Origin of the sequence: Nonomuraea sp. AD125B (assembly GCF_041402765.1) — a bacterium.
GTDB lineage: Bacteria > Actinomycetota > Actinomycetes > Streptosporangiales > Streptosporangiaceae > Nonomuraea > Nonomuraea bangladeshensis.
The window spans coordinates 1-45691 of record NZ_JBGLOU010000033.1 but is presented as its reverse complement, the minus strand read 5'-3'; the positions used below and the strand labels follow the sequence as shown (position 1 = coordinate 45691).

42 protein-coding genes and 1 tRNA gene are annotated in these 45691 nt (G+C 72.9%); 19 read left to right on the top strand and 24 right to left on the bottom strand.

Going from position 1 to position 45691, the window contains the following annotated elements; translation table 11 throughout:
* The coding region (locus tag ACBR40_RS46285) for a WD40 repeat domain-containing protein (RefSeq protein ID WP_371252872.1) at positions 1–1343 on the top strand (1343 nt) is incomplete at its 5' end.
* 13 nt (positions 1344–1356) lie between these two features.
* Here the strand turns inward: ACBR40_RS46285 and ACBR40_RS46280 are convergent.
* Positions 1357–2994: a serine/threonine-protein kinase gene (locus ACBR40_RS46280; RefSeq protein WP_371252871.1), complete on the bottom strand. Its 1638-nt coding sequence runs from the start codon at positions 2992–2994 to the stop codon at positions 1357–1359.
* Between the two features lie 153 nt (positions 2995–3147).
* Between ACBR40_RS46280 and ACBR40_RS46275 the strand changes: the two genes are divergently transcribed.
* Entirely contained in the window at positions 3148–4248 is a 1101-nt protein-coding gene (locus tag ACBR40_RS46275) for a winged helix DNA-binding domain-containing protein (protein ID WP_371252870.1), read from the top strand.
* Here ACBR40_RS46275 and ACBR40_RS46270 read toward each other — a convergent pair whose 3' ends face one another.
* The 8 genes from ACBR40_RS46270 to ACBR40_RS46235 form a co-directional block, all read right to left on the bottom strand.
* Positions 4249–4770: a phospholipase gene (locus ACBR40_RS46270; protein ID WP_364453848.1), complete on the bottom strand. Its 522-nt coding sequence runs from the start codon at positions 4768–4770 to the stop codon at positions 4249–4251. It abuts the gene before it with no gap.
* A gap of 173 nt (positions 4771–4943) precedes the next feature.
* On the bottom strand, positions 4944–5813 hold the full coding sequence (locus ACBR40_RS46265; protein ID WP_364453851.1) for a DUF4429 domain-containing protein: 870 nt from the start codon (positions 5811–5813) through the stop codon (positions 4944–4946).
* Positions 5814–5973: 160 nt separating this feature from the next.
* Positions 5974–7029, bottom strand: a complete 1056-nt coding sequence (locus ACBR40_RS46260; protein ID WP_371252869.1) for a hypothetical protein — start codon at positions 7027–7029, stop codon at positions 5974–5976.
* 104 nt (positions 7030–7133) lie between these two features.
* Positions 7134–7583: a hypothetical protein gene (locus ACBR40_RS46255; protein WP_371252868.1), complete on the bottom strand. Its 450-nt coding sequence runs from the start codon at positions 7581–7583 to the stop codon at positions 7134–7136.
* Positions 7564–8217, bottom strand: a complete 654-nt coding sequence (locus ACBR40_RS46250; RefSeq protein ID WP_371252867.1) for a DUF433 domain-containing protein — start codon at positions 8215–8217, stop codon at positions 7564–7566. Before ACBR40_RS46250 ends, ACBR40_RS46255 begins: the two co-directional genes overlap by 20 nt.
* 145 nt (positions 8218–8362) lie before the next feature.
* A tRNA-Lys gene (locus ACBR40_RS46245) sits at positions 8363–8439 on the bottom strand.
* Positions 8440–8480: 41 nt separating this feature from the next.
* On the bottom strand, positions 8481–9404 hold the full coding sequence (locus ACBR40_RS46240; protein ID WP_371252866.1) for a nucleoside hydrolase: 924 nt from the start codon (positions 9402–9404) through the stop codon (positions 8481–8483).
* A gap of 304 nt (positions 9405–9708) precedes the next feature.
* On the bottom strand, positions 9709–10101 hold the full coding sequence (locus tag ACBR40_RS46235; RefSeq protein WP_344206547.1) for an OsmC family protein: 393 nt from the start codon (positions 10099–10101) through the stop codon (positions 9709–9711).
* Between the two features lie 51 nt (positions 10102–10152).
* Between ACBR40_RS46235 and ACBR40_RS46230 the strand changes: the two genes are divergently transcribed.
* A complete protein-coding gene (locus tag ACBR40_RS46230; RefSeq protein WP_371252865.1) occupies positions 10153–10938 on the top strand; it encodes a hypothetical protein in 786 nt (261 codons plus the stop codon).
* Between the two features lie 20 nt (positions 10939–10958).
* Here ACBR40_RS46230 and ACBR40_RS46225 read toward each other — a convergent pair whose 3' ends face one another.
* Positions 10959–11228 (bottom strand): hypothetical protein, encoded by a 270-nt coding sequence (locus tag ACBR40_RS46225; RefSeq protein ID WP_091078274.1) that lies wholly within the window; start codon positions 11226–11228, stop codon positions 10959–10961.
* Positions 11229–11360: 132 nt separating this feature from the next.
* Here ACBR40_RS46225 and ACBR40_RS46220 point away from each other — a divergent pair, with 132 nt between their 5' ends.
* Positions 11361–11741 carry a phage holin family protein gene (locus tag ACBR40_RS46220; RefSeq protein WP_344206545.1) on the top strand — a complete coding sequence of 127 codons (381 nt, stop codon included), beginning with the start codon at positions 11361–11363 and terminating at the stop codon, positions 11739–11741.
* A gap of 7 nt (positions 11742–11748) precedes the next feature.
* Positions 11749–13092, top strand: a complete 1344-nt coding sequence (locus tag ACBR40_RS46215) for an aromatic amino acid lyase (RefSeq protein ID WP_371252864.1) — start codon at positions 11749–11751, stop codon at positions 13090–13092.
* A 9-nt stretch (positions 13093–13101) separates the two neighbouring features.
* Here the strand turns inward: ACBR40_RS46215 and ACBR40_RS46210 are convergent, their stop codons facing one another.
* Positions 13102–14091, bottom strand: coding sequence for a LacI family DNA-binding transcriptional regulator (locus ACBR40_RS46210; RefSeq protein WP_371252863.1), 990 nt, complete (start codon positions 14089–14091; stop codon positions 13102–13104).
* Positions 14092–14279: 188 nt separating this feature from the next.
* On the opposite strand from ACBR40_RS46210, the gene ACBR40_RS46205 reads away from it, so the two are divergent.
* Both ACBR40_RS46205 and ACBR40_RS46200 read left to right on the top strand, forming a co-directional pair.
* Positions 14280–15176, top strand: coding sequence for an amidohydrolase family protein (locus tag ACBR40_RS46205; RefSeq protein ID WP_371252862.1), 897 nt, complete (start codon positions 14280–14282; stop codon positions 15174–15176).
* Complete coding sequence (locus tag ACBR40_RS46200) at positions 15173–15733, top strand: cysteine dioxygenase family protein (protein WP_371252861.1); 561 nt, start codon at positions 15173–15175, stop codon at positions 15731–15733. Before ACBR40_RS46205 ends, ACBR40_RS46200 begins: the two co-directional genes overlap by 4 nt.
* 2 nt (positions 15734–15735) lie before the next feature.
* Here the strand turns inward: ACBR40_RS46200 and ACBR40_RS46195 are convergent, their stop codons facing one another.
* Together ACBR40_RS46195 and ACBR40_RS46190 are read right to left on the bottom strand one after the other, a co-directional pair.
* Positions 15736–16386, bottom strand: a complete 651-nt coding sequence (locus ACBR40_RS46195) for a hypothetical protein (protein ID WP_371252860.1) — start codon at positions 16384–16386, stop codon at positions 15736–15738.
* Positions 16387–16409: 23 nt separating this feature from the next.
* Complete coding sequence (locus ACBR40_RS46190; RefSeq protein ID WP_371252859.1) at positions 16410–17582, bottom strand: CynX/NimT family MFS transporter; 1173 nt, start codon at positions 17580–17582, stop codon at positions 16410–16412.
* A gap of 67 nt (positions 17583–17649) precedes the next feature.
* Here ACBR40_RS46190 and ACBR40_RS46185 point away from each other — a divergent pair, with 67 nt between their 5' ends.
* Positions 17650–18630 carry a LacI family DNA-binding transcriptional regulator gene (locus tag ACBR40_RS46185; RefSeq protein WP_371252858.1) on the top strand — a complete coding sequence of 327 codons (981 nt, stop codon included), beginning with the start codon at positions 17650–17652 and terminating at the stop codon, positions 18628–18630.
* A gap of 82 nt (positions 18631–18712) precedes the next feature.
* Here ACBR40_RS46185 and ACBR40_RS46180 read toward each other — a convergent pair whose 3' ends face one another.
* Positions 18713–19945, bottom strand: a complete 1233-nt coding sequence (locus tag ACBR40_RS46180) for an MFS transporter (protein WP_364453879.1) — start codon at positions 19943–19945, stop codon at positions 18713–18715.
* A 65-nt stretch (positions 19946–20010) separates the two neighbouring features.
* On the opposite strand from ACBR40_RS46180, the gene ACBR40_RS46175 reads away from it, so the two are divergent.
* The 6 genes from ACBR40_RS46175 (at position 20011) to ACBR40_RS46150 (ending at position 26598) form a co-directional block, all read left to right on the top strand.
* Complete coding sequence (locus tag ACBR40_RS46175; RefSeq protein ID WP_344206537.1) at positions 20011–20985, top strand: DUF5937 family protein; 975 nt, start codon at positions 20011–20013, stop codon at positions 20983–20985.
* A gap of 62 nt (positions 20986–21047) precedes the next feature.
* Positions 21048–22016: a sugar-binding domain-containing protein gene (locus tag ACBR40_RS46170; RefSeq protein ID WP_344206536.1), complete on the top strand. Its 969-nt coding sequence runs from the start codon at positions 21048–21050 to the stop codon at positions 22014–22016.
* A 76-nt stretch (positions 22017–22092) separates the two neighbouring features.
* On the top strand, positions 22093–23571 hold the full coding sequence (locus ACBR40_RS46165) for an FGGY family carbohydrate kinase (protein ID WP_371252857.1): 1479 nt from the start codon (positions 22093–22095) through the stop codon (positions 23569–23571).
* Complete coding sequence (locus tag ACBR40_RS46160) at positions 23568–24983, top strand: FGGY-family carbohydrate kinase (RefSeq protein ID WP_371252856.1); 1416 nt, start codon at positions 23568–23570, stop codon at positions 24981–24983. Before ACBR40_RS46165 ends, ACBR40_RS46160 begins: the two co-directional genes overlap by 4 nt.
* Positions 24980–25597 (top strand): histidine phosphatase family protein, encoded by a 618-nt coding sequence (locus ACBR40_RS46155; RefSeq protein ID WP_344206533.1) that lies wholly within the window; start codon positions 24980–24982, stop codon positions 25595–25597. Before ACBR40_RS46160 ends, ACBR40_RS46155 begins: the two co-directional genes overlap by 4 nt.
* A complete protein-coding gene (locus ACBR40_RS46150) occupies positions 25594–26598 on the top strand; it encodes a 2-hydroxyacid dehydrogenase (protein WP_371252855.1) in 1005 nt (334 codons plus the stop codon). Before ACBR40_RS46155 ends, ACBR40_RS46150 begins: the two co-directional genes overlap by 4 nt.
* 1 nt (position 26599) lies before the next feature.
* Here the strand turns inward: ACBR40_RS46150 and ACBR40_RS46145 are convergent, their stop codons facing one another.
* The 3 genes from ACBR40_RS46145 to ACBR40_RS46135 form a co-directional block, all read right to left on the bottom strand.
* Entirely contained in the window at positions 26600–27460 is an 861-nt protein-coding gene (locus ACBR40_RS46145; RefSeq protein ID WP_344206531.1) for a carbohydrate ABC transporter permease, read from the bottom strand.
* Entirely contained in the window at positions 27457–28338 is an 882-nt protein-coding gene (locus tag ACBR40_RS46140; RefSeq protein WP_344206530.1) for a sugar ABC transporter permease, read from the bottom strand. Before ACBR40_RS46140 ends, ACBR40_RS46145 begins: the two co-directional genes overlap by 4 nt.
* Before the next feature lie 67 nt (positions 28339–28405).
* Complete coding sequence (locus ACBR40_RS46135; protein WP_371252854.1) at positions 28406–29701, bottom strand: ABC transporter substrate-binding protein; 1296 nt, start codon at positions 29699–29701, stop codon at positions 28406–28408.
* Between the two features lie 193 nt (positions 29702–29894).
* Here ACBR40_RS46135 and ACBR40_RS46130 point away from each other — a divergent pair, with 193 nt between their 5' ends.
* Positions 29895–31757, top strand: a complete 1863-nt coding sequence (locus tag ACBR40_RS46130; protein ID WP_371252853.1) for an ABC transporter ATP-binding protein — start codon at positions 29895–29897, stop codon at positions 31755–31757.
* On the opposite strand, the gene ACBR40_RS46125 is transcribed toward ACBR40_RS46130, so the two are convergent.
* Entirely contained in the window at positions 31758–33203 is a 1446-nt protein-coding gene (locus tag ACBR40_RS46125; RefSeq protein WP_371252852.1) for a penicillin-binding transpeptidase domain-containing protein, read from the bottom strand.
* A gap of 35 nt (positions 33204–33238) precedes the next feature.
* On the bottom strand, positions 33239–33598 hold the full coding sequence (locus tag ACBR40_RS46120; protein ID WP_344206526.1) for a MerR family transcriptional regulator: 360 nt from the start codon (positions 33596–33598) through the stop codon (positions 33239–33241).
* Between the two features lie 79 nt (positions 33599–33677).
* Between ACBR40_RS46120 and ACBR40_RS46115 the strand changes: the two genes are divergently transcribed.
* On the top strand, positions 33678–34601 hold the full coding sequence (locus ACBR40_RS46115) for an aldo/keto reductase (protein WP_344206525.1): 924 nt from the start codon (positions 33678–33680) through the stop codon (positions 34599–34601).
* 4 nt (positions 34602–34605) lie between these two features.
* Here ACBR40_RS46115 and ACBR40_RS46110 read toward each other — a convergent pair whose 3' ends face one another.
* The gene (locus tag ACBR40_RS46110; RefSeq protein ID WP_371252851.1) at positions 34606–35244 is read right to left on the bottom strand and encodes a TetR family transcriptional regulator; all 639 of its coding nucleotides are present in this window, start codon (positions 35242–35244) and stop codon (positions 34606–34608) included.
* A 90-nt stretch (positions 35245–35334) separates the two neighbouring features.
* Here ACBR40_RS46110 and ACBR40_RS46105 point away from each other — a divergent pair, with 90 nt between their 5' ends.
* Complete coding sequence (locus ACBR40_RS46105) at positions 35335–36651, top strand: GH1 family beta-glucosidase (RefSeq protein WP_371252850.1); 1317 nt, start codon at positions 35335–35337, stop codon at positions 36649–36651.
* On the opposite strand, the gene ACBR40_RS46100 is transcribed toward ACBR40_RS46105, so the two are convergent.
* The gene (locus ACBR40_RS46100) at positions 36633–37529 is read right to left on the bottom strand and encodes a coiled-coil domain-containing protein (protein ID WP_371252849.1); all 897 of its coding nucleotides are present in this window, start codon (positions 37527–37529) and stop codon (positions 36633–36635) included. The two genes, ACBR40_RS46105 and ACBR40_RS46100, sit on opposite strands and share 19 nt — an antisense overlap.
* Positions 37530–37732: 203 nt before the next feature.
* On the opposite strand from ACBR40_RS46100, the gene ACBR40_RS46095 reads away from it, so the two are divergent.
* Together ACBR40_RS46095 and ACBR40_RS46090 are read left to right on the top strand one after the other, a co-directional pair.
* A complete protein-coding gene (locus ACBR40_RS46095) occupies positions 37733–40753 on the top strand; it encodes a M14 family zinc carboxypeptidase (RefSeq protein WP_371252848.1) in 3021 nt (1006 codons plus the stop codon).
* 116 nt (positions 40754–40869) lie between these two features.
* Positions 40870–42303 (top strand): aldehyde dehydrogenase, encoded by a 1434-nt coding sequence (locus ACBR40_RS46090; protein WP_344206520.1) that lies wholly within the window; start codon positions 40870–40872, stop codon positions 42301–42303.
* A gap of 200 nt (positions 42304–42503) precedes the next feature.
* Here the strand turns inward: ACBR40_RS46090 and ACBR40_RS46085 are convergent, their stop codons facing one another.
* From ACBR40_RS46085 to ACBR40_RS46075, 3 genes are all read right to left on the bottom strand, one after another.
* Entirely contained in the window at positions 42504–43274 is a 771-nt protein-coding gene (locus ACBR40_RS46085; RefSeq protein ID WP_371252847.1) for an alpha/beta hydrolase, read from the bottom strand.
* 10 nt (positions 43275–43284) lie between these two features.
* Positions 43285–43704 carry an AMP-binding protein gene (locus tag ACBR40_RS46080; protein ID WP_371252846.1) on the bottom strand — a complete coding sequence of 140 codons (420 nt, stop codon included), beginning with the start codon at positions 43702–43704 and terminating at the stop codon, positions 43285–43287.
* 56 nt (positions 43705–43760) lie between these two features.
* On the bottom strand, positions 43761–45691 hold a 1931-nt coding region (locus tag ACBR40_RS46075; protein WP_371252845.1), incomplete at its 5' end, for a LuxR C-terminal-related transcriptional regulator.

The window sequence follows — 45691 nt, the reverse complement described above, 5'->3', positions numbered from 1 at the left end:
ACACCCGCAGCACCGTCACCGGCCCCCTCCCCCCACACCCCGCCCCCGACGTCACCGCCTCCCTACCCCCGGCCCCCGGCCCCATCGTCCCCCTGACCAGGAACGCGCCCCCCACCGACCCACCGGCCAAGGACGCGATCCCGGAGGCCACCCCCTCCCTCACCGGGGGTGGGCGCGTGGGGAGGCCGGAGGGCCCGGTGGGCGAGGCTCCCCCGGCCGGGCCGCCCGTCTTCAGTCCCGACGGCCGCCTGCTCGCCCTCCCCGGCGCCGGCGAGGTACGGGTCTGGAACGTCGCGGAGCGCCGCCTGTCCGGCTCCTACCCCCTCCGCGACCCCCAGCCCGGCCTCGCCTTCTCCGCCGACGGCCACTGCCTGCGCTACCTGAGCGGCACCGGCTCGGTGGTCTCGCTGGACGTCTCCGGCCTGCCGGTCCCGTCAGAGGCGCGCGAGGCGGCGGCGTTCTCCGGCAACGGCAAGGTGGCCGCCAAGGCGGTCGGCGACGCGATCGAGGTCACCGACACCGAGGACCGTACGAAAGTGGGCAGGATCGCGGCCGACGGCGACCTGGCGTTCGACGCGAGCGGCAGGCTGCTGGCCGTCGCCGGCGACCCGGTGACCGTCTGGCAGGTGCCGGGCGGCGAGCTGCTCAGCTCCGTCGACGCGGGCGGCGACGTCCTGGCCGTGGCCCTCTCCCCCAAGGGCGACCTGCTGGCCACGGCGCGCGGCCGCACCCTGGAGACGTGGGAGGTGCGGACGGGCCGCCGCGTCAGGGTTTACGAGGGCGCGGGCGACCTGGCGCTCGCGTTCAGCCCGGACGGCGCGACGCTGGCCGCCGGCTCCACGCTCCTCGACCTGCGCAGCGGCCGGGTCACCCTGCTGGACCTGCGGACCGGCGGGGCCACGTCGGACGCGCCGGTGCCGACGGCGCTCGCCTACTCCCCCGACGGCCGCACGCTGGCGTTCGGCCTGGACGGCGGCCGGGTGCTGCTCTGGGACACCCGCGAGCGCGAGCGCGTCGGCACGATCGACACCGGCACCTCGGCCGTCGGCGCGCTGCGCTTCTCCCCCAAGGGCGACCTGCTCGCCGTCGAGGCGGCCCGTACGACGCTCTGGGACGTCCGCACGCTGCGCGAGGTCGGGCAGGTCGCCTCGTGGACGTCCGGGCTCGCCTTCAGCCCCGACGGCAAGCGGCTGCGCGGCGTGGCGCTGGACGGCACCGTACGCGAGAGCCCCGTGGACCCGGCGCTGGCCGCGCGGGAGGTGTGCGACCGGGCGGGCGGGTCGCTGAGCCGGGCGGAGTGGTCGCGGCTCATCCCGGAGAGCGGCTACCGGGACGTGTGCTGACCCCGGTCCGGGGTCAGTCGTGCGGGTAGAGCCTCAGCACCTTGCCCTTGACGTCGGCGACCAGATAGCCGCCGCGTTGGTGGTCGTCGCTGACGTACACGCGCAGGATCGGGCGGGGGTTGGCGGAGAAGGTGTCGGGGCCCACGATCACGTAGCGGGACGTGATCTTCTTGACGCCGAGGTCCTTCTCGGCCTTCCTCAGCAGGGCCGGCAGGGCGTTCCAGCCGTATTTGTCCAGGTCGACGATGGGGTCGTTGATCTCCCTGCCGAAGCCGGGTGACAGAGTGACCTTGCCGCCGCGGTAGTCGTAGGAGTCGGAGACCTCCGGGTCGTCCTTGTTCGGGGCCTGGATGACGGCGTAGGTCGGGTAGACCACCATCTCGGCGACCTTGCCGCCGCCGATCGCCGGCTTCAGCTTGGCGATCATGGCCCGCATGCCGTCGGGGGTGAGCAGGTTCTCCTGCGCGGGCTCGGCCTCGCCGGTCGAGGTCTGCTCGGGGGTGGTCTGCTCGGCGTCCTCGCTCGCCTGCGGGGAAAAGGCCTGTGTGGTGGGCCCGGTGTTGCCGACGGCGTCGTCGAGCGGGAGGAACCGCCAGGCCAGGACGCCCGTCACCACCACGGCCGCCATCGTGGCCGCGCCGATCGCGTTGCGGACGCCGCGGCCGGAACGCCGGGAGCGCACGGTGTCCTTCTCCGACACGGGCCTCGCGCCGTACGGCGGCGGCGTGGCGGCGTAGCCGTACGGTAAGCCGCCCTGCCCGGGACCGGTGGCGACCTGGGGCGGCCCCACCGGCCCCGGCTGGGGAGGAACGGCAGGACCGGGCGCACCGGCGGCCGTGGCCAGCATGCGGTCCAGCACGTCCGGGTGCGGGCGGGCGCGCGGGTCGCTCTGGAGCAGGGCCTGGAGCACCGGGGTCAGCGCCCCGGCCCGCTCCGCCGGCGGCACCGGCTGGTTGAGCACGGCGGCCAGCGTCGCCAGCGGCGTGGCCCGGCGCATCGGGTGCCGCCCCTCGACGGCGACGTACAGGAGCATGCCGAGCGACCACAGGTCGGAGGCCGGATCCCCTTCGTGGCCGTTGATGCGCTCGGGCGCCATGTACTCGGGCGAGCCGATGAACGACCCGGTCGCCGTCAGGCTCGTCGACTCGCGGACGGCCGCGATGCCGAAGTCGGTGAGCACCGACCCGCCGTCCTCGCGCAGCAGCACGTTGGCGGGCTTGACGTCGCGGTGCTGGATGCCGACGGCGTGCGCGGCCCGCAGCGCGGACAGCACCTCCCGCCCGAGCCTCGCCGCCTCGGCGGGCGTCATGGGGCCGCGCTGGAGGCGGTCCTGCAGGGAGCCGCCGGTGACCAGCTCCATCACCAGCCACGGATAGGCGTGCTCGCCGGGATCGACGATGTGGTGGATGGTGACCACGTGCGGGTGGTTGAGCCGGGCCAGCGCACGGGCCTCGCGCAGGACGCGGGCGCGCAGCTCGGCCGCCGCCGCGGGGTCGCGCGCGTCGTCGTATGCGGGGTCGGGCGGGCGGACCTCCTTGAGCGCGACCTCCCGGTGCAGGGCCACGTCGCGGGCCCGCCACACCAGGCCCATGCCCCCGCCGCCGAGCCGCTCCAGCAGCTCGAAACGGCCGTCGATCACCCGATTCTGCATGAGGAGCAGCGTAGGGCCGCCACGCTCCTCCCGTCATCACGCCTCCGTCGTCCGGGCCCCGCGTCCGCATCGCCGGACGCGGGGAGAATTCACTTAGAGGAAAGGAGTCATTGCGGCCTGTGATCGACGCCGATTGCCCCTACCTTTGTGCTCATGGATCCCCTCATCAGCCGCCGGGCGCTCAACCGGGCCACGCTGGACCGCCAGCTCCTGCTGAGCCGCACCGACCGCGGCGTGGTCGACGTGGTCGAGCACCTCGCCGGGCTGCAGGCGCAGACCCCGCACACCTGGTACACCGGCCTGTGGAACAGGATCGCCGGCTTCGACCCGGTGGCGGCCGGGGACCTGCTGCTCAAGCGCGAGCTGGTCCGCATCGCGTTGCAACGGTCCACCATCCACCTGGTCAGCGCCCGCGACTGCCTGGCGATGCGGCCGCTGCTGCAGCCGGTCACGACGCGCATGACGCGCAGCGTGTTCGGCAAGCGACTGTCGGGGGTCGATCTGGACAAGCTGGCCGAGGCCGGGCGCGAGCTGCTCGCGTCGCGGCCGATGACCTTCGCCGAGCTGGGACGCGAACTCGCCGCGCGCTGGCCGGAGGCCGATCCGCACGCGCTCGGCCAGGGCGTGCGCTCGCTGGTGCCGCTGGTGCAGGTGCCGCCCCGCGGCGTGTGGGGCCGCAGCGGGCCGGTCGCCCACGCCGACGCCGAGTCGTGGCTCCGCTTCCGCACCACGCCGATGGCGGCGGGCGAGCTGGTCGAGCGCTACCTGGCGGCGTTCGGGCCGGCCTCGGTCATGGACATGCAGACCTGGTCGGGGCTGACCCGGCTGTCGGAGGTCGTGGAGACGCTCGACCTCAGGCGCTTCGGCGACGGGTCCGGCCGCGTCCTGTACGACCTGCCGGACGCCCCCCGCCCGCCGGAGGACGTCCCCGCGCCGGTGCGGCTGATGTACGACTTCGACAACCTGTTCCTGTCGTACGCCGACCGCTCGCGGGTCATCAGCGACCTCGGCGGGGCCGTGCTGACCCGCTTCTCGGGGACGAACGTCCAGCCCCGGATGATCCTGGTCGACGGCTTCACCGTCGGCGACTGGACATACCGCCGTGCCCAGGGCGTCGCGACGCTCAACGTGCACGCCTGGCAGCCGATCAAGGAGCGGGACGAGGTCGAGAAGGAGGCGCTGGCGCTGCTGGCCTTCCTCGCGCCCGGCGACGAGCACGAGGTGGCCTTCTTCAACGCCTCCTCCATGGGCTGATCAGGCGTCGGAGGCGGCCGAGAGCTCGGCCGTCCGCTCCACCTCGGCGATCTGCTCGTCGGTGACGACGAGGCTGCCGAACTGCTTGACCGCCTGGTAGTACGTCCAGGCGAGCCCGTCGCAGGTCGTCTTGGAGACCCCGGAATACCCGGCGCACACCTGCCGCAGGTCATAGTAGAAGGCGTCGTCGATCCGCGGCTTGTTCGCCGGGAACTGGCTCACCGACTTGTAGTTGCGATAGCCGAAGTCGTGCCGGCGGCAGGGCATGCGGAAGTCGAAGCCGAGCGGCTGGTCGGGGCTGCTCGAGCACAGGTCGGTGGACCAGTCGAAGGCGTAGTCGGCCCAGGCCGCCTGGTTCTCCCAGGCGGAGCGCCACGCGACGGCGCTCGGCGTCGTGGGCTGGCTGAACCCGGAGAGCGCGGCGAGCTTCTGCTCCAGCGTCACCGCGTGGGCGGGCAGCCCGTACACGGTGGTCAGGGAGATCGCGGCGAAAAAGAGCGTGGCGAGGCAACGTCGGACCATGGGAATCTGCTTCTCCTGCCGGGAAACGTGAGGACTCGATCAGATTCGCGTGACGTCCTTACGATGAAGGGGAAAACCGGGTAACGCAGAAGCAGAAAGTGCTCAATTTCCCCGCCGTGATTGACGGAACGTCGCCCTTTACAGAAACGCCGTTCCGTGGTCAGCCAGGTAGGTCAGATTTCGTGCAGGCGGCGGATCACGGCCTGTTTGGCGGAGGCGAATTCCTCGTCCGTCAGCACGCCCGCGCGGTGCAGCTCGCCGAGCTCGGCGAGGCGGCGCAGAACGGCGTCGTGCGCGTCACCGCCGGGCGGCGGGGCGGGCGGCAGCTCGGGCGGCTCCTTCGGCAGCTCGCGGGGCAGGCGGGCCAGCACCGCCGCGGCCACCAGGGCGGTCGCCCCGCCGAAGCGCTGGATGCCCCACGACACGCAGCGCAGGTCCTTCTGCGGCGGCTGCGCCGGGCCCTCGCCCTTGATGCGGAAGCGCAGCGTGCCGTAGCCCATGCCGGACTGCGGCTTCCACTCCACGCCCGTCACCGCCGACAGCGGGTATTCCTGCGGCCCCGCCTTCTCCTTCTCCGACGCGGCGAAGCCGGTCCACTCCAGCCGCACCCGCTCGCCGTCGAAGATCACCGTGCCGTCGCCCGCGGTGGCCGAGATGGGGACGTCGGGGCCGGGCAGCAGGTATTCCTCGCAGGGGCCGGCGGGCTGCTGGTAGATCTCCAGCGTGTCGCGCACCTCGTCGGCGAAGTATTCGGCCGCGCCGGCGCGGGCCTTCGGAACCGCGAGCCGGTAGGGGTCCGCGGGCGGCCCGAGCGTGCCCGCCACCGCGTCGGAGAGCGGATCGGCCCCCTTGCGCAGCCGCAGCCGCAGGTGACCGCCCTTACGGGCGGGCTCGAACGTCACCCCCGCGATCGCCTCGCGCGGCACGGTGACCGCGCCCAGCGTGCGACGGAGCTCGTGCACCTCCTTGCCGCTGCCGGGCACCACGCGCAGGAGGTCACCGTCGAACGTCCATGACCCGTCGGGGATCGCGATCTCGGCCATGTCCACAGCCTAGGTCAACGCCCAAGGCGACGATCACGACAAAAGCGGCCACTCCAGGAGCGCCGACCACCCAGCCGCTCACGCCGCTACGCGCCCCCCAGCCGCCCACACCGGCACGGCGCCCCCCGGCCGCTCACACCGGCACGCGCCCCCCGGCCGCTCACGCCGGCACGCGCGTCTCCCTGGCGACCCTGGCCAGCCAGCCGGCGGCCTCGCCGGCGGGCAGGATCCGGCGCAGGCGCACGTCCGGCCGCATCAGCGGGTAGATCCGGCCGGCGCGCCACGACCGCTCGTACGCGGGCCGGTCCAGGACGAGCACCCGCACCCCGGCCACGCGGGGGATGTCGGCCGGGCGGCCCTCGTCCCAGATCCGCCCGCCACGGCCGTCCAGCAGCGCGAACGAGCTCCGCACCGTGGGCGCGGCCGGGTCCGCCGGCCCGTCGGTCGCGGCCCGCACCCACGCCGGGTCCGGCCGCACCCCCTCCAGCAGGCCCTCGGCCTCCGGCCCGCTCAGCACGTCGGCGAGCAGCGTGTGGAGCTGGGCGTTGTCGCCGATCCCGCCGATCACGACCTCGTAGCCGCGCCCGGTGGGCCGGTGCAGCACGATCAGCCGCTCGTCGTCGAGCACGCGTAGCAGCCCGGCCAGGAACTCCAGGTCGGGGCGCTCGTCCAGCACCGTCCCGAGGGCGGCGATCAGCCTCTCGCGGCCCGGCAGCGCGTGCCGCAGCCGGGGCGAGAGCTGCAGGATCGACAGCACGGGCAGGCTCCGCAGGTGCGCCATCGACCAGGCGTCGGCCAGCTCCACCGCGGCCTCGCGGGTGAGCGGCGCGGCGGCCAGCCGGTCGGCGGCGGCCTCGGTCCAGTCGTGGTCGTCGGCCACCGGCTCGGGCGGCGCCTCGCCGGTCGCCGTACGCCAGTGGGCCGCGAACGTGCCGGCCAGCTCCAGGCAGTCGGCCAGCTCGGCGACCAGCGGCGCGGCCACCGGCTCGGGATCGCCGCCCAGCTCGACCAGCGCGCCGCAGAGCACGCCCAGGCGGGCGCCGATGCGTACGGGGACCCGCTCGAAGAGGTCCCCGAGCCGCGCGAGGACGGCCGACAACGCCGGCTCGTCGGCGGATCGGGCGGCGGCGTACAGCCTGGGCAGGGTGTCGAGGAGACGAAGAGGGTTCCGGTCGGCCGCGGCGCGGTGAAGTTCGTCGGAGAGTTGATCGAGCATTGCGGAAGGCTATGACATCAAGGGTGACGTACGTCGCTCTTTCGGGGTTGAGCCGGTTACAAGCAGCGGACGATCCGGTTGCCGCCGAAACGACCCAATCCCGACTACGGAGACGTAGGCCAGAATTTAGGCGAGCTCAGCGCAGGATCGATCACCCGCAGCCGACTCGCCACCGTGGGATCGACGCCCCGTAAAGTGATCAGGCGTGGTCCGCCGGCTTCTTCCAGCACCGCCAGCGCGCTCGGCAATCCAGCGGCGACCGTCGCGATCGCGGCCCCCATCCCGACCAGACCAGGGTGCTTGTGCGGGTATTCGATCCGGTGAATGCCAGAGGCGGCGATGGCGGCCACTTCCCGCGGTCGCTGCATCTGGCGGCCGTCGTTGGTGAGGACGACATGGAACCCCTCGGCCGCGGCTCGCGGATACAGGGTCTCGTCGCGGGTGCCCGACCAGCCAGGAAGATCCAACAGGTGGACGATGTCGTGGTTCAGTACGAAGCTCGTCAGGACCTGGTGCAGCGGGCGGGGGACGTTCTCATCCAGCAGCAGCCGCACGCTGTTCCCTGGAGGGCTCGTAACTGTCGACGTAGTCGGCGAAGTCGGCGGCGTCCAACGCCGCGGTGGCCGACACGCTCGGGTAGTAGTCCGCGATCCGCTCGGCCGGAACGCCGTCCCGCAGCAGCGCCGCGATCTCGTCGTAGGGCACGCGGGTCCCTTCGATCACCGGCATCCCACCACGGACCGCCGGGTCGACCGTGACGTGTTCCCGGGGACGGAGCAGGTCCGGAATGTGCCGTCCGTCACGGTAGAACGGCCGAAGCACCTCGACCATGTCATGGATGACGACGTTGGCCCTGCGATGCACCAGATCGGTGGCCTGGCCCTGCTCGACCAAGTAGATCGTCGAACCGTCGGTCACCAACCGGTAGGCCGACAGATGCTCCCGCTCCTGCAGGTCGTCGCGGAGCGTGTCCAACGCCCGGCGGATCTTCTGCAGGGGCGCGTCGTTGCGCAGCTTCACACACGTACGCAACGCCACCAGATCACGGAACGAATACAGCACCGGACGCACCGGCGAGACCTCCGGCACCAGCACCGCGCCACGGCCGGAACCGGCCTTACGCCAGTGCGCGAGCTGACGAAGCGTGGCGCCCGACAACGCCGCCGCCAGTTTCGGACTGTAGGACACCCACGTCACCTCCCTTGCCTGACACGACCCCCCTCATCATGGCAAACATCCCCGAGGTTCACCGGCCATTACTCCGGCTCGGTCGGAAGGCGGCTCATAAAAAATCAGGCCCGGCTTCCACGTGGAAGCCGGGCCTGATCTGAGATGGTGCGCCGCCAGGGACTCGAACCCCGGACCCGCTGATTAAGAGTCAGCTGCTCTGACCAACTGAGCTAGCGGCGCAACACGAGTAACTGTATCAGCCGCCGAGCGGTGCCCGCACATCAACCGAGGCGGGCGGCCAGCCTCCCGTACGCGGCGATCATCAGGTCCCAGAAGCGCGGCACGTCCAGCGCGGTCGCCACCAGGGCGTTCGCCTGGCGGCCCGTCACGGCGAAGTCCGTCACGGTCATGCCGCGGGTGTGGATGCCGGCCGTCTCGACGTTCACGACGGCGGGGACGCAGGTGAACAGCGACGGGTCCAGCACGTACGCGACCGCGCACGCGTCGTGGATGGCCGGCCCGCCGTCGTCCGTGACCTCCTTGTACGACTGCGCCCCGGGCACCAGCAGCTCCGCCAGCCGCCCGAGCGGGCGCATCCGGTCGAGCACGGCGGTGTCGACCACGGCCGACAGGGTCACGTCGAGGCCCAGCATCGTGACGGTCCACCCGGCCTCGAACACGATCGCGGCCGCCTCGGGATCGGCGAGCATGTTGAACTCGGCGGCCGGGGTGTGGTTGCCGCGCGTGTAGGAGCCGCCCATGATGACGATGTCGCGGGCCCACTCGACGACGCGGGGCTCCTTGCGTACGGCGAGGGCGAGGTTCGTCAGCGGGCCCACGCCCACCAGCGTGATCTCGCCGGGGGCGGCGCGCAGCGCGTCCACGATGAAGTCGACCGCGTGACCGGGCGACGGGCCGCGCAGCGGTGCGGGCAGCACCACGGTCCCGAGCCCGCTGGTCCCGTGGACGGTGGCCCGTACGGTGTGCCGCAGCAGCGCGCCGGCGCTGCCCGGCGTCACCGGCACGTCCCCGAGGTCCAGGAACTCCCGCAGCGCCAGCGCGTTCGCCGTGGTCAGGGAGAGGTCCACGTTGCCGCCCACCGTCGTGACGCCCACCAGGTCGATGGCGTGGCGGGAGCCGGCGATGAGGGCGAGGGCGAGTGCGTCGTCGATGCCGGGGTCGCAGTCGATCAGAACTTTCTTCACGTAACGGGAGGATACGCACCCGGGCGCGCTCGGCGCCCGGGTGCGGGCATGGATCGGGCCGGGCAGTTCCCCCAAATCTGCCCGGCCCGATCGGTGGCGGTCCAGGCCGGTGTCTTCCCCCAAAAACACCGGCGGTCCCGCACTTGCGGCTCGCGGTCCCCCTCCGCGTCCGCTTCGGTGAAGGTCGGTCGGCCAGAAACCCAGTGCTGTGCTCCTGACCTGCTATAACGCTACCGAGACGAATGCAACGGTCGCGTCATAACGGGGTCGAATATCTGTTTAATCCGACTCAGGAAGCTCCCGACTAGGGCAGCTCCAGCCGAACCTCCGTGCCGTCCTGGAGCGACGTGCTCACCGTGCAGTACTTCTCGTGCACCCGCCCGGCCACCGCGCGGAACACCTCGCCGGCCGCCTCCGACGGCAGCTCCACGTCGTAGGTCACCGTCACCGGGCCCAGCCTGTTGGACTCCACCTTCTGCGCCTCCACCGTCATCGCCAGCCGCACCAGCCGGTGCCCGCGCTGAGCGGTGAGCGGCTCGACGGTGACGATGTTGCAGCCGCCCACCGCCGCCAGCAGCAGCTCCACGGGCGTGAACGCCCCTTCGTCGTCGCCGCCGCCGATCCGCACCTCTGCCCCACGGGCGTTGGTGGCCCGGAATCCGCCGTCCTCGGTCCGTTCGACCCACACGTTAGCCATGTTTCAGACACTACTCAGAAAGCTTTCATGTTCGTTCAGCACCGTGGAGACATGGCAAGCCAGGCGCACGCTCATCATCACGGTCCCGTCCTGTTCTGGTGCGGTGTCGCGGTCGCCGAGCTCGGCGCGATCCAGCCGGGCCCCGGTCTCCTCTGGAGGCCCACGGCGTACGTGGCCGCCGCGCTGCTCGTCGCGATCGGCTTCCTCACCGCCGAGGCCGCGGAACGGCTCAGCAGCCCGCGGGCCAGGCAGCGGCTGCTGCTCGCCAGCTATCTCTCCGGCGCGCTGCTGGTCGCCCAGCAGGCCGGCGCGTTCACCGGGACGGCCGGCCCCGTCCAGGCCGGCTCGCTCCTGCTGTACGTCGTGGCCGCGGTGGCGGCGCTCCACGGCCACGACCCCTCCCGCGTCACCGCCAAGGGCACCCTGCTGATCGCCACCGGCCTCGACGCCGGCGCGCTGCTGGCCCGGCTCGACGGCGGCACAGGCGGCGACGGCGCCGGTGACGCCGACACGATCGCGATCTACCGTACCGACCGGGTCACCGACGAACTGCGCGACCTCGCGGCCCGGCACCGGCTCGTGCTCGTCGAGGGCGCCGAGCACGACCCGCGCGCCAAGGAGCGGATCAGCGCCTCGGGGCTGGCCCGCGAGATCCCCGACCTCGCCGAGCGGGACGTCGTGGTGGCCGGTCCCCGGCCGTTCCAGCGCTATGTCGGGGGCGCGCTGTCCCGCCTGGCCGTGCCCCGGTCACAGATCCGGTTCACCTCGCGGCTGAAGGCGCGGCCCGCGCTCGGCGCCGAGCTGCCGCCGCTCCCGATGGACGAGGAGGCGAGGTGACCGTTCTCCCGTGAAGGACGCTAGGCGTCGGGGTGTTCGCGCAGATAGCTCAGGTACACCGGGCGCAGCGCCTCGCCCAGCTCGCCTTCCCCGGCCGCGATGGCGTCCGCCAGCAGCGCCGACACCTTGGTCAGATCGGCGTCCGTCTCGTGACCGGAGGCGGCCTCCGCCGCCGGGATGACCTTCAGCAGTTCCCACAGGAACCCCAGATCGCCATGACGCACGGCGTAGCGCACCGCGCGCTCGTGCAACTCGTGTGCCGGCAGAGATTCGAGCCCGTTCGCGTTCATCTCGCTCCTTCCCCCGCCCGCCCCTTCCCCTCGCGGGGGCGGCGATAACCGATCAGCGACCATCAAGCCGGGCACGTAGTCACCGGCAGCCCCTATCGCGGCGCCGAGCGCAAAGTGGGAGTATCAACCAGCGTGAAGTTCATCATCCGAACCCTCGCGGCGGCGGTGGCCCTCTGGGTGGCCGTCCAGTTCATCCCCGGCATCGACGTCAACACCCCCGCCAACTCGGCACAGTACTGGGGCGTCCTGCTGCTCGTGGCGCTGATCTTCGGCGTCGTCAACGCCATCGTCAAGCCGATCGTGAAGGCGCTCGGCTGCGCGATCATCGCCCTCACCCTCGGGCTGTTCCTGCTCGTGATCAACGCGGCCATGCTGCTGCTGACGAGCTGGATCTCCGGCCAGCTCGGCATCCCCTTCCATGTGGAGGACTTCTACCCGTCGGCGTTCTGGGGCGCGATCATCGTCAGCCTCGTGAGCTGGCTGCTCGGGCTGATCCTCCCCGACGGCGACTGACCCTCCGATGGCGACGGCGGTCCTGCTCGACGGCTCCGGGCTCACGTGCGCGCAGGTCCACGACGTCGCCCACGGCGGCGCCCGCGTCGAGCTCGGCTCCCTGGACCGGGCGCGGGCCGCATGGGTGACCGCCCAGGAGCTGACCGGCCCGGTGTACGGGCGCAGCACCGGGGCGGGCGCCAACAAGGACGTCCCGGTCCGGGAGCCCGGCCTCGGCCTGCTGCGCAGCCACGCCATCGGCGCCGGCCCCCCGATCGAGCCGGCCCGTGCGCGGGCGATGCTCACGGTCCGGCTCAACCAACTGCTCGCGGGCGGCTCGGGGCTCGACCCGGCCGTCCTTCCCGTGCTGGCGGCGGCGGTCAACGACGGCTTCGTCCCGCCGGTCAGCACGTACGGGGCCATCGGCACCGGCGACCTCACCGCCCTCGCCACGACGGCCCTGTGCCTGCTCGGCGAACTCCCCTGGCTCCACTCCCCGGCCACCTCCGCCCCCGCGCCTGCCGAGCCGCGGTTCGCGCTCGCCTCCGAGGACGCGCTCCCGTTCATCAGCTCGGGCGCCGCCACCCTGGCCGACGCCGCCCTCGCCTGCCACCGGCTCCGCGTCCTCCTCGACGGCGCCGTGGACGTGGCCGCCCTGTCCTACACCGCCATCGGGGCCTCGGCCGAGCCGCTGGCCGCCGTCGTACAGGAGGCCCGCCCGCATCCCGGGCAGGCCGCGGTCGCCGCCCGCCTGCGCGGCCTCCTCGCCCGCGAGCAGGCCGCCCGCATCCAGGACCCGTACGGCTTCCGCGCCTTCGCCCAGGTCCACGGCGCCGCGCTGGACGCGCTCGGCCGCGCCCGCGAGGCCGTCGAGACCGACCTGAACGCCGCCGCCGAGAACCCGCTCATCGCCGGCTCCCTCGCCTGGCACAACGGCAACTTCCACGCGGCCCCGATCGCCCTCGCCCTGGACGGCCTGCGCGCCGCGGTCGCCCAGACCGCGCAGCTCAGCACCGCCCGCCTGGCCACCCTCATGGACCCGGACTACACGGGCCGCCACCGCTTCCTCGCCGACCGGCCGGGCGCGTCCGGCGTCCTGATCCTGGAGTACGTCGCCCAGGACGCCCTCGCCGAGCTCCGCCACCTCGCCGCCCCGGTCACGACCGGCACCGCGGTCATCTCGCTCGGCGTCGAGGACCACGCCAGTTTCGCCACCCAGGCGGCCCGGCACGCGCTGCGCTGCCTCGAACCCCTGGAGATCGTCCTGGCCTGCGAACGCACGGCGGCCACCCGCGCCCTCCATCCACCGCCGCCCGACCGCACCCTGACCGCCGACCTCACCGCCTCCCGCCAGGCCCTCACCGCCTGGTGACCAGGCAGCTCAGGGGCGAGGGGCGGTGGAGGCGCGCGGGCGCAGGGTCGGGGCCTGGACGACGCGGCGGCGGCGGGTCGCCCCGTCGGCGGCGGCGGCCGTGAGGCGGACGGCGGCGCGGACGATCCCGTCGATGTCCCAGTCGACCGTCGTCAGCCCCGGCGTCAGCAGCCCCGACATCGGATGGTCGTCGTAGCCCATGACGGACACGTCGCCGGGGATCGACAGCCCGAGCTCCTGCGCCGCCGCGTAGACGCCGTAGGCGATCGAGTCGGCGAAGCAGAAGACGGCGCTCGGCTTGCGGTCGAGCAGGATGTCGCGGGCGGCCGCGGTGGCGGCGGTCATGCCGTGGGGCGCGGTGGTGACCGCGATGTCGAGCCCCAGGCGCTCGGCCTCGGCGGTGACGTGGACGTCGGCGGGCCGGTCGGGGGTGCTGGGCCGGGTGGGGGTGAGGACGGAGATGCGCCGGTGGCCGAGGTCGCGCAGGTGCTCAAGGGCGAGGGTGACGCCGCGCCGGTTGTCGAAGATGACCTCGCCGGCGGTGCCGGGCAGCGAGTCGCCGATCGCGATCACGGGCAGCGACTCGCACAGCTCGCTCCAGAACCCGGCCGACGGGTCGAGCGGCTGCACGATCAGGCCGTCGACGCGCTGGTCGCGGAGCTGCTGCGCGAGGACGCGCTCGCGGGCGGGGTCGCCGACGGCGTCGAGGATCAGGGCGTAGCGGTCCTTCTCCCGCAGCCCCCTGCTGATGCCGACCGCCAGCGACTGCTGCCAGAGGTCTTCGAGCGATCCGCAGAGCAGGCCGATCATCCCGCTGCGCCCGCTGGCCAGGGCCCTGGCGATGGGGTCGGCCTCGTAGCCCAGCTCGGCCGCCGCGGCGCGCACGCGCTCCATGGTCTCCTCCGAGACCTGAAGGCCGCGCAGCGCGTAGGAGACGGCCGCCGGCGACAGGCCGGTGGCCTGGGCCACCTCACGGATCGTCGCTCTCTTGCGAGGCATTGGACCAGCCTATGGCCTGCCACCGACAGAATCGGGTTTCCCCGGGAGTGAGCGCGACGGGCCGGCCGTTGACAGCGATTAGGTGAAGCGTTTCACTGAACCGTATCACTGAATCGCTTCACTCTCCCGGTGTCCCTGGACAACAGGTTTGTATGTAATATCAGTAGGAAATGAGGGGAGGGGTGATCGTGAGCGGTGGGATAGACGTCCATCAGCATCTGTGGACGGGTGCGTTCGTGGCGGCGTTGCGGGCGCGCACGGCCCCGCCCCGGCTCGACGGCTGGACGCTGATCCTCGACGGCGAGCCGCCTTACGAGGTGAACCCGGCCGACCACGAGCACCGCGACACCACCGGCCTGGACCTGGCGCTCGTGTCGCTGTCGAGCCCGCTCGGCATCGAGTTCCTGCCGCCGGAGGAGAGCTGGCCGCTGCTCGACGCCCACCACGAGGGGGCGCTCGCGCTCGGGGCGCCGTTCGGGGTCTGGGCGGCCACCTGCCACAGCGAGCCCGATCCCGACCGGCTGGCGGCCGACCTCGACCGCGGCTGCGCCGGACTGCAGATCCCGGCGACGGCCGTGCCCGACGACCGGCTGCTGGAGGTGCTGACCGACCGCGATCTGCCGCTGTTCGTGCATCCCGGCCCGGCGCGCGTCCCCGAGGGAGCGCCGCCGTGGTGGCCTGCGGTGGTGCCGTACGTGCAGCAGATGCACCAGGCGTGGCACCACTTCCAGGCCGTCGTCCGGCCCCGGCACCCGAGGCTGCGCGTGTGCTTCGCGCTGCTCGCCGGCCTCGCGCCGCTGCACTCGGAGCGGCTGCTGGCCAGGGGCGGGACCGGCCGGGGCCTGGTCGACCCCGGCTCCTTCGTCGAGACCTCCTCCTACGGCCCCCGCGCGATCGACGCGATCGTCAGGGAGCTCGGCGTCGACGTCGTCGTCAACGGCTCCGACGCCCCCTACGCCACCGCGCCCGACCCGGGCCTCGGCGCCGCCGCCGCCCACGCCATCCGCGTCACCAATCCCCGCCGCCTGCTGGGCATCCGTCCCGGGGCGACCGTTCCATCGTCCAGAGAGGAGACACGTACGTGAGCACCGACCAGATCCAGCAGGACGGGGGGACCTGCCACGCCCTCCCCGAGCGCACGCTCGACCGGCGCGAGCTGCGCGACCTGGTGGACCGGCTGGCCGCCAGCCCGCAGGAGTGGGAGGAACTGGTGGACTTCCCCGAGGACGGCGGGCGGCACTACGCCTCGCTGCACCGCGACGCGTACGTGGACGTATGGGTCCTGTGCTGGCGTCCCGAGGACGACACGGGCTGGCACGACCACGACATCTCCTCGGGGGCGGTGCGCGTGGTGCAGGGGGCGCTGCGCGAGTGCAATCCGCGCATCGGCGGCGAGCACCTGGAGACGGTGGTCACGGAGGGGCAGTCGTTCTCGTTCGGGCCCGACCACATCCACCGGCTGACGGGGGCGGTGGAGCGCAGCGTCTCCATCCACGCCTACTCGCCGCCGCTCTGGCGGCTCGGGCAGTACTCGATCGACGGCACCGGGGTGATGCGGCGCGTGTCCGTGAGCTACGCCGACGAGCTGCGGCCGCTCGACGACGCCGGGGTGCCTGCCGAGGTGGCCGTCGGGGTGGCCTGACGTCAGCGCGGGCGCAGCACGCAGCAGCTCGCGCAGGGCTCCACGCCGGGGAGCGTGATCCACAGGCAGCAGGTCCTGCGGAAGTAGCCGTCGCCCGCCGGCTCGATCAGGCCGTCGACCGGCGGGCCGATCCGCCTGAGCAGCTCCATGTAGTCGCCGGGCACGACGGAGGTCAGCGGCTGCGCGAACGCCTCGGCCGTCGAGCCCCACAGCGTGCGCTCGCCCACCCTGGCCCGGCGGCTGATGGCGGTGACCAGCGGCTGCTGGGCCTCGGCCAGCGACTCGCCGATGGCGTCCGTGCCCTCGGTCCAGATGACGCGGGTGGCCGCGATCGTCACGCCGGCCTCGGAGACCTTGAACCAGGTCTCGGCCGGCCGCATGATCGGCACCCGTCCGTCGAGCGCCCAGCCGAGCGCCATCGGCAGCGTGTGCCAGTAGCCGTACGTCTTCCAGAACAGCGCCGCGCCGACGTGGTGCGGCGCGTTCCAGCGCCGGGCCGTCTCGTCGATCAGCTCGTCCAGCAGCGTGTGAGGCTCCCGCATCAGCTCCGTGACCGGTGTCCAGGTGTCGTCCGGCTCGATGACCAGGCCGGGCTCGACCCCGAGCACGCCGCCGCGGTCGTCGGCCATGCGCTGGAGCACGTCGGTCAGCACCCCGAAACCCCTTTCCGTACTCTTCACGGTCGGCCCGGCCCCAACGTAGCAGGGCGGCCGGCGAACCAGCCGGCCACGATCTGCACCGCCAGCACCCCCAGCGCCACCGTGAGCGGCACGTTCCAGCCGCCGGACAGCTCGCGCAGGTAGCCGAAGAGCAGCGGGCCGAGCGCGGCGATCACGTACCCGACCGACTGGGCCACGGCCGACAGCGCCGTCACCGCGGCCGGGTCCGCCGGGCGCAGCGCGATGATGAGCAGCGCGAGCGCGAACGACGCGCCCTGCCCGAGCCCGAGGACGATCATCCACAGCCACGGGAGGGTCGTCGGCGCCAGCAGCACGCCGAGGTAGCCGAGCACGGTCAGCACGCCCGAAGCCACCACGTACGGCACCTGCGAGGCCCGCCGCCCGGCCAGCACGGGGACCGCGAGCGAGGCGGCGACCTGCACCAGGTTCGTCAGGCTGAGCAGGTAGCCGGCCTGCTCGGCGGGCACGCCCCGCTCCATGAAGATCGTCGGCAGCCAGGCCAGGACGACGTAGAAGGTGAGGGACTGCAGGCCCATGAGCGCGGTGACGTACCAGGTGACGCGGCTGCGCAGCACCGTGCGGAAGGGGCGGGGGCCGCTCGGCTGAGGGGGCTGCGCGCGCAGCGCCTGCGGCAGCCAGAGCAGCGCCGCCAGCAGGGCGGGCACGGCCAGCAGCGCCGTCACCCCGCGCCAGCTGAACCCGGTGAGCCGCTCGACCGGGATCACCGCCGCCGAGGCGATGGCCGCGCCGGCCACCACGGCGGAGACGTAGACGCCGGTCATCACGTTGATCCGGGTCGGGAAGTGCTGCTTGACGACGCCGGGCATGGAGACGTTCATGACGGCGATCGCGGTGGCGGCCAGCGCCGAGCCGAGGTAGAGCATCGGCGCGCCGTCGAGCCCGCGCAGCGTCACGCCGCAGGCGATCACGAGCAGGCCCGCCAGCAGCGTGCGGTCGAGCCCGATCCGCCGCGCCAGCACGGGCGCCACCGAGCCGAACACGCCCAGGCAGACCACCATCACCGTGGTGATCGCGCCGCCGCCCGCGGGCGAGAGGCCCACGTCGCCCATGATCTCGTCGAGGAGGGGGGAGACGCCCGCGATGGCCGGGCGCAGGTTGAGCGCGGCCAGCACGAACCCGGCCACGAGCACCACAGATCGCAACGACATAAGCGTCCACTCTCGCACACGCCCTGACAGCGTTGTCCGCCCCCGTACGGTGAGACATGATCCAGGCGTGAGACCGACGATGAAGGACGTCGCCACGGCGGCGGGGGTGGCGCTGAAGACCGTGTCGCGGGTGGTCAACGGCGAGCCCGGCGTCCATCCGGCCACGGCCGAGCGGGTGCGCGCGGCCATCGACCGGCTGGGTTACCGCCGCAACGAGAGCGCGCGGGTGCTGCGCAGGGGCAGGACCGCGACGATCGGGCTGGTCATCGAGGACGTCGCCGATCCGTTCTACGCGGGACTCAGCCGGGCCGTCGAGGACGTCGCGATCGCGCACGACTGCCTGCTGCTCAGCGGCTCGTCCGGGGAGGAGCCGGGGCGCGAGCGCGAGCTGGTCGAGACGTTCTGCGCGCGGCGGGTGGACGGGATCGTCGTCGTGCCGGCCGGGGCCGACCACGGCTATCTGCGGCCGGAGCTGGACGCGGGCACGAAGGTGGTCTTCGCCGACCGGCCGCCGGGGGCGGGGCTGGACGCCGACACCGTGCTCGCCGACAACGCGGGCGGGGCCGGGCGGGCCGTAGGCCACCTGCTCGGGCAGGGGCACGAGCGGGTCGCGTTCGTCGGGGACGCCCCGGCCATCTACACCGCCGCCGAGCGCCACCGCGGCTACCGGGACGCGCTGGGCGACCGGTACGACCCCCGCCTGGTCGCGATGCGGCCGCCCGCCGAGGAGGCGATGCGGGCGGACCTGGAGCGCATGTTCGCCCTGGACCGGCCGCCCACCGCGCTCTTCACGGGCAACGGGCGCTGCACGGTGACGGCGCTGCGGGCGCTCGCCGGGCGGAAGGTGGCGCTGGTGGGCTTCGACGACTTCGAGCTGGCCGACCTGCTGCGGCCAGGGGTGACGGTCGTGGCGCAGGACCCGGCGTGGATGGGACGGGTGGCGGCCGAGCTCCTGTTCCGCCGCCTGCTCGGCGACGAGGGCCCGCCGGAGCACATCCGGCTCCCGGTCCGCCTCATCCCACGCGGCTCGGGCGAGCTTCCGCCGTGAGTGCTCAGCGCGCGCGGCTCGGGCGAACTTTCCCCATGAGCGCTCAGCCCGCGTGACTCGGGCGAGCTTCCCTCATGAGTGCTCAGCGCGCGTGACTCGGGCGAGGTTCCGCCTTGAGTGCCGGCGGGCGCAGGATGCCGGTGAGGGCCAGGGCCACCAGGATGCCCGCGACGCCCGCGACCGCGATGGCCGTCCCGGGGCCGGCGGCCTCGCCAAGCGCGCCGACGGCCGCCGCGCCCAGCGCCTGCCCCGTCATCAGCCCCGCCGACTGCAGCCCGAACGCCTGCCCGCGCGTCTCCTCCGGCACCACGTCCACGAACCGCCGCTGCAGCCCGAGCTGGTACGCCAGCCCCGCCGCCCCCAGCGCGGCCAGCACCGCGGCCCAGCCCACGCCGGGCGCGAGCGCGAAGCCCACCCAGGGCGCCCCGAGCAGCACCGCGAGCGGCAGCGACAGCCGTTCGCGCAGCTCTGGACGGGCGAAGCGGCCCACCACGAACTCGCTCACCGCCATCCCGCCCGCGGCCGCCGCCAGCACCATCCCGGCCTGGCCCTCGCCGCCGAGGTAGGGCACGACCATGGCCTCGGCCCCGGCCACGCACACGCACGGCAGCCATTGGGCGAGCAGCAGTCCCCGTACCCGCCGGTCGCCGACCAGCCGCCGGTTCACCCGCAGCGTCTCGCGCACCGCGTCGCCCCACCCGGACAGCACCCGCCCGGCCTCCCGGACGACCCGGGCCGGCCGGTGCGGCAGGCCCACGCGCAGCACCACGGCCGCCACGACGGACAGCGCCGACGTGACGGCCAGCCCCCCGGACGGCCCGGTGACCGCCAGGAACGCGCCCCCGGCCGCGAGCCCCACGATCTGCGCGCTCGCCGAGGCCACGTTGAGCACCGACCGCCCCAGCACGAACGCGTCCCCGGGCAGCACCTCCGGCAACATGGCCGCCCGCGCCGCCATGAACACCGGCGAGAACAGCCCGGTGGCCAGCACGAGCGCCAGCAGCGCCCACACCGGCAGCTCCGCGTACGCCAGCACCAGGCAGGTCACCGCCCGCACCACCTCGCCGGCGATCATCAGCGCCCGCGGCGCGACCCGGTCGGCCAGCGACAGCAGGAACAGCCCGCCCACGATGAACGGCAGCCACCCCGCCATGTACGCCGCCGCCGACAACCCCGCCGACCCGGTCCGCGCGTACACCAGCACGGACAGCGCCAGCATCTTGACCACGTCCCCGGCGATGAGCAGCACGAAGCTGCCGAACAGCACCCGGAACTCCTTGACGGCGAACACCTCGCCGAACGTCGCGCCCTTCACCCGACCGATGGTGCGGACCGCACCGCCACTCGCGCGACTTCTTCGGATATAACCGAAAGGTGCCGGTGCGCATCGACGTGACCTCGCAGGACCTGATGGCCAGCAGGTTCGCCATCTCCCCGCTGATCGAGACCATGCACGCCCAGTGGATGCTGGCCGGGCGCGTCCAGGCGGGCCCGCACGCGGAGTGGGTGGAGCGGTGGCGGGGCACGTACGCGCGGCTCGCCGCCCGCTACCCGGCGCTGCGGGCCGCGGCCGCGGTCAGCGGCAACATCGGGGCGGCGAACGTCGACTTCATCGCCCCTCCCCCGACCGCCGTGGACGTCGCCTTCGCCGACGAGCTGGCCGCCGTGCGCGCCACCCCGGTCGCGCGGGCGCACGCCGAGATCGAGCGGGTGCTGGCCCAGCGCCCGCCGGTCACCGGCTGGGTACGGCACCTGCTGCTCGGCCCGGAGGTGGTGGAGCTGTTCGCGGAGGCGTACGAGGCGCTGTGGACCGACATCCTCGTCCACGACTGGGCGCGCCTCCACGCGATCCTGCAGCGGGACGTGGCCTACCGGGCGGGCCGGCTGGCCGCCTACGGCTGGGCGGCGGCCCTGGACGACCTCAGCCCCCGGGTCCGGTGGCGGCGGAGCGGGCACATCGAGGTGCGGATGCTCTCCGGGCGCGAGGAGCGGCACGACCTCGGGGGCAGGGGCCTGCTGTTCCTGCCGTCGGCGTTCATGACGTCCATCGCCACCTATCTGGACGAGTCGTGGCCGTACGCGCTGCTCTATCCCGCGCGCGGGCTGGGCGCGGCGCCGCCCCGGGCCGACGCCGGCCTGGCGCTGCTGATCGGCCGCAGCCGGGCCCGCATCCTCGCCGAGCTGGCCGAGCCCGCGACCACCACGCAGCTCGCCGCGCTGCTGGGCCAGAGCCCCGGCACGACGGGCGAGCACATCGCGGCCCTGCGCCGCACCGGCCTGATCGCGGGGGCCCGCGTGGGCCGCGGGGTCCTCTACACCCGAACGCCGCTCGGCGACGCTTTGATCAACGGCTAGCCTGGGACATCAAAGGTATGCTCGTTGAGCATCAGTTCTGCAAACCTGTTCAAGGAGGGCGCATGAACGCCGCCGACGCCGCCCCCGACACCCAGCAGGCCAGGTTCCCGCACGAGCTGATGTACGCGGCGGCGCAGCAGTACTACCTGGAGGACGCCACCCAGGGCGACATCGCCAAGCGGCTCGGCGTCTCCCGCGCGACCGTGAGCCGGCTGCTCACCGAGGCCCGCAGGCAGGGCATCGTCGAGATCAGGGTGCACCGCCCCGACACCATGGCCGACGGCCCGCTGGCCGACGAGGTGGCTCAGGCGCTCGACCTGCGCCGGGTCCACCTGGTGCCCAAGGTCAGCGGCCCGGCGCTCGGCCCGTGGCTCGCGCCCGGGGTGGCCCGCGCCCTCGCCGGCGTGGGGCTGGAGTCGGGCGACGTCGTGCTGGTCGCCTCCGGCACCACCGTGTACGAGTGCGCCCGCGAAGGGCTCGGCCAGTTCCCCGGCGTCACGATCGCCCCGGCCGTCGGCGGCCAGGAGGAGCCGCAGCCCTGGTTCCAGACCAACGAGACCACCCGCATCCTGGCCGAGCGCGTCGGCGGCGTGCCCGCCTACCTCTACGCGCCCGCGCTGCCCGGCCCCGAGCTGTTCTACTCGCTGCAGCACGAGCCGTCCGTGCGCCGGGTAATGGACCTGTGGGCGCGGGCCAAGTGCGCGCTGGTCGGGGTCGGCTCGGCGCCGCTCATGCGGCAGATGGTGCCCTCGCTCATGCCGCGCGACGCCGAGAGCCTGCGCCGGGCCGTGGGCGACGTGTGCATGCGGGTCTACGACCGCGACGGCGAGCCGGTGACGTACCCGGGGAGCGAGCGGCTGGTGGCCGCCAAGCCCGAGGAGCTGCGCCGCATCCCGTCCGTCATCGCGGTCGCGGTGGGCGCGGAGAAGGTCCTGTCGATCGTGGCCGGCGCCAGGGGCGGCTACTTCAACGAGCTCGTCACGGACACCCCGACGGCCGAAGGGCTCGTGGCCGCCGCCCACCAGCTCTAGCCGCTGAACATGTGTGCTGGACAAAGTTTCTGACTGCACGCTAACGTCGTCGCGTGAGCAGCGAGGGCAGGACCTGATGGCGGTCGTCTGCGTGGACGCCGGCACCACGGTCATCAAGGCGGTCGCCTACGACCACACCGGCGCGGAGTCGGCGCTCGCCCGCCGCGCCACCGCCGTCTCGCGCCCCGCCCCCGGCCACGCCGAGCAGGACATGGGCGCGGTCTGGGACGCGGTCGCGGCCACGGTGCGCGAGGTGGCCGCCGCCGTCGCCGAGCCGGTCGAGCTGGTCGCCGTTACCGCCCAGGGCGACGGCTGCTGGCTCGTGGACGCGGGCGGCGAGCCGACGGGACCCGCCGTCCTCTGGAACGACGCCCGCGCCGCCGCCACGGTCGACGCCTGGACCCGCGACGGCCTGGCCGCCGCGGCCTTCAAGATCAACGGCTCCTCGGCCGCCTCCGGGCTGCCGCACGCCGTCCTGTCCTGGCTGCGCGCCCACGACCCGGCCAGGCTCGACCGGTCGGCCGCCCTGCTCACCTGCGGCGGCTGGATCTGGTCGCGGCTCACCGGGGAGCTCGCGGCCGAGGAGTCCGACGCCTCGGCGCCGTTCATGGACCTGCGGGCGCGGGCGTACGCGCCGGAGCTGCTGAGCCTGTTCGGCATGGAGTGGGCCGGACGGCTGCTGCCGCCGGTGCGCTCCTGCCCGGTCGCCGGGCTCACGCGGCGGGCCGCCGACGCGCTCGGCCTGCGTGCCGGCGTTCCCGTGGTGATGGCGCCGTACGACATCGTCACGACCGCGCTCGGCGCGGGCGCGGTCGCTCCCGGGCAGGCGTGCGCCATCCTCGGCACCACCCTGTGCACCGAGGTCGTCGCCGAGTCCCCGGCGCTGGACGGCGAGCCGACCGGCATCACGATCGCGCTGCCCGGCGGCTACCTGCGGGCCTTCCCCACGTTCGCCGGGACCGAGGTGGTGCAGTGGACCTGCCGCCTGCTGGGCCTCGGCGGCCCGGAGGAGCTGGGCGAGCTGGCCGGGCGGAGCGAGCCCGGCGCGGGCGGGCTCGCGTTCCTGCCCTACCTGTCGCCGGCCGGGGAGCGGGCGCCGTTCTCCGACCCGCTGGCGCGCGGCGCGCTGCTGGGCCTGTCGTTCGAGCACGGGCCCGAGCAGATCGCGCGGGCCGCGCTCGAAGGGCTCACCCTGGTCATCCGCGACTGCCTGGCCGCCACCGGCACGGACCCCGGCGAGCTGCGGGTGTGCGGCGGCGGCTCGGCCAGCACCACCTGGCTCGGCCTGATCGCCGACGTCACCGGGCTGCCCGTGCGGCGGCCGGCCGACGCCGAGGTGGGGGCGCGGGGCGCGTACGTGGCGGCGCTGGCGGCCACGGGAGCGGCCCCGTCGCTCGCCGCGGCGGCGGCCGAGCACGTACGCCTGCGCGACGCCGTCGAGCCCCACCCGGCCCGCCGCGCCCGCTACGACCGGTTGTTCGAGGACTTCCTGACGCTCCGCGCGGGCCAGGCGGACGCCTGGCCGCTGCTGGCCGAGATGCGGGGCCGGGCATGAGCGTGTGGATCGGCGTCGACCTCGGCACACAGAGCGTGCGCGCCCTGGTCGTCGGCGGCGACGGCGAGGTGGCCGGCGCCGCCGCCCGCCCGCTCACCAGCCGGCGCGAAGGACCCCGCCACGAGCAGGACCCCGAGCAGTGGTGGCGCGAGCTGGCCGCCGCCACCCGCGAGGCGCTGGCCGGCGTGGCCCCTGAGCGGGTGCGGGGCGTGGCGGTCGCCGCGACCAGCGGGACGATCCTGCTCACCGACGCGGCCGGCCGCCCGCTGACGCCCGCCCTCATGTACGACGACCGCCGCGCCTCCGCCGAGCGCGCCAACGAGGCGGGCGCGGCCGTGTGGGAGCGCCTGGGCTACCGGCGCATGCAGCCCAACTGGGCGCTGCCGAAGCTGCTCTGGCTGCTCCGCGACGCCCCGGCGGGCGCCCGCGCCGCCCACCAGAGCGACTTCGTCAACCGGCGGCTGGTCGGCCACGAGGTCGCCATCGACCTCGGCAACGCGCTCAAGACCGGCGTGGACCTCGAAGCCGAACGCTGGCCGGACGAGGTGCTGGACCTGCTGCCCCCGGGCGTGCTGCCCGAAGTGGTCCGGCCCGGCGCGCTCCTCGGCACGGTCTGCGCCGAGGCCGCCGCAGAGACCGGCATCCCGGCCGGCACGCCGGTGGTCGCGGGCTCCACGGACGGCTGCGCGGCCCAGCTCGGCGCGGGCGCGACCCGCGTCGGGAGCTGGAACTCGGTGCTCGGCACCACGCTGGTGCTGAAGGGCGTGACCGAGGAGCTGATCCACGACCCGCTCGGCGTCGTCTACTCCCACCGCGCCCCCGACGGCTCCTGGCTGCCGGGCGGCGCGTCCAGCACGGGCGCGGGGGTCCTGTCCCGCGACCTGCCGGGGCGCGACCTCGACGCGCTCAGCGCGGCGGCCGCCCGCAGGGAGCCGGTCCCCGCCGTGACCTATCCGCTCGTCTCGCGCGGGGAGCGCTTCCCGTTCGACGCGCCCGCCGCCGAGGCGTTCACGCTGGGCGAGCCCGCCGACGACGTCGAACGGTACGCCGCGATCCTGCTCGGCGCGGCGTTCGTCGAACGGCTGTGCTTCGACTACCTGGACCTGCTCGGCGCGCCCGTGGACGGCGAGATCATCCTCACCGGCGGAGCCACGCGCAGCGACCACTGGACCCGGCTGCGCGCGGACGTCCTCGGACGTCCCGTGACGCTGCGCGAGAACGCCGAGCCCGCGCTCGGCATGGCCGTGCTGGCCGGCGGCGACCCGGCCCGCATGATCAGGACCAGGGCCGTGGTCGAGCCGTCCGGGGCCGGGCGGCCGGAGCTCTACCTGCGGTTCGTCGCCGAGCTCGAACGGCGCGGCTGGCTGGACCCCCACGTCGCCGCACACGCCCGCGAGAGGACCACCCGATGACCGATCTCGTGCTCGTCCGCCACGGCGAGACCGTCTGGCACGCCGAGAACCGCTACGCGGGCGTCAGCGACGTCGAGCTGACCCCGCGCGGCCACGAGCAGGCGGCCGCGCTCGCCGAGTGGGCCGCGGACGCGGGTCTGACGGCCGTCCTCGCCTCCACGCTCAGCCGAGCCGTGATCACCGCCACCGCCGCCGCCGAACGGGCCGGCCGCGAGCTGCGCACCGACGCGCGCCTCGTGGAGCTGGACTTCGGCCAGGGCGAGGGGCTGACCTCGGCGGAGATGGCGGCGCGCTTCCCCGAGGCGCGGGCCGCGTTCGAGGCCGACCCGGCCGCGCATCCGCTGCCCGGCGGCGAGGACCCGCGCGCCGCCGCCGAACGGTTCGTGGCCGCGCTGCGGGACGCCGCGGCGGCGCACCCCGGCGGGCGGGTGCTGGTCGTGGCGCACACGACGGCGATCAGGCTGGCGCTCTGCGCGCTGATCGGGGTGCCGCTCGGCGAGTACCGGCGGCTGTTCCCGCGCCTGGACAACTGCGCACTGACCGAGCTGCGGCTCCGCGACGACGGACGGCCCGCACTGCTTCACTACAACTGCCCGATGGGAGCCGTTCGTTGACCATCCGAGTCCTTGCCGCAGGTGACCACTTCGTCACCAACCGCCTGCTGGTGGACGCGCTGCGGCGCGAGGTCCCCGGCGAGGTGGACGTCCGCGAGCTGACGCTGCCGTGGCCGGTGGTGCCGTTCGGCCGCGTCGGCGAGGTGGACGAGGCGTCGGACGTCGAGGACGAGCTGATCGAGGCGCTGCGCGACGTCGAGGTCTGCGTGACCCAGATGGCCCCGCTGACCAAGCGCGTCCTCGACGCCTCCCCCGCCCTGCGGCTGTTCTGCGTCAGCAGGGGCGGTCCTGTGAACGCCAACCTGGAGGCGGCGGCGCGGGCCGGGGTCCGGGTGACGTTCGCGCCGGGCCGCAACGCGGTGGCCACCGCCGAGCACACGCTCGCCATGCTGCTCGCCGCGACCCGCCGCATCCCCCGGACCCACGCCGACCTGGCGGGGGGCGTGTGGCGCGGCGACTACTACACCTACGACAACGTGGGGCCCGAGCTGGAGGGCGGCACGGTCGGCCTGATCGGCTATGGCGCGATCGGGCGCCGGGTGGCCAGGATGCTGGAGGGGTTCGGGGCCGAGGTGCTGGTGCACGACCCGTACGTGGACGTCCCCGGCAAGGTGGAGCTGCCGGAGCTGCTGCGCCGCTCGCGCTTCGTCTCCCTGCACGCCCGCGCCACCGCCGAGACCGCCGGCCTGATCGGCGCGGCCGAGATCGCCGCCATGCCGCCGGGGTCGGTGCTGGTCAACTGCGCGCGCGGCGCGCTGCTCGACTACGACGCGCTCTGCGACGCGCTGGAGTCCGGCCACCTGTTCGGCGCCGCGATGGACGTCTTCCCCGAGGAGCCGATCCCCGAGGGCTCGCGCCTGCTCACGGCGCCGAACCTGGTCATGACCCCGCACCTGGCCGGGGCGAGCAAGGAGACGGCGGCGAAGGCCGCCGCGATCGTCGCGGCCGACGTGGCCCGCTACGTCCGCGGCGAACCCCTCCTCCACGTCGCCAATCCCTGAGCTAACCCTTGAGCGCCCCCGCCATGAGCCCGCGCATGAAGAACCGGCCCAGCAGGACGTAGATCACCATCGTGGGGATCGACGCCAGGATCGCCGCCGCCATCTGCTGGCTGTACGGGGTGGCCTGCGCGCCCGCGATGTTGTTGAGCATCACGGTCGTCGGCCAGCTCGTCGGCCCGGTGAGGAAGACGGCGAACAGGAAGTCGTTCCACAGCGAGGTGAACTGCCAGATGACGACCACCGCGATCGCGGGCCCGGACACCGGCAGCACCACCGACCGGTACGCCCGCAGCATCCCGGCCCCGTCCACCCGCGCGGCCTCGATGAGCGTGGTGGGGATCGTCACGTAGTAGTTGCGGAAGATCAGCGTGCAGATCGGGATGCCGTAGACGACGTGGGCGAGCACCAGGCCCGGGATGCCGCCGTAGAACACGCCGTCCAGCCCGGTCAGGTCGTTGAGCCCGACGAGGAGCTGCACCAGCGGGATCATCACCCCCTGGTACGGGATGAACATCCCGAACAGGAACAGCGTGAACAGCACGTCCGCCCCGGGAAAGCGCCACTTCGACAGCACGTAGCCGTTCATGGAGCCGAGCGCGCACGACAGCAGCGAGCCCGGCACGGCCAGCAGCACGCTGTTCCACAGCCCAGGGGCGAGCTTCTCCCACGCCACCCGCCACGCCTCGACCGTCCACGTCCGCGGCAGGTTCCACGCCTGGCTCGGGTCGGCCTCGGTGAGCGGCTTGAAGCTGGTGACCAGCAGCACGTAGATCGGGATGAGGAAGACCACCACGAACAGGCACAGCACGCCGAACCGCGTCCACCGGAACACCGCTCCCCGCCGCCCGGCCACCGCCGTCATGACGTCCTCTCCTTGCGTACGGACCAGATGAGGTACGGGATCACGAAGATCGCCACGCTCACCACGATGTAGGCCGCGATCGTGGCCCCCTTGGCCGGGTCGTGGGAGTCGAAGACCGCCACCCACATGAAGACCGCCGGCACGTCGGTGATGATCTGCTTGCCGGACACCGCCACGATCAGGTCGAAGACCTTGAGCGAGATGTGCCCCAGGATGATCAGCGCCGACAGCAGCACCGGCCGCAGCAGCGGCAGCACGACGTGGCGGTAGACGCCCCACTCGGTGCAGCCGTCCACCCGCGCCGCCTCGCGCAGCTCCTCGGGCACGCCGCGGAAGCCGGCGAGGAACAACGCCATGATGTATCCGGACATCTGCCAGATCGCCGGCAGCGCCATCGCGGCCATGCCCCAGTCCTGGTCACGGAACCACTGCCACTCCGGCAGTCCCAGGTAGCCGAACAGCCGGTTGAGCCCGACGGCCCGCTCCCCCGTCCCCGAGTTCATCAGCCACCGCCACACGATGCCGGTGGCCACGAACGAGATCGCCATGGGGAACAGGTAGATCGCCCGGAACGTCCCCTCGCCCCTGATCCCCTTCTCCATGAGGAACGCCAGCAGCCAGCCGAGCAGCAGCGCCCCCAGCACGAACACGATCGTGAACTGGATCGTGTGGTTCACGGACAGGTGCCAGCGGGGCTGGTCCCAGATGTCGACGAAGTTCTTCAGCCCCACGAACTCGCCCTCGGCCACCTGGCTGTGCTTGTCGGTCATGGCGAGCTGGAAGTTCCAGCCCAGCAGGCCGTACACGAAGACGCCGATCAGGATGATCGACGGGGTGACGAGGAGCAGCCCGGGCAGCCACGTACGCGCCCGCCTCACGATTCTTCCCTCCAGGGACGCGACGGCCGGCCGGGCCGCCGCGTCCCGCTCGATACGCCGATGAGAGTTATTGGGCGTTGGCCGTGGCCGCGTCGGCGAGCCCCTGCTGGAGGGCCTTGACGTCCTTGCTGCTGATGTAGAGCCCGACCGCCTCGGTGATGGCGGCCAGCCACGGCTGGTTCACCGAGACGCCGTGCTGGACCGAGCCGGCCAGCTTGTCGCCCGACCAGTCCTTCAGCGCGTCGGCCAGGTAGTCGGTGTAGAGGGACTTGTCGGCGTCGGTGCGCGCCGGGATGGAGCCCTTCTTCGGGTTGAAGGCGTCCTGTCCCTCCTTGCTGGCCGCGACCTTGAGCCAGGCGATGGCCCCGTCGCGGTGCTTGGCGCCCTTGGGCAGGGTGAAGCTGTCGGACAGCCAGAGGTAGGTGCCCTCGGTGCCGGGGGCCGGGGCCCAGTCGAAGTCCGTCTTCGAGGTCTTGCCGAGGCCGCCCTCGGGCGGGTTGTGGAAGTAGCCGTAGGCCCAGTCGCCCATGATGTTGAACGCGGCCTGGCCGTCGGCCACCTGCTTGGCCGCGGGCTGCCAGTCGTCCTGCGGGTCGCCCGCGTACGACATGATCTTGTTGAAGCTCTCCAGGGCCTTGGCCACCTCGGGCCCGGCCCAGTTGCCGCCCGGCTTGAACAGCGCGTTGTAGGCGTCGGTGCCGAGGCTGCCGAGCAGGACGTTCTCCAGCAGGTGGGTGACGGTCCACTCCGAGCCGATGGACAGCGGGATCTTGCCCGTGGCCTTGACCTTCTCCAGCGCCGCGATGAACTCCTCGATCGTCTTCGGCGCGGCGGCGACGCCCGCCTCCTTGAGCACGGCCGGGTTGAACCAGAGCACGTTGGAGCGGTGGATGTTCACCGGCACCGAGTAGATCTTGCCGTCCACGCTGATCTGGTCCACGAGCTGCTGCGGGAAGACGTCCTTGAGCTTCAGCTCGTCGTAGAGGAAGGTGAGGTCCTCCAGGTTGCCCGCCTTGATGTAGCCCTGCAGCTCGGCGCCCGCGTGGCCCTGGAAGGTGTCCGGCGGCTGGCCGGCCTGGAGCTTGGACTCCAGCAGCGCCTTGGCCTTGTCGCCGGAGCCGCCCGCCACGGCGGCGTCGAAGAAGGAGTAGGCGGTGTTCTGCTGCTCGAAGATCTTGCGCATCTCGGCGAGGCCGTCCGCCTCACCGGGCCCGGTCCACCAGGAGAAGACCTCGACCTGCTGCTTGCCGCCGCCGGCCGCGGGCGGTTCGGAGGTCTCTCCTTCGCCGCCACCGCCGCCGCACGCGGCTAATCCCAGGACGCCCGCCATCATGATCGAGGCGGTTGCCAACCACCGTCGCATCGCACACCATCCCTTCGAAGTCCCCCGAAGCAGGTGATTCTTGACAACGTTGTCAACTGGGCTATCAACCCACTTCCCCCAACGGGACGTCAAGGGATGAGGTGGTAACAGCTCCGCATACTCCCCCTGACGCGGGCGCTTGTTCCTTGTCACTCCGGGGGGCGCGGCGCTCACGCTGGGCACACTTCCTGGCATGCCCGACGAGCCCCTGGAACTCGGCGAGATCTCCTTCTCGGACTGGCACGCCCACACCGGCAAACTGGCCGAGGTCGGCTTCCTCACCATCGCCAGGCGGCTGCCGTCGCTGGTGTCCCAGGCCATGAGCATCGCCTGGCGGGCGAGCCCGCGCGACACCGCGCTGGCGATCACGCTCAACCTGCTCGGCGGGGTGTTCACCGCGTTCGGGCTGCTCGCCACGACCGGCGTGCTCACCGCGCTGTTCAGCGCGGGCCCGACCGCCGACCGGGTGATGGCCGCGCTGCCCAGCCTGGCCCTGGTGGGCGCGGCGGCGGCGCTGCGCGCGGCCGTGCAGGCCGGCGCGGGCTGGGCGCAGGCCCGCCTCGACCCGCAGGTCAGCCGGCTCACCGAGGAGCGCCTGTACGGGCTGACCAGCCGCGTCGAGCTGGCCGCCTACGACGACCCCGACTTCCACGACGCGCTCCAGCGGGCCCGGCTGCGCGGCGTGGCCATGGCCGACTCGGTGGTGTCGGCGACCGTGGACGTGCTGACCGCCGCCGTCGGCATCGCCGCCGTGGCCGGCGTGCTCGGCGTGCTGCACCCGGTCCTGCTGCCGCTGCTCCTGCTGGCGGTGCTGCCGGACGCCTGGGCCATGGTCCGCAGCGCCAAGATGCGCTACGCCACCCTGTACGCCCTCATCCCCGCCGCCCGCCGCAAGTGGATCATCGGCGAGCTGCTGGCCGACCGCGACCCCGCGGCCGAGGTGCGCGCGTTCACCATGCGCGGCTTCCTGCTGCGCATGTACGACGCGGTCGCCAAGGTCGAGCAGGACGTGATGCTCGGGCTGGCCCGGCGGCAGACGTACGCGCGGGTCGCGGGCGAGGCGCTGAGCGGCCTCGGCGCCGGCGCGGTCTACGTCGCGCTCGGCGTGCTGCTCGCGATCGGCGCCATCCCGCTGGCCGTGGCGGGCACCGCGGTCCTCGCCATCCGGTCGGCCCAGCAGTCACTGGCCACCCTGATGTACGCCACCAACCGCCTCTACGAGGAGGGCCTGTACTTCACCGACTTCCTGGAGTTCTGCGCCGACGCCGAGCGCCGGGTGCCGGGCAGCCGGGCCACCCCGATGCCGGCCGGCTTCCAGCGCATCACCGCCGCGAACATCACCTTCACCTACCCCGGCGCCGAGGAGCCCGCGCTGCGCGAGGTCTCCGTCGAGATCAAGCGGGGCGAGATCATCGCGTTCGTCGGCGAGAACGGCTCGGGCAAGACCACCCTGTCCAAGATCCTGGCCGGCCTGTACGAGCCCGACTCCGGCACCGTCCGCTGGGACGACACCGACCTGCGCCTGGTGGACCCCGACGAGCTGCGCCTGCGCACCGCCGTGATCGCCCAGGACCACACCCGCTGGCCGCTCGCCGCCCGCTACAACATCACGATGGGCACCGACAAGGGCGAGCGGGCCCTGCACTCGGCGGCGACCGTGGCCGGGGCCGACGAGGTCATCGCCGGGCTGCCGCACGGCTACCGCACCCTGCTCGACCGCCGGTTCAAGGACGGCCACGAGCTGTCCGGCGGCCAGTGGCAGCGCATCGCCGTGGCCCGCGGCTTCCACCGCGACGCCGACCTGCTCATCTGCGACGAACCCACCGCCGCGCTCGACGCCCGCGCCGAGCACGCGCTGTTCGAGCGCATCCGCGGCCACGCCGACGGCCGTACGGTGCTGCTCATCACCCACCGCCTGGCCAGCGTCCGCTACGCCGACCGCATCTACGTGCTGGAGCACGGCCGGGTCACCGAGGAGGGCGACCACGACGCGCTCATGGCCAGGGGCGGGCTCTACGCCGACCTCTACAGCCTCCAGGCCACCGCCTACCGGTGATCATGAGAGGGCGGCCTGGATGACCGCCCGCGCGATCGTCGCCACGGCGGCGGCCCGCGCGCCCGGCCGCTCCAGCACCACCCCGACGGCCACCTCGGGCCGGTCCGCGGGCGCGAACGCGGTGACGAGCGCCTGCTCCTGATCCGGGGCCGCGGACTTCGCCGTCCTGGCGGCCACCTGGACCGCTGCCGGCGCCGCGCTCGTCCCCGTGCCGCCCGCCCGCGTCACCGTCGTCATCATCGCGGCCAGGTGCCTGGCCAGCGCCGGCGGCATCGCCACCCGCCACGGCGCGGGCGCGGACTGGTTGATCACCGAGCCGTCCGGCAGCCGTACCTCCTCCACCAGGTACGGCCGCATGAGCACCCCGCCGTTGGCCACCGCCGCCGACAGCATGGCGATCATGAGCGGCGTGGCGCGGTTGTCGTGGTGCCCGATGGCGGCGAGCGCCGTCTGCGCCCGGTCCATGCTCAGCGGATACCTGCTGGGCGTGGCCGGCAGCGGGATCGCGAGCGGCCCCGCGTTGAAGCCGAACGCCTCCGCCTGGTCGCGCAGCAGGTCCTGGCCGAGCTGCAGCCCGATGCCGGCGAAGGCGGTCTCGCAGGAGACCTGGAAGGCGTAGATGAGGGTCGGGTGGGCGTCGCCGCAGGTGGGGCTGTTGCGCACGGTCTGCCGCCCGCCAGGAAGGGACAGCAGCGCCGGCGCGTCGAGCAGGCTGGAGGGGGTGTACTCGCCCGAGGACAGCGCCGCCGCCGTGGTGACCAGCTTGAACGTGGCCCCCGGCGGATAGGGCCGGTTCAGCGCCCGGTTCAGCAGCGGCCGGCCGGGGTCCTCCCTGAGCCGCCGGCCGGTCGCGTCGAGCAGGTCCCGGTCGAAGGTGGTGAAGGCGTTCGGGTCGTACGACGGGTACGACGCCAGCGCCAGCACGGCCCCAGTCGCCGGGTGCAGCGCCACCACCGCCCCCGGCACCCCGGCCGCCCGCAGCCCCTCGTACGCCGCCCGCTGCGCCCGGTCGCTGATCGTGAGCCGGACGTCGGCCCCCTCGACCTCGCCCGCCCGCACCAGCGAGCGCACCTTGACCCGGGCGTCGGCGCCGGACAGCACGCCGTCCTCGGCCTGCTCCATGCCGGTGGCCCGCTGCAACGACAGATGGCCGGTGACGGCCGCGTAGACCGGCCCGTGCGGGTAGACCCGCCGGAACCGGTAGGGGCCGCCGCCGGACGGGCGGCTCACGGCGACGGGCGTGCCCTCGTAGGTGAGGATGTCGCCGCGCGGGTGGGAGTAACGCTCGATGAGCGGCCGCTCGTTCCTGCGGTCGGCGTTGAGCGCGGACGTGCCGAACGCCTGGATCACGGTGACCTGCCCCAGCAGCGCGAACAGCAGGCCGCCGCACATCAGGGCCACGCGGCCCACCGACTCGTTGATCCTCCCGGCCCGCGCTCCCGCCATAGCTCTCGTTTAACAGCCGGAGCGCAAAGGGCGGGCTAGAGCAGGCTGCGGTAGTAGGAGATCTTGTTGTGGATGTAGTCCTGCCGTTCGGCGAGGTTGGCGATCTGCTCCTGGACCTGCCGGTCGTGCTCCTCCAGCAGTTTGATCCGGTCCGGCACGGTGTGGTCGCCGGCCCGGACGAGCTCGGCGAAGCGGAGCATGGTGGCGATGGGCATGCCGGTCTCGCGCAGGCAGCGCAACGTGCCCAGCCAGCCGATGTCCTCCTCACTGAACCTGCGCTGCCCGGCGGCGTTCCTGTCGACGCGCTCCAGCAGCCCGATCTTCTCGTAGTAACGCAGGGTGTCGAGGGAGAAGCCGGTCTCCTCGACGGCTTCGGCGGGGGTGTACACGCTCACCCCTCCAGGATTTCACCTGGAGCGTGCTCCAGGTCAACCGTTTGACATGGAGCGCGCTCCAGGTCCGAGAGTCTGACCCATGAGATTCGCACTCGGGACGATCCCCTTCGGCACCAGCGTCGGCCTGGAGGACACCTTCGCCCTCCTCGACCGCTTCCACGAGGCGGGCGGCACGATGCTGGACACCGCCAACAACTACCCGTTCTGGGTCGAGGGCCGCACCGGCGACGAGAGCGAGCAGGCCATCGGGGCCTGGCTGGCCGCCCGCGGCAACCGCGACCAGGTTTTCATCAGCACCAAGGCGGGGGCGCGGCCCACCGTGCCCGGTGACACCACCCTGGACTCGGCCGAGGGCCTGTCGGCCGCCGCCGTGGCGCGGGCGGCGGAGGGCAGCCTGCGCCGGCTCGGCACCGACCGGGTCGATCTGTACTGGGCGCACATCGAGGATCATTCGGTGCCGCTGGAGGAGACGCTGGGGGCCTTCGACGAGCTGGCGCGGGCCGGCAAGGTCGGGGCCATCGGGGCCAGCAACACGGCGGCCTGGCGGCTGGAGCGGGCGCGGAGCGTGTCGGCGGCGCGGGGCTGGCTGCCGTACACGTACGTGCAGCTCCGCCACACCTACCTGCGCCCGCGGCCGCTCACCAGCCCCGCCGAGGCCGGGCACCGGCTGGTCACGGACGACCTGCTCGACTATCTGGCCGCCGAGCCTGACGTGACGCTGTGGGCGTACAACACGCTGATGTTCGGCGCCTACACGCGGGCCGACCGGCCGATCCCGGAGATCTACGACCACCCCGGCACCACGGCCAGGCTGGCCACGCTGCGCGAGGTGGCCGGGGAGCTGGGCGCCACCCCGAACCAGGTGGTGCTGGCGTGGCTGATGGCCGACGGGATCGTGCCGATCGTGGGGGTGTCGACGATGGCCCAGCTCGACGAGGCGATCGGCGGGGCCGGGCTCAAGCTGGACGCGGAGCTGAAGGCCCGCCTGGACGCGCCCCGCTGACGCATCAGGGCAGGTGGTCGGCGAGGTAGCGGCGGACGAGCTGCTTGCACTCGGCGATGAGCTGCGGGTCGCCCGCCGGGTCGGCGCGGAAGGCGAGCTTGAGCACCGCGTCGGTGGCCTCCACCGCGACCAGCAGCGCGCGGTCGAGGCCGGACCCGGCGGGCGCGTCCAGCAGCTCCTTGGTGAGCAGGCGCAGCCGGTCGGCCACGATCTCGTTGTTGTCCCTGGCCTCGTCGAGCGCCCGGTGGGTGCCGGCGAGCGCGGGCCCGCCGGGGGCGATGAGCACCTCGCCGAAGTCGACGACGCCGAAGCCCGGGGTGGTGCGCTTCATGTGGACGAACTCGTCGACCGCGAGATCGACGAGGTCGGTCCAGTGGCCGAGGTCGGCGCCGGCGACGCGCTGCGTGATCCGATCGAGGAACGCGTCGAGGTTGCGCAGCGCGAGCGCCCGCACCAGGGCCTGCTTGTCGCGGAAGAACTGGTAGAAGGTGCCGATCGGCACCTCGGCGCGGCGCGCGACCTCCTTGGTGGTGAGCGCTTCGTAGCCCACCTCGTCGAGCAGCAGCGCGCACTCGTCGAGCATGCGCTCCACGCGGACCGCGCTGCGGCGTTGGGCGGGACGGCGGCGCAACACACTCGTCATGCCTCCATCCTTGCCTATTACCTGCAAGTAAAGGGAATCCGCCGTGACGGCGTTAACATGAGCCACACTCGCACCGACTGAGGAGCGCGCATGTTCCTGTGGGGCACCGCCACGGCCGCCTACCAGATCGAGGGGGCCGCCGACGAGGACGGCCGCGGCCCGTCCGTCTGGGACGTCTTCGCCCACGAGCCCGGCCGGGTCCGCGACGGACACACCGGCGACGTGGCCTGCGACCACTACCACCGCTGGCCCGAGGACGTCGCCCTCATGGCCGGGCTCGGCGTCAACGCCTACCGCTTCTCCGTCTCCTGGCCCCGGGTGCTGCCGAGCGGCGCGGGCGAGGTGAACGCCAAGGGACTCGACTTCTACGAGCGGCTGGTGGACGCCCTGCTGGAGAAGGGCGTCCAGCCGGTGCCGACGCTGTTCCACTGGGACCTGCCGCAGGCGCTGGAGGAGCGCGGCGGCTGGCTGAGCCGCGACACGGCCGCGCGCTTCGCCGACTACGCGGCCGTCGTCGCCGGGCGGCTGGCCGACCGGGTGCCGCTGTGGATCACGCTGAACGAGCCGTTCGTGCACATGGCCTACGGCTACGCCATGGGCCTGCACGCCCCCGGCCGGGCGCTGCTCACCGAGGCCCTGCCGGCCGCGCACCACCAGCTGCTCGGGCACGGCCTCGCGGTGCGGGCGCTGCGCGCGGCCGGGGCGCGCGAGGTGGCGATCACCAACAACTGCACCCCCGTGCGGCCCGCCTCGCGGGAGGAGCCCGACCTGCGGGCGGCCGAGGCGTACGACATCCTGCACAACCGGCTGTTCCTCGACCCGGTGCTGCTGGGCGCGTACCCGGACCTGTCGGCGTACCCGCCGGGGCTGGACTGCGTGCGGGACGGCGACCTGGAGGTCATCGCCTCGCCGATCGACGCGCTCGGCGTCAACTACTACAACCCCACCAGGATCGCCGCGCCGGAGGCCGGGGCCGGGCTGCCCTTCGCCGACGCCGGCCTGCCCGGCCACCCCACGACGGCCTTCGGCTGGCCGGTCGTCCCCGACGGCCTGCGCGAGCTGCTCACCGGGCTCAAGGCTCGCTACGGCGCGGCGCTCCCGCCGATCCACGTCACCGAGAACGGCTGCTCGCAGGAGGACGTGCTCACCGCGGGCGGCACGATCGAGGACGAGGGCCGCATCGCCTTCCTGCGCGACCACATAGCGGCGATGCGGCAGGCGATGGACGAGGGCGTGGACGTGCGCGGCTACTTCGTCTGGTCGCTGCTGGACAACTTCGAGTGGGCCGAGGGCTACCACCAGCGGTTCGGCCTGGTGCACGTGGACTACGCGACGCTGCGGCGCACCCCGAAGGCGTCCTACCGGTGGTACGCGGAGTTCGTGAGGAGTCAGAACACCGACACGTGAACGTGGTCGTAGTGGTTGGCCGTGATGCCGCCGCGGTCGGACATCATGTCCCAGCCGCCGCCCGAGCGGATGTCGTAGTAGCGCTGTTTCCAGATGATGTACATGACGCCGATGCGGGCGCCGTTGCTGATCAGCCAGGCGGCCAGGGCGTCGCCGTTGGCCGCGTCGGCGCCCGTGGCCATGGTGCCGCCGCGTGACATCATGAAGTCGCAGGCCCGGCCCTTGCCGTGCTCGCCGGGGTCGCCCGGGCGCAGGCAGCCGACGCCATACTTCATGGGGAAGTTCGCCATGATCTCGGCGCGGACCGCGACCATGCGGGGGGTCAGACCGTCGGCGCCGCCGGGCTGCTGGAAGCCGAACTTGTTGAGCAGGCGCTGGATCTCGTCGCGCTTGCTCTGCAGCCGCTTGATCTCCCTCTTCATCTTCTGGATCTTGTCGTTGGCGTTGAGCTTCGCCTCTTTCGACTTCTTGATCAGGCGCTGGATGCTCTTGACCTTCTCGGTGCGCTCGACGGCCATGTAGGAGAGGTTGGCGGCCTGGCCCAGGATCTGGTGGGGCTGGGCGCGCAGACCGAAGAGCTTGGTGGTGTCGAGCGGGCCCAGGATGTAGGAGCTCTGGGCGATCCGGCCCACGTCGGCCTGGGCGGCGCGCAGCTGCGCCTCTAGGTCGCCGCTCGTGTCGGTGGCCTTCTTGGCCTGGATCCTGATCTCCTCCAGGCTCTGGATCTGACCACGGTAGAGCTCGTTGAGCTGGGCCGCCTGCTTGGTGAGCCTGCGCAGCTCGGCGGGGCTCGGGGCGGCGGAGGCGGGCGGCGCGCCGGGGAGGGTGAGCAGCGCGGCGAGGACGGCGACCAGAACGGCGACGCGCCCGGTTCTCACACCCGTCCCCTCCTTCATGGTCGGTCCGAAACTATAGAAGATGATCTTGATATCTGTCATCCGAACGACCGAACTGCTGCACCTTTAGCGAGGTTCCGGTGATTTGTCGGAATTAAGGAGGACGTAAAAAGTTGGGCCTTGTAGGGATCGCTCCAACGGTCTGAGATGGCGGTCGAATCCGTCTCGCAAGGGGGGCAACAAGCGTGACTCGATTAACGACCCTCGCCTCGGCCGTCGTGCTCGGCGTGGCCACGGCCGTCGTGGCCCTGCCGGCCCAGGTCTCCGCGGCGCCGCTCCCGCCCTCGGACCGCATCGAGCTCTACGAGCTCGACAGCGCGCCGGGCACCGGGCAGACGCTCAGGGAGAAGGGCTTCGACGTCGTCCATCAGCAGGTCGAGGGGGGCAAGGAGCACGTCGAGCTGACCGCCGCCGCGGCCGGGCTCGCGGGGCTCAGGAAGCTCGGCTACAAACCCGAACCGGTACGCAACCCGCAGGGCCAGACCCAGCTCGAAGCCGCCAAGTCGCAGGCGTCAGGCGGCTACACCGTCTGGCGGTCCTACTCCGAGCCCGGCGGCATCGCCGACCAGCTCAAGGCGCTGGCGAGCGCCAACAAGGACGTGGTCAAGCTCCAGTCCATCGGCAAGACCCTGCGGGGCCAGGACATCCTCGCCGCCAAGGTGAGCACCGGGGCCAGGCTGCTGCCCGACGGACTCAAGCCGGCCACGCTCTACTCCGCCACCCAGCACGCCCGCGAGTGGATCGCCACCGAGGTGGACATGCGGCTGCTGAAGTACGTCCTCGCCAACAAGGGCCGGCTGCGCGACCTGCTCAACAGGACCGAGCTGTGGTTCGTCCCGGTCGCCAACCCCGACGGCTACGACTTCACCTTCACCGAGGGCAACCGCCTGTGGCGCAAGAACCTGCGCGACGTGAACGGCGACGGCCAGATCACCGTGGGCGACGGCGTGGACCCCAACCGCAACTACCCCACGAACTTCCACTACGACGAGGAGGGCTCCTCCAGCATCCCGAGCAGCGAGACCTACCGCGGCTCCGGCCCGGCCAGCGAGCCGGAGACCCGGGCGCTGGACGGGCTGCTCAAGCGGGTCGGGTTCGAGATGCAGCTCAACTACCACTCCTTCGGGCCGCTGCTGCTCTACCCCGCCGGCTTCCAGATCGCCACGCCCACGGCCGACAACCCGATCTACGAGGCGATCACGGGTGACGACGAGCACCCGGCCGTCCCCGGCTTCGACCCCGACCTCGGCGCCGAGCTCTACACCACCAACGGCGAGACCACCGACCACGCGCACTACACGTACGGCACGCTGTCCTGGACGCCGGAGCTCGACGAGGGCTGCGACGGCTGCGGCTTCGTCTTCCCCGACGACGAGGCCCTGGTGCAGGCGGAGTTCGAGAAGAACCTGCCGTTCGCGCTCGACGTGGCGAACTCGGCGGTCAACCCGGTCGAGCCGGTCAACCACCTGGGCAACACCACCCCCGACTTCGTGCTCGACCCGTTCCAGGTCAGCCACGGCAAGGACCAGGTCGTGCAGGTCAACGCCAAGCGCAAGCTCGGCCCTGTGCTGCTCAACTGGCAGGTCAACGGCGGGCGTACGAAGACCGCGCTCACCGGCGAGTGGAAGGGCGGCGAGCGCTACGGCAAGGGCTACGACCGCTACTACCACTGGATGCGCGGCAAGATCACCGGGACCAGGCCGGGCGACCGGGTGAAGGTCTGGTTCAGCGCGATCGGCAAGAAGAGCGCCGACTTCACCTACACCGTCGCCTCCGACATCGGCGGCAAGGTGCTCGTGCTCGCCACCGAGGACGTCACCGGCCTCAGCCCCGCCCAGGGCGCCACCGAGGCCAAGTACGCCGCCGCCTACACCGCCGCGCTCACGGCCGCCGGATACACCTCCGACGTCTACGACATGGACAAGATGGGCCGGGTGCCGCCGCATCCGCTCGGCGTGCTCAGCCACTACAAGGCGGTGGTCTGGGAGACCGGCGACGACGTCATCCCGAGGTCGCAGGGCCAGGTCCCCGGCACCACGTCCAAGGGCGGGGTGCAGACCGAGCTGGCCGTGCGCGACTACCTCAATGAGGGCGGCAAGCTGCTGCACGCCGGCAAGTACCCGTCGTACGCCGCCAACAACAACGGCGCCTACTACTACGAGCCGGACGCCGGCCAGCCCGAGTGCACGGTGCCCGACGACCCGCCGTGCATCCCCGTCTTCAACGACTTCCAGCAGTACTACCTCGGCGCCTACGTCTTCTTCGACGACGCCGGCACCGACCACGACACCGGTCAGCCGTTCCCGCTGCGTGGCCAGGGCGGCGCGTTCGAGGGCTTCCAGGCGACCCTGGAGCCGAGTCACACCAACTCGTTCGTGGCCGCCTCGGCCATCCTGCCGGCCGCGCAGTTCCCGCTGTTCGCCAGCTCCGCCCAGGTCAAGTGGGTACGCCCCGGTGGCCCGTTCGACCCGCACACCGGCTCCTGGGACGTCTACAGCGGCATCGCCGACGTGGCGTGGAAGCGGCTGACGACGACCGTGGACCTCACCGGGAGGAGCAGCGGCGAGCTGACGTTCTGGACGTCGTACGACACCGAGGCCGACTGGGACTTCCTGACCGTGGAGGCGAGGACGGCGGGCGGCGACGACTGGACCACGCTGCCCGACGCCAACGGGCACACCAGCCAGAGCACCGGCGAGAGCTGCCAGACCGCCAACAGCGGCGGCTGGCGGGTGATCCACCCGTTCACGCAGCGCTACCAGGGCCCGGCCTGTGAGCCGACCGGCTCCTCCGGCGCCTGGCACGCGGCCTCGGGCAACTCGGCCGGCTGGCAGCAGTGGCGGATCGACCTGACCCCGTACGCGGGCAAGCAGGTCGAGCTGTCCATCTCCTATATCAGCGACTGGTCCACCCAGGGCGCGGGCGTCTTCCTGGACGACGCCAAGGTGACGCTGGACGGCGCGACGGCCGCGGAGACCTCCTTCGAGAGCGATCTCGGCGGCTGGGCCGTCGGCGCGCCGCCCGCCGGCACCTCGGTCTCCATCAACAACTGGTTCCGTACGGACCAGGTCTTCGAGGAGGGCGGCGGCATCGTCACCAAGGACACCGTCTACCTCGGGTTCGGCGTCGAGAGCGTGACCGACCAGGCGGCGCGTACGGACCTCGTCAAGCGGTCCATGCGACACCTGCTCGGCGACCGGCGCTAGCGAGCGGAACGCGGAGGGGCGCGGCGCGGGCCGCGCCCCTCTTGCGTGCGCGAGCAGAACATGATTCGGTCGCCTTTGAGGCATACACCCATCCCGTCCAGCAGGAGGCTCTCGACATGCGCCAGCACGACACGCTTTTCATCGGGGGCGAATGGGTGGCCCCCGCGGGCACCGGCACCATCGACGTCATCTCGCCCCACACCGAGGAGGTCGTCGGCCGGGTGCCCGACAGCACCGCCGCGGACGTGGACCGCGCGGTCGCCGCCGCCCGCGAGGCGTTCGACCACGGGCCCTGGCCGCGCATGACGTTCGCCGAGCGGGCCGAGGTCATCGCCAGGCTCGCGGCGATCTACAACGAGCGGCAGAGCGAGATGGCCCAGCTCATCACCGAGGAGATGGGCTCGCCGATCACCTTCTCCAACCTCGCGCAGGCGCCGCAGCCGCTGGAGATGCTCAACTTCTACGCCGAGCTCGGCCGGACGTTCGAGCAGGAGGAGCAGCGGCCCGGCCTGTTCGGGCCGGTCACCGTGCGCCGCGAGCCCGTCGGCGTCGTGGCCGCCGTCGTGCCGTGGAACGTCCCGCAGTTCGTCACCATGACCAAGCTCGCGCCCGCCCTGCTGGCCGGCTGCACGGTCGTGCTCAAGCCCGCTCCCGAGACGCCGCTGGACGCGTACCTGCTGGCCGAGTGGGTCGTCGAGGCCGGCATCCCGGCCGGCGTGCTCAACATCGTGCCCGCCGGGCGCGAGGTCGGCGAGCACCTGGTCTCGCACCCCGGCGTGGACAAGGTCGCCTTCACCGGCTCCACCGCCGCCGGCCGCCGCATCGCCTCCATCTGCGGCGAGCAGCTCAAGCGGGTCAGCCTGGAGCTCGGCGGCAAGTCCGCGGCCATCATCCTGGACGACGCCGACCTCGCCTCCAGCATGGGCTTCCTGTCCATGGCCTCGCTCATGAACAACGGCCAGGCGTGCGTGGCTCAGACCCGCATCCTCGCCTCCCGCAACCGCTACGACGAGGTCGTGGACGCCGTCGCCGGCATGGTCGCCTCCCAGCAGGTCGGCGACCCGGCCGACCCCACGACCGGCATCGGCCCGCTGGTCGCCAAGCGGCAGCAGGAGCGGGTCGAGGGCTACATCAGGATCGGCATGGACGAGGGCGCCAAGGTCGTGCTCGGCGGCCTCGACCGGCCCCAGGACCGCGGCTGGTACGTCGCCCCCACCGTCTTCTCCGGCGTCACCAACGACATGCGCATCGCCCGCGAGGAGATCTTCGGCCCGGTCCTGGCGGTGATCCCGTACGAGGACGAGGCCGACGCCGTCCGCATCGCCAACGACAGCGACTACGGCCTGGCCGGCACGGTGTGGACCGCCGACACCGAGCACGGCATGGACATCGCCCGCCAGGTCCGCACCGGCACCTACGGCGTCAACTGCTACATGCTCGGCGCGAACACGCCCTTCGGCGGGTTCAAGGCCAGCGGCATCGGCCGGGAGCTCGGCCCCGAGGGCCTGTCCGGCTACCTGGAGTACAAGAGCATCGCCCGCCTGGGCTGAGACCGCGCGTGAGAAGCGGCCCCGCACCCGTCGAGTGCGGGGCCGTTCCCGTGCCGAAGGCCACCCAGCGCGCCCCCGCGACGCTGGGCAACCGCCTGACTACTGAAGTATGTCCCATGTCCGGCCCGTAGCCGGATTTCATCCCCAGGGACTTTCTCCCGGCGGTTTCCTTCCATACGCCTCAGTACGACGTGTATTACTCAGGAAAAGTTCGAGGAGATCCATTTGCCGATCCGGCGGACGAGATCGGGGGTCGCCGCGGCCTCCGCGTGTCCGTAGCCCGGCTCGATCCAGAGCTCCTTCGGCTCGCGCGCCCCGGCGTAGATCTGGTGCGCGTGCTCCAGGGGGAAGAACGTGTCGGCGTCCCCGTGGACGACCAGCAGCGGCACCGGCGCGATGAGCGCGGCGGCCTCGTACGGCGGCAGCGGGACCGGGTCCCACGGGCCGCGGCGGATCCTGGTCCGCTTGACCAGCCGCGCCGCGAACCGGCCCACCGGCTGCTCGATCGCCCAGTGGACCTGGCGCATCGGCTTGGTGCCCCGGTAGTACCAGCGGGCGGGGCCGCTCACCGCCACCACCGCGTCCACGCCCTTGAGCAGCCCGGCGTGGCGCACGGCCACCGCCGCCCCCATCGAGAAGCCGACCACCGCCACCTTCTCGTAGCCGATCGTCCGCGCGTGCCGGACGGCCGCCTCGACGTCCAGGATCTCCGCGTCGCCCACGGTGGTCTCGCCGCCCGAGCGCCCGTGGCCGCGGAAGTCGAAGGCGAGCACGCCGCCGTAGCCGCTCAGCACGTGCACGATGCGGCGCGCGCTGCGCTCCCGCCACGAGCCCGTGAAGCCGTGCGCCACCACGATCCCGACCCCGTTCCCAGGCGCGCCGCCGTTACGGCGGTGCGGGGTGTGGGCGGCGTCGATGCGGACGCCGTCCTCGGTCCTGAGCATGACGGGGAAACTGGGCGCGAAAGGCATGGATGCGAGCTTAGGCGCGGCCCGCGCCCTGCCCGCGACCGGCGTCCCCCTCCCCCGCCGTGTCGTCCCTGTGGGGCACGCCCAGGTCCGCCACGCCCAGCACGATCCGCACCCACGACTCCTCGGCGGCCCTGATGGCGTGCGGCACGTCGGAGATCAGCACGCGGGCGCGGCTGGCGCGTACGCGGTCCCTCAGCGTGGCGGCGGGAAGGTCGGCGGGCACCGGGTAGGCCACGCCGCCCGCGGCGATCACCGCGTCGGTCGCCACCAGCAGGTCGGGCCCGACGGGCAGGCAGATGAGCACGGTGTCGCCCGTCCGCACGCCACGGCGGCGGAGCTGGACGATCGCGACGGCCGACCGCTCGTCGAGCTGCTCCTCGGTGAACTTCACTCCGGTGTCCGCGTCCACGATCACGTAGCGCTCATCCATGCCGACCACCGTAGGGAGGGCGTCTCGTGCGTACATGGGGCGGAATATGCAGATCCCTATGCAGAAGGACCTGACGCCTGCTCGGCCGCCCACACCGCGATCTGGGCGCGGGAGGTATAGCCAAGTTTCTCCATGATGTTGGCGATATGTCGGGCCACCGTGGCGGGGCTGATGACCAGCTCCCCGGCAATCGCCCGGTTGGACAGGCCACGGGTGAGCAGGCCGGCGATCTCCTGCTCGCGGGCGGTGAGCAGCGGGCGGCGTACCGGCTCGACCGGCTCGACCGGCACCGGCGGCTCCCCGCGCGGCCGCCGCTCGCCCTCCAGGACGCGGCGGGCGGCGTCGTCGGGGCCCATGACCCGGCCGCGCGACCACAGAGCGGCCGTACGACCCTCGCCGAGCCGGGCGCGCGCCCGGCCGAGCAGCTCCTCGATGCGGAGCGTGGCGTGCTGCTGGCCGATGGACTCGCGCAGCGCCGCGGCTGCGGCGGCGGCCGGCAGCGCGCCCTCCAGGTCGCCCTCGCACTCCGCCAGCACCGACAGCCCCATCAGACAGCGGGCCACGCCCTGGCGCTGGCCGGTCTCCCTGCTCAGCGCGAGGCTCGCGGCCAGCCGCGCCCGCGCGACGGCGAACTCGCCCAGCATCGCCGCCACCCGCCCGCCGTGGGCCAGGCAGCGGGCCAGGTCGGCGTCGGTGCCCACCTCGCGCAGCCAGGGGACGGCCATCTCGTACCTGGCCTTGGCCGTCACCAGGTCGCCGCGCGCCTCGGCCACCGCGCCGAGCTGGGCCGCCGCCCGGGCCATGATCCACCGGTGGCCGTGCTCGCGGGCGCGGGCCAGCGCCTCCTCGCCGTGCCGCTGCGCCTCCCGCAGCCGGCCGCGGGTCAGCGCCACCGCCGACAGCCCGGCGAGGCCCGCCGCCTGGTTCCACGGATCGCCCGTACGGGTGGCCGCGGCCAGCCCCTCCTCCGCGTGACGCACGGCCTCGTCGGCGCGGCCCATGCGCAGCAGCACCACGACGACGAGGCTGTGCATGACGCAGCGCGGGAACACGTTGTCCGGCGCGAGGCCCGCCAGGCTCTCCTCGGCCGCCTCCAGCGACCGGCTCAGCTCGTCACGCGCCTCCAGACCGTAGGCCAGGTATGCCTTCGCGTGGGCGACCTGCTCCGGGGACACCGCCGACACGTCCAGCGACAGCAGCCGCTCGATCCAGCCGACGATCTCCGCGGGATTGCCGCCCAGCGGCAGCAGGGCCGTGCTCACGGTGCACAGCCGCAGGCCCGGCGCCACGTCGCCGGACTCGACGGCCCAGTCGAGCGCCGCCCGCTGGTCGTCCAGCAGGCTCCGGCTCGCGGTCAGCGCCCGCAGCCGCTCCGGCCAGGGCACGCCGGGGTCCATCATCTCGGTGGCGAACAGACGTTCCTGCAGCTCGCACATCACGCCGAGGTGCCGCTCGCGCAGCAGCTCGTGCTCACCCGCCTGCCGCAGCCGCTCCAGCGCGTAACGCTTGATGGTCTCCAGCAGCCGGTAGCGGGTGCGGTTCTCGTCGCACAGCACGAGCGACTTGTCGACCAGGCCGCCGAGCAGATCGACGATCTCCGCCTCGGCGACGGGCCGCACGGCGCACACCCGCTCGGCCAGCCCGAGATCGAACCCGCCCGCGAACACCGCCAGCCGCCGCAGCACCACCTGCTCCTTGTACGACAGCAGGTCGTAACTCCACTCGACGGCCGCGAGCAGCGTGCGCTGCCGCGCGGGCGCCGTCCGCCCACCCGTGGTGAGCAGCGAGAAACGGTCGTCGATGCGGTCGGCGATCTGACCGGGACTGAGCAGACTCGTACGCGCCGCGGCCAGCTCCAGGGCCAGCGGAAGCCCGTCCAACGCCCGGCACAGGCGTACGACGTCGGCGATGCTCTCCGGCCCCAGCCGCGTCCCCACGGCCGCCGCCCGATCAAGAAACAACTGCACCGACTCCACCTCCACCACCC

Bases quoted from the DNA above. Each gene is read 5' to 3' on its own strand.
- ACBR40_RS46145 (WP_344206531.1), bottom strand. From the start codon at position 27,460: ATGACGGCGGTGGCCGGGCGGCGGGGAGCGGTGTTCCGGTGGACGCGG.
- ACBR40_RS46275 (WP_371252870.1), top strand. From the start codon at position 3,148: ATGGATCCCCTCATCAGCCGCCGGGCGCTCAACCGGGCCACGCTGGAC.
- ACBR40_RS46215 (WP_371252864.1), top strand. From the start codon at position 11,749: ATGGCGACGGCGGTCCTGCTCGACGGCTCCGGGCTCACGTGCGCGCAG.
- ACBR40_RS46280 (WP_371252871.1), bottom strand. From the start codon at position 2,994: ATGCAGAATCGGGTGATCGACGGCCGTTTCGAGCTGCTGGAGCGGCTC.
- ACBR40_RS46265 (WP_364453851.1), bottom strand. From the start codon at position 5,813: ATGGCCGAGATCGCGATCCCCGACGGGTCATGGACGTTCGACGGTGAC.
- ACBR40_RS46225 (WP_091078274.1), bottom strand. From the start codon at position 11,228: ATGAACGCGAACGGGCTCGAATCTCTGCCGGCACACGAGTTGCACGAG.
- ACBR40_RS46235 (WP_344206547.1), bottom strand. From the start codon at position 10,101: ATGGCTAACGTGTGGGTCGAACGGACCGAGGACGGCGGATTCCGGGCC.
- ACBR40_RS46270 (WP_364453848.1), bottom strand. From the start codon at position 4,770: ATGGTCCGACGTTGCCTCGCCACGCTCTTTTTCGCCGCGATCTCCCTG.
- ACBR40_RS46260 (WP_371252869.1), bottom strand. From the start codon at position 7,029: ATGCTCGATCAACTCTCCGACGAACTTCACCGCGCCGCGGCCGACCGG.
- ACBR40_RS46210 (WP_371252863.1), bottom strand. From the start codon at position 14,091: ATGCCTCGCAAGAGAGCGACGATCCGTGAGGTGGCCCAGGCCACCGGC.
- ACBR40_RS46115 (WP_344206525.1), top strand. From the start codon at position 33,678: ATGAGATTCGCACTCGGGACGATCCCCTTCGGCACCAGCGTCGGCCTG.
- ACBR40_RS46165 (WP_371252857.1), top strand. From the start codon at position 22,093: ATGGCGGTCGTCTGCGTGGACGCCGGCACCACGGTCATCAAGGCGGTC.
- ACBR40_RS46160 (WP_371252856.1), top strand. From the start codon at position 23,568: ATGAGCGTGTGGATCGGCGTCGACCTCGGCACACAGAGCGTGCGCGCC.
- ACBR40_RS46130 (WP_371252853.1), top strand. From the start codon at position 29,895: ATGCCCGACGAGCCCCTGGAACTCGGCGAGATCTCCTTCTCGGACTGG.
- ACBR40_RS46090 (WP_344206520.1), top strand. From the start codon at position 40,870: ATGCGCCAGCACGACACGCTTTTCATCGGGGGCGAATGGGTGGCCCCC.
- ACBR40_RS46155 (WP_344206533.1), top strand. From the start codon at position 24,980: ATGACCGATCTCGTGCTCGTCCGCCACGGCGAGACCGTCTGGCACGCC.
- ACBR40_RS46105 (WP_371252850.1), top strand. From the start codon at position 35,335: ATGTTCCTGTGGGGCACCGCCACGGCCGCCTACCAGATCGAGGGGGCC.
- ACBR40_RS46135 (WP_371252854.1), bottom strand. From the start codon at position 29,701: ATGCGACGGTGGTTGGCAACCGCCTCGATCATGATGGCGGGCGTCCTG.
- ACBR40_RS46230 (WP_371252865.1), top strand. From the start codon at position 10,153: ATGGCAAGCCAGGCGCACGCTCATCATCACGGTCCCGTCCTGTTCTGG.
- ACBR40_RS46125 (WP_371252852.1), bottom strand. From the start codon at position 33,203: ATGGCGGGAGCGCGGGCCGGGAGGATCAACGAGTCGGTGGGCCGCGTG.
- ACBR40_RS46170 (WP_344206536.1), top strand. From the start codon at position 21,048: ATGAACGCCGCCGACGCCGCCCCCGACACCCAGCAGGCCAGGTTCCCG.
- ACBR40_RS46080 (WP_371252846.1), bottom strand. From the start codon at position 43,704: ATGGATGAGCGCTACGTGATCGTGGACGCGGACACCGGAGTGAAGTTC.
- ACBR40_RS46085 (WP_371252847.1), bottom strand. From the start codon at position 43,274: ATGCCTTTCGCGCCCAGTTTCCCCGTCATGCTCAGGACCGAGGACGGC.
- ACBR40_RS46190 (WP_371252859.1), bottom strand. From the start codon at position 17,582: ATGTCGTTGCGATCTGTGGTGCTCGTGGCCGGGTTCGTGCTGGCCGCG.
- ACBR40_RS46110 (WP_371252851.1), bottom strand. From the start codon at position 35,244: ATGACGAGTGTGTTGCGCCGCCGTCCCGCCCAACGCCGCAGCGCGGTC.